This is a genomic window from Bacillus sp. SH5-2, assembly GCF_008368905.1.
Classification (GTDB): Bacteria; Bacillota; Bacilli; order Bacillales; family Bacillaceae_G; genus Bacillus_A; species Bacillus_A luti.
This window is the reverse complement of the sequence record NZ_QOSD01000005.1, coordinates 57,672-115,342: the sequence shown is the minus strand read 5'-3', so window position 1 is coordinate 115,342 and position 57,671 is coordinate 57,672. Positions and strand designations below refer to the sequence as shown.

The window sequence follows — 57,671 nt, the reverse complement described above, 5'->3', positions numbered from 1 at the left end:
ATGGAATAAGCATAAAAAAGAAATTAAACAGCATTTGAAAGTTTGGAGTGAAGTTCATAAAAAGGCAGTGAAAGAAGAAATGACGAATTTTGCATATTTGTCAGAGGATAAATTAGTACAATCTGCTTCATATGGAAAAGATATTAAAATCATTGTGAATTTCTCTAACGATGATGTGGAAATAGAAAAAACGAAAGTTAAAGCAAAATCAGCGTTAATTATTAATAATGGGGAGAAAATCCTGTATAAACCAAATTAATAAAATTAATTTATATAAATTTAATGTTTTTATATAAATAGTCTCTTGCCAAAAATAAGCACAAGAGTATAATGTGAAATGGAATACATTTTGAATTCATGAAGTAACCTTACAAAATTGTAAGGTAATTGAAAGGAAATTCAATATGAAGATTAATAGACTTACATTATACTAGGGAAAGAGAAAGAGAGGCGAATGGATATGAGCTCTGAATTAGAACAAAATACGAGAAGTAATAAAAAACGTTCTAAAAGAAAGTCAATAAAATGGTTCATTATAATTCCATTTTTCTTACTTGTTTTTGGAGGAGTAGGATATGGATCGTTAATATATAACAAAGCAAAAGCAGTTGTAAGTGATGCGTATGCAAAAATTGATAAATCATCAAAACGTGATAAAGAAGTTGAGCCTTTAAAAGATAACATCTCAATTTTAATTATGGGTGTGGACGGTAGTGAAATGCGAAAAAGTCAATACGGTGAAGCTGTTCGAACAGATGCACTTTTATTAGCGACAATTAATAAAGATGATAAATCTGTTAAATTAGTTAGTATTCCGCGTGATTCACGTGTGTATATTCCGTCTAGAAAAAAATTAGATAAAATTACTCATGCACACGTATTTGGTGGTGTGGAAAGTACACGAGATACTGTGGAAAGATTTTTAAATGTGCCAGTTGATTATTATGTGAAGTTTAACTTTGAGTCATTTGTTCAAATTGTAGATTCACTTGGTGGCATTGATATTGATGTACCGGTTACTTTCACAGAGCAAGATAGTAAAGACCAGGCAGGTATGATCCATTTAGAAAAAGGCTTCCAGCACTTAGATGGAGAACAAGCACTTGCACTTGCAAGAACGCGTAAAATAGATAGTGATGCAATGCGTGGACAAAGACAACAACTTGTAATAGAAGCAATTGCCAAAAAAGCGATGTCTGTCCAATCAATTAGCAAAATGGGCTCTTTACTTGATGCGGTTGATAAAAATATGAAAACGAATTTAACATTCGATGATATGCTTGCTATTACGAAAAATATGGCAGGATCTAATTTGGAAATGGAAAAAATGCAAATAGAAGGTACGGATAAACGTATCGGCGGTATTTATTATTACATCCCAAATGAAAAAAATGTGAAAGACATTTCAAATAAGTTGAATCAGCATTTAGGTGTAACACCAAAACCAGTTCGAAATGAATAGTAAAAAAAAGATTGGCTCCGCCAATCTTTTTTTATGGGAATGTATTTGTAACTTTTCTATAACGGTTTTTTATTTTAGAAAAATAATAGTTAAATCATTTTAATTTATATAAACAAAAGGTGCAATTGTACGATATACTAGAGAAGACAATTTGGAAATTGACTCCTAAAGAGGAAAAAAGGAAAATCCATTTCATCATTGTAAATAAAGAAGAAATAGGAACAATAATTTTGATAAAACTCCCATTATAATACATATGTAGTCTATTTATATAGTGAAAATAAAGTAAATAGATGTATAATTATATTGGGCGATTTATATATAAGATTAATAGGGAGAGGAATTCGATAGAATGGAAAAAGCTTTTAATATGAAACGAGTAGTAGTCGTTTTAATAGCGATTGCAGCAGTAGCAATTGGGTATTTCATGTTTCAATCTATTACTTCACCAGCAAAAGCTATTGCGAAACAAGAAAATGTAGTTCAGCTTGCAAGTGAACAGCCGAAAGTTGAAATGAATAAAACGGCACCGAGTCGTTTTAATGGAAAGGAAAGAAAAGTTGCTTACTTGACATTTGATGATGGCCCTGGGAAATATACGGCTGAATTATTAAATACGTTAAAACAACATGATGCGAAGGCGACATTCTTTTTAATTGGAGCGAATGTAAAAGAGTTTCCGGATTTAGTAAAACGTGAAAATGCAGAAGGTCATTATGTAGGGATGCATAGTATGACACATAATTTTGCTAAATTATATAAAAATGGCGAGTATGTAAATGAAATGAAAGAAGATCAAAGCCTAATCGCAAATATTATTGGAAAATCACCCAAATTAACGCGTCCACCGTATGGTTCGATGCCTGGATTAAATGAAGGTCTTCGAAATAAAGTCGTAGAAGGCGGATTTAAAGTATGGGATTGGACAATTGATTCATTAGACTGGAAATATAATAAAATGCAAGTTGATGCAGCGGCTGCACAAATCGCTCAAAATGTATTAACAAATGCAACAAAACCACAAGAGGTCATTTTAATGCATGACATTCATCCGCAATCAGTAGCTGCAGTACCAGCAATTTTAAAGGGCTTAAAAGAAAAGGGTTATGAGTTTGAAGCTTATCATGAAGAGAGTCACTTCCCAGTGAACTTCTGGCATGATAACCGTATGTAATGGAGGAATGAACGTTGAAGTATGGAAAAGTAGCAGTAGTTGGAGCGTTATCAGTAGGGTTATTATCAGGTTGTTTCGGTGAAAAACCAGAAGAAAATTTATATACGGCTTTTGAAACAGCAGCGACACAAGAAAAATCTTTAGTTGATGAAGCGGAAAAATTAGAAAAGTTAGAGAAGCAAGGCCAAGAATTATATTCTCAAATTTTACAAGAAGGTAAAGACCATAATGAAGCAGTTATAAAAAAAATAGAGCAAGCTACTGCAAATGTAAATGATCGCGAAAAAGTATTGAAAAACGAGAAAGAAATGCTAGAAAAAGCACAGAAGGAAACGAAATCTGTTCAAAGTAATATAGAGAAGCTTGAAGACAAGAAGGTGCAAAAACAAGCGAAAGCGGTAGAAGAGTCGTATAAGAACCGTTATGATGCATTCCAAAAGATGAATGAAAATTACACAAAAGCATTAGCGACTGAAAAAGAACTTTATGAAAAATTAAAAGTAAAAGAAACGAAGTTAAAAGAAATTGGTGAAAATGTTAAAACTGTCAATGAGTTAAATGTGGAAGCACAAAAGTCGAAAGAGCAATTTAACAAGTACACAAAAGAGTATAATGACAGTAAATTAGCATTCTACAAAGATGCAGAGATTAAGATTAAAGAACAAAAATAAAGAAACATCTTAATCGGAATAAAAAGCCGGAAAAACATCGTAAAAAATGTTTTTTCGGTTTTTTGCGTTAAATGAATAGAAAAGACTGGAATTGATATCATAAAAGAGTTATAGTGAATTATTCGAAGGGAATCATTGGAAAGTAAGGAGAATGAAATATGTCATATGAATTTTTACTCAAATTAGGTTTGGCACTCTTTTTAGGATTATTCATCGGGATAGATAGGCAGCTAAAGAATAAACCACTTGGTGTGAAAACAAGTATGGTTATTTCTGTCGCAAGTTGTTTAATTACGATGGTTTCAATTGAATCTGTGCATGTATATTCTGTTCCAGGACATACAAATATGGACCCAATGCGTCTAGCTGCTCAAATAGTTAGTGGGATTGGTTTTCTTGGTGCAGGTGTCATTTTACGAAGAAGTAATGACGTTATTTCTGGATTAACGACAGCTTCTATGGTTTGGGCTGCTTCAGCTTTAGGTATTGCAATTGGAGCGGGATTTTATATACAAGCGACGGTTGCTATGATTTTAATTATTTTAGCGATTAACGTACTTCCTCACCTTGTGAAAATTGCAGGTCCATATTCATTAAGACAAAAGGACTTATCTATAAAAATTACTGTAAAAGAGCATCAAGAGTTGGATGGTATATTTAAGCAAATTAAAAATTTAGGTATGCATGTGAAACGCGTAAAGATTAAAGATATAGATAGTGGAGCATTTCAGCAACTGGAGATGGTTATTTTAGTTCCAGAAGATTTATATACAACTGAGTTATATAGTTCACTAAAAGAGATTGATCGTGTTGTTTCAGTTGAAGTGGAAAGTAGGTAATTGTAAGAGGGGAAGAGTGAAGAAAATTCACTCTTTTTTATTTGGATTTTTAAGGGAATACCTTGATATAATGATGAATAAATAAGGGGGAGAAATGATGGAAATACATATTAGAAGAGCGATAAAAGAGGATATATCAGGTATAGCAAAGGTACATGTTGACAGCTGGAAAACGACGTATAAAGGGATATTTGCTGACGAAATTTTAGAAAATATAACATATGAGCAAAGAGAAAAACAATGGAAAAACATTTTTCAACAAGAAGATAAATACCAATATAGATTTGTAGCAGAGACGTTAGATGGGGCAATAATTGGATTCATTGACGGGGGAGTAGAAAGAAGCGGTGCATATAACTGTGAAGGGGAATTATATGCGATCTACCTTTTAAAAACGTATCAAGGAATGAAAATAGGACAAAAGTTATTTCAAGCTTTATTATCGGAATTAATAAAAAATGATATAAAATCTCTTTTAGTTTGGGTCGTTACGAATAATCCTTCAAAAAAGTTTTATGAAAAATTTAATCCTGAAAAAGTGGATACAAAATTTTTAGAGAGATTAAATGTCGAAGAAACAGCTTATTGTTGGAGGGATATAAATAACATTATTATGTAAACTTGTTACTTGAAAGAGGTATGCCAATTAAGGTATACCTCTTTTGTTTCACTATTTTGGATGGATTACTAATGAAAATAGTAAGTATGTAGTTTGAAAGTGAGAATTTTTCTTCTGTATTTTTAATTAGATTAAATAAAGGCTGAAAAAAAGAAATATTTATTCAGATTTAAAAATTCTGAAATAAACTATTGAATTGATAATGAGAATCAATTAGAATCTTAATTGATAACGATATTCAATAATTGATTGTAATATGAAATTCCGATAGCGTTCATATAAAGAGGAGGCAAAGTATGCAGCGTGCGAAACAAATCGCGGAACATGCAACAATACAAAGTTTTTTAAATTGTTATTTAAGAGAAACAGGGAGTGGAGAATGGATTACAGAGGATAAAAGGATAGAGGATATTTTCTATCATTCATTTCAAAGAGATGCTTGCTCTACTTATCTATGCTGTCAGCTATCGGCGCAGAACGTTACTTTGTATGGAGAGGTTATATATAAATCTCCAACAGATCGTCATTTGTTTGGAGAACAATTTTATTATCAAATTGGAGAAAGGAAAACAGTTATAAAAGCAGATTACGTTACAGTTATTACATTTTTAATAAAAGAGATGTCTATCAACTACGGAGAAGGGACGAATCCATCTGAACTTATGCTTCGAGTTATTCGTAGTTGTCAAAATATTGAGGAATTTACAAAAGAGAGAATAGGAGATACATCCGTATTATATGGTTTCCATACAACTTTTATAGAAGCTGAGCAGTCTTTATTATTTGGACATTTAACGCATCCTACACCAAAAAGTAGACAAGGTATATTGGATTGGAAAAGTGCAATGTATTCTCCAGAATTAAAAGGAGAGTGCCAGCTTCATTATTTTCGGGCACATAAAAGTATAGTAAATGAAAAATCATTATTATTAGACTCTACTACAACGATTATAAAAGAAGAATTAAGTAATGATGAGATGGTGAGTAAGGAATTTAAATTGAAGTATTGTAAGGAAGATGAATATTCATTAATTCCAATTCATCCGCTTCAGGCAGAATGGCTATTACACCAACCTTACGTACAAGAGTGGATAGATCAAGGAGTACTTGAATATATCGGTCCTGCCGGTAAATATTATATGGCAACATCATCACTTAGGACGTTATATCATCCCCACTCAAAATATATGCTTAAGTTTTCATTTCCAGTAAAAGTAACAAATTCAATGCGCATTAATAAATTGAAGGAACTAGAGAGTGGCCTTGAAGGAAAGGAAATGTTAAACACAGCAATTGGTGAAGTGCTAGAAAAGTTTCCAGGCTTTGATTTTATTTGTGATCCAGCATTTATCACACTACATTACGGAACAGAAGAGTCTGGATTTGAAGTGATTATACGAGAGAATCCTTTTTATAGTGAACAAGCAAATGATGTTACTTTAATAGCTGGACTAGTTCAAGATGCTATACCTGGAGAACGTACGCGCTTATCAAATATTATTCATCGACTAGCAGATTTGGAAAGTAGAAGCTGTGAAGAAGTAAGTTTAGAGTGGTTTAGACGATATATGAATATTTCTTTAAAGCCGATGGTATGGATGTACTTACGTTATGGTATTGCATTAGAAGCTCATCAGCAAAATAGTGTTGTTCAGCTGAAGGAGGGTTATCCAGTAAAATATTATTTCCGTGATAATCAAGGATTTTATTTCTGCAATTCAATGAAAGAGATGCTTAATAATGAGTTGGCTGGTATTGGAGAACGTACTGGAAATTTATATGACGATTATATTGTAGATGAAAGATTTCGTTACTATTTAATTTTTAATCATATGTTTGGACTTATCAATGGTTTTGGTACAGCAGGATTAATTAAGGAAGAAATTCTTCTCTCGGAATTAAGGTCTGTAATCGAATCATTTCTTCCATATAATCGTGAACCTTCTACCTTTTTAAGAGAATTGTTGGAAGAGGATAAATTGGCATGTAAAGCGAATTTACTCACGAGATTTTTTGATGTTGATGAGCTGACAAATCCTTTAGAGCAAGCAATTTATGTACAAGTAGATAATCCACTTGTAAGAGAAGTGGCAGTTCGTTCGTAAGTAACGATAAAATTTCACGTAATACAAATAATGGAATTTGGTGTTTCGTCATAAAGTGGAGGGATTTATGGGAGTAGATATGTATCACACGAAAATATTGAAGGCACTGAAATCAGAAGATTATATTTCAGTGCGAAGAAGAGTGTTACGTCAGTTAGTAGAATCGTTAATTTATGAGGGGATCATTACGCTAGTTCGTATAGAAAAGGAAGAACAAATTCTTTTTCTTATACAAGGACTTGATGAGGAAAAGAAAAGTGTTACGTACGAATGTTACGGAAGAGAACGAATGACATTTGGACGTATCTCTATAGATTCATTAATAGTAAGAGTTCAAGAGGGAAAACAAGAAATACAATCTGTTTCACAATTTTTAGAAGAAATTTTTCGAGTTGTTAACGTGGAACGAACTAAATTAGATTATTTTATTCAAGAATTAGAACAAACAATATTTAAAGACGCGATTGCACAATATGAAAGAAATAATAAGGAAGAATACATTCAAAAATCTTACGATGAGTTTGAAAGTCATTTAATAGACGGCCATCCCTATCATCCTAGTTATAAAGCGCGCATTGGATTTCAATATCGTGACAATTTTCAATATGGATATGAGTTTATGCAGCCAATAAAACTCATATGGATTGCAACGCATAAAAAATACTCCAGTGTAGGTTATGAGAATGAAGTAATTTATGACAAAATTTTAATAGAGGAGATTGGTGAGCGTAAATTAGAAGAGTTTATGGAACGGATTCACAGTGCGGGATGTAATCCAAAACAGTACGTGTTTATACCTGTTCATCCTTGGCAGTGGGAGAATTTCATCATTCCGAATTATGCTAGTCATATACAGGATAAATATATTATTTATTTAGGAAGATCAGAGGATGATTACTGTGCACAACAATCTATGAGGACGTTAAGAAATGTTACGAATCCAAAGAAACCGTATGTAAAGTTATCACTAAATATACTCAACACTTCAACACTTCGTACGTTGAAACCATATTCTGTTGTGAGTGCACCAGCTATATCGAATTGGTTACATGATGTTGTAAGTCATGATTCGTATTTGCGAGATGAATCACGCATAATTTTGCTAAATGAGTTTTCGAGTGTAACGTATGATACGAATAAGAAATCAGTATATGGTTCATTAGGATGTATTTGGCGTGAAAGTGTTCATAAGTATTTGGATGCACAAGAGGATGCAATTCCCTTTAACGGCTTATATGCAAAAGAGAAAGATGGGACACCAGTTATTGATGCATGGTTAAACCAATATGGGATAGAAAATTGGCTACGATTACTTATTCAAAAAGCGATTATACCAGTTATACATCTTGTTGTAGAGCATGGGATCGCATTAGAATCACACGGACAAAATATGATTTTAGTTCATAAAGAAGGGCTACCTGTCCGTATTGCATTAAAGGATTTCCATGAAGGACTTGAGTTTTATCGTCCATTCTTAAAAGAAATTGACAAATGTCCGGACTTTACTAAAATGCACAAAACATATGCGAAGGGAAAAATGAATGATTTCTTTGAAATGGATCGTATCGAATGTTTGCAAGAGATGGTATTAGATGCACTTTTCTTATTTAACTTAGGAGAATTAGCTTTCGTACTTGCGGATGAATATGAATGGAAAGAAGAAAGTTTTTGGATGATGGTTGTTGAAGAAATTGAAAATCATTTAAGAAAATATCCATATTTGAAAGGTAGATTTGAAAACATTCAATTATACACTCCTACATTCTATGCCGAGCAATTAACGAAGCGTCGTTTATATTTGGACGTGGAATCACTTGTTCATGAAGTCCCAAATCCATTGTATAGAGCAAGACAACTTAACAAACAAAAATCAGTTGTTACAGGGGGGAATTATGCTAATCGTTAATAAAGAAGAGTATAGCAAAAGTGATTTTGATTTGAGATTACAAGTCTATGAGGAAATGGAACAATTTCAAGAAGCAGCAGGAAATAGATTTGCGCTTTGTCTGAAAAATCCATTCGATATTATTACGCTTGTTTTTTTCTTAAAAGAAAAGAAATCATCAGTGTTACTTATACATGAAGATACGCCAAAAGAAACGGCTATTGAAATGGCAAAGCGTGCAAATTGTATCGGAATTTTATATAGAGAATATAGTGATTTTACGAAATTAGAAGCAGTGAACTCTTTACTAGAAGAGCCTTCTTTATTGCAATATAGTTCTGGAACTACGGGAGAGCCGAAACTGATTCGTAGAGCATGGACGGAAATTGATACAGAAATTACTGCTTATAATGAAGCTTTAAACTGTGAAGAGGATGAAGTGCCGATTGTTATGGCGCCTGTTTCACATTCATACGGGCTAATATGTGGTACGTTATCTGCCATTACGAGGGGAAGCAAACCGATTATCATTACGAATAAAAATCCTAAATTCGCATTAAATATAGTTCGTAATACAGAAAAACATATCATATATGCAGTACCACTTATGCTACATATTATGGGAAGTTTTCCACTAGGAACATTTCAGTTTCATAAAATTATGACATCTGGCTCACCGTTGCCAGAAGCATTATTTTATAAACTAAAAGAAATGACAACGTATATGATGCAGCAATACGGTTGTTCTGAAGCAGGTTGTATTAGTATATGTCATGATATGAATAGTCATTTAGATTTAGGAAAACCATTATCTCATGCGAGTATAAGCATAGGGTCAAGTGAAAATGCGCCTGAAGAAATTGTAGTGAAAATGAACGAGAAGGAAATTTTCACGAAAGATTTAGGGTATAAATCTGAGCGTGGCTTTCATTTTATGGGGCGCATGGATGATGTAATTAACGTTTCAGGATTAAAAGTCTTTCCTATAGAGGTAGAAGAAACGATGCTTCGATTAGAAGGTGTCCAAGAGGCGATAGTATATCGAGGAAAACATCCTGTGATGGGTGAAATTGTTAAAGCGAAAGTAATCTCTCAAGTAGATCCCGTGCAAATAAGGGAATGGTGTATGGAGCACTTACCGTCTTATAAAGTTCCGCATGAAATTGAAAGTGTAACTGAAATTCCGAAAAATAAAACTGGAAAAGTAAGTAGAAAGTTACTAGAGATGGGAGAGGTTACAGCATGAGACGAGAAGAGTTAAAGAATGCAGTGTTAAAAATTATGGAAGAAAAAATGGAACTGAAAAATGTAACGCATTTAGAAGAAACGATGCGATTAAATCAAGATTTATATATAGATTCGGTAATGATGTTACAGCTCATTGTATACATAGAAATGGATTTGAAGTTATGTGTCCCAGAGGATGAGGTAGATCCAAAGGCATTTCTTACTGTAGGATCTTTACTTGATTTTATGGAGGAGTTACAGCCGTTACAAGAACTAAATATGAATAACTAACATTTAGGAAAGTGGATGAAAATATGACTTCAATTAAAGTGCACTGCTTAGTGAGTTGTTTTTGTGAAATTATAAAAAGGCGTAGTGATATAGATTTTCGTCCATTTTATTTTGGATTATGGGATGGAGATTTTGATATAACAGATGGCGGAATTATTTCATATCACTCCAAAAATATTAACCATGATAATTACTTACTTTGGTATGAAAAATTGTATGGTATTAAAGTGAACGAATGGTATGATCATGAAAGAGATAAAAGTAGTAATGTAGAAACATTTTTAGAATTAGTAGAAAACAAGCCAGAGAATCGCTATGTAATTGTAATGGTTGATATGTCCCTATTACCTGAGAGGGAAAATAAATTCCATCAAAAACCGTTTCCACATTATTTAATGATATCGAAGACAGAGAAAGAAGAAGAATGGTTCATGTTAGATCCTGATTTTCGCTGGGAAGGGAATATGGAAAGAGAAAAAGTGCTTCACTCTGTTCAGGATAATCCTTTTGGTGGAGGATATTTCATTGATGTAGAAGGAATTCAAGAACCAACACAAGAAATGGTAGCTAGTTATTTCATGGAAACATTCAAAAAGAAGGACAATGAACTAACTATGGAGTTGAAAAACTTAATTATAAAAATGGCAAATGAGGAAGAGGGGTATGAGCTTTCTAGGCTTGTAGCGGCAGTAAAACAAATTCCAGTACTTGCGATTCGTAAATATAGTTATGAGCATGCCTTTGCATATTTCCGTGAAACGTTACAATATTCAGAGCAAGAATTTGATTATTGGTGTGATCGAGTAGAAGATATTGTACAAGGATTTACAAATGTACAGTATCGTGCAATTAAAATGGCGATGACGAATAATAAAGGAATGCTAGTATCGATTGTTGAAAAACTGGATGAAATGAATGCAATTGAACTGCAAATTAAGGAAGAATTAGAGAAACAATTTCTAGCGTGGAAAGCTATAAAAATAAATCAGTCTGTCGTAACTCTTTAAAAAGTTTACTGAATTTAAGATAAGGGAGTTTAAAGCTATGAAATATTCACTATGTACCATTTCATTTCGCCATCAATTAATTTCATTTACTGATATTGTTCAATTTGCATACGAAAACGGTTTTGAAGGAATTGAATTGTGGGGGACTCATGCGCAAAATTTGTATATGCAAGAGTATGAAACGACAGAACGAGAATTGAATTGTTTAAAGGATAAAACCTTGGAAATTACGATGATAAGTGATTACTTAGACATAGCATTATCGGCAGATTTTGAAAAAACGATAGAGAAATGTGAACAACTTGCAATACTAGCTAATTGGTTTAAAACGAACAAAATTCGTACGTTTGCTGGACAAAAAGGCAGTGCAGGTTTTTCGCAAAAAGAGAGACAAGAGTATGTGAATCGTATTCGCATGATTTGTGAATTATTTTCTCAGCATAATATGTATGTACTTTTAGAAACACATCCAAATACATTAACGGATACGTTGCCTTCTACTTTGGAACTATTAGGCGAAGTAGATCATCCGAATTTGAAAATAAATCTTGATTTTCTTCATATATGGGAGTCTGGTGCAGATCCAGTTGACAGCTTCCAGCGACTAAGGCCGTGGATACAACATTACCATTTTAAGAATATATCGTCAGCAGATTATTTACATGTGTTTGAACCTAATAATGTATATGCAGCAGCGGGAAGTCGTACTGGTATGGTTCCGTTATTTGAAGGTATCGTAAATTATGATGAGATTATTCAGGAAGTGAGAGATACTGACCATTTCGCTTCACTCGAATGGTTTGGACATAATGCGAAAGATATATTAAAAGAAGAAATGAAAGTACTAACAAATAGAAATTTAGAAGTAGTAACTTCTTAATATAAAATGATGTAAGAGTCTCTCATTGTAGAGACTCTTTTTTAAAAAATATTAATAACCAAAAATTACCATGTATTTAAATTAAAATTTAACACAATTTATATATAAATAAGGAGGTGATTGGTAATGGCTAGAAATCGTAATTCTAATCAATTAGCATCACATGGAGCACAAGCGGCTTTAGATCAAATGAAATATGAAATTGCACAAGAGTTTGGTGTACAACTTGGCGCTGATACTTCTTCACGTGCAAACGGTTCTGTAGGCGGTGAAATTACAAAACGCCTTGTAGCGATGGCAGAACAACAACTTGGTGGCGGATATACTCGCTAATTGTAGAAGGTTATAGGAGAAAGGAAGGATTCTTCCTTTCTTTTTTTTTTCAATTAATTGGTATGGATATATTGTGAACTGGATTCAAAGAATAGGAATAATACTATATTTTCCCCAATTTCTTTTGTTGTGAATGGGAAGGTAGTAACGATGTAATAGCCCTGGTGGAATGAACATTGCGTTCCAGCAGGGCTATTATATGGTAAGAAATATACGATGAAAGGTTCCGAAGTCAACATGTTAAAAAAAGAAAACTGTTGTTTAATTGCGCTCGCATCAGTTCCACTTGTTATGACATTAGGGAATTCAATGCTCATTCCAATCCTGCCGACTATTGAAAAGAAATTACATATTTCATCGTTTCAAGTATCCATGATTATTACAATTTACTCTATCGTAGCCATTCTACTTATACCGATTGCTGGTTATTTATCAGATAGATGGGGACGAAAGATGGTAATGGTTCCGAGCTTGCTGATTGCGGCTATAGGAGGAGCGATAACTGGTTGGGTATCTTGGAAAGTTGATAATCCTTACACTTGGATATTAATCGGTAGAGCGATTCAAGGTATTGGTGCTGCTGGTGCAATGCCAGTTGTTATACCGTGTGTGGGTGATTTATACAAGGATGAAAAACAAGTTAGTACCGGTTTAGGAATTATAGAAACATCCAATACATTTGGGAAAGTGCTGAGCCCTATTTTAGGATCTGCTCTTGCTGCCATTGTATGGTTCTTACCGTTTTGGGCGATTCCCGTTTTATGTGTAGTATCGATTGTTTTATTACTCGTACTAGTAAAGGCAAAAAAACAAGAAGGGGAAGTGCCGCCACTAAAAGAGTTTATTCAATCTATTGTCTCTACGTTTAGGGAGAAGGGAAGATGGTTAATTGCCATTTTTATACTCGGTGCAATTATTATGCTTATTTTATTCGGAATTCTCTTTTATTTATCTACTATACTGGAGTCAAAGTATGACATTCATGGTATATGGAAAGGGTGTGTGCTCGCGATCCCGTTACTTGTACTGTCACTTAGTTCATATATGGCCGGTAAAAAAATTGGAGATAATCAAAATGTTATGAAGAAGTGTATTTATATTGGTTTTTTAATGGCAGCTGCATCAGTCATTATTCCTTTATTTATAAAAGGGATTTATTTATTACTTCTTTGTCTCGTTATTATGGGGATAGGGATTGGTATGGCACTCCCATGTTTAGATGCTTTAATTACACAAGGAATTGAAAAGGAGCAAAGGGGAACGGTTACGTCATTTTATAGTTCAATGCGATTTATCGGTGTAGCAGCTGGACCGCCTCTATATTCTTTTTTCATGAAAGGTGCTGACCATGAAGTATTTTATTTAACAAGTATATTCGCTGGTATCGGTGCTGCTATAGCAATCATTTGGATTAAACCAGCAAAAGATGTAAAGACGGTAAAAGAGAAACCGGAACCTACTTCATAATTTGTAAGAGAATTGCATGATGTTTTCAGTGACATGCAATTCTCTTTTGTTCATTAGGAATAAATAACTTGTTTTAACATATAAAGCGCGACACCCCATATGATGAGACCAGAAAATTTATTTAATAATACGATTGTCTTTCCGGTTGAGTCTAGTCTTTTTAGAAATTTCCCCGCTAAAGCTAAGCTTATAAACCAAATCCAAGAAACGATAATAGTTGCAAGTGTGAAAGCCCATTTTTCATTTCCTATGTATTGGATAGAATTTGTTCCAATTACACCGATTGTATCTAAAATTGCATGGGGATTTAATAAGGAAACTGATGCAGCGAAAAGTATTTGTTTTTTTACTGGCATGCTTATTTCTTGTTTTACATCATTGGAAGGGTTACTTCTCCAAATAACCCAGCCCATATACATGAGAAAGAAAAAGCCAATCATATATAACGTGTTAGTTAGCCAAGAAAAAGTAAGGAGTACAAGGGAGACACCCTGCACTGCAATTAATATGAGTAACGTATCACATATAGAGGCAGTTAATACTACGGGAGCTGCTCGCCAAATATTTGCTTGGCTGGCTCCTTGGTTAAAAACGAACACATTTTGAACACCTAATGGAATGATAAGACCAAATGCAAGGATGATACCATGAATAATTGCTTCACTCATCATATTTCCCTCCTACTTAATTTTAGTATGATAGTGTATATTGTATAGAAGAAATGAAAATTTGTATCCATCCATATGGTTGGGGAGGTTACCAACCAAAAAGAATGTAAGGTGATATGATGGAAAGGTTGGTTTGGAAGCCTGATATGTCTTTAGCGACTCCTTTGTATAAACAAATAGAAACGTATATAAAAGAAAAAATCGTTAATGGAGAATGGACTGTCGGAACAAAATTACCTTCACAAAGAAATTTGGCACATACATTTGGTGTGAATCGAAGTACAATTGTAATGGCTTTTGATGAACTAGTCGCAAAGAGATACATTAAAGGGAATGGCAGGAAAGGAACAATTGTTGTAAATAATCATGAAAATGCTTCAACTTACGCACCGCCGCCTAATTGGCAATCTTATGTAGAAACAGGACTTCATTATCCGAATCTGCCTGCTATTCAAGAGATTAATCAAGCTGAATTTTATCCGCATGTAATTCGTTTAGGAACAGGTGAGCTCGCGCCAAGTCTTTTACCCGAAAAAAAGATGAAAGTAGTAATGAATAAGCTTTTAAAATCAAACGTGATACTTGGGTATGAACAGCCAAAAGGTAATCTTAATTTAAGGAAGCAAATTGCGGACTATTTAAAAAGGCAGGGCATATATGTATCTCCTGACTCTATATTGATTGTTTCAGGAGCAATTCAAGCACTCCAACTTATTTCTATTGGGCTTCTTCCGAAAGGAGCATCCATTTTATTAGAAAAACCATCATATTTATACTCTCTCAATGTTTTTCAATCAGCAGGAATACGTTTAATTGGAATGCCAATGGATGAGAGTGGGCTAGATGTGTCATATATTGCGAAATATAAGAAGCAATTTAATGCCTCTATTTTATATACAATCCCGTCTTTTCATAATCCAACGAATTTTAGCATGGATACGAAGAAGCGGACAGAAGTGGTGGAGATATGCAATGAAATTGGATTGCCTATTATAGAGGACGCAGTGTATCAAGACTTATGGTTTGATGCCCCTATTTCGAAACCTTTAAAAGCGTATGATAAAAATGGAATCGTACTACACATTGGAAGCATGTCTAAAGTAATTAGTCCAGGATTAAGAATTGGATGGATTGTTGGACCTGAGCCAGTCATTCAAAGATTGGCAGACATAAAAATGCAAACAGATTATGGATCGAGTTCTATATCTCAGCAAATTGCCGCAGAGTGGTTTAAAGATGGATTGTATGAAGAACATTTACAGTTTGTAAGAGGTGAGCTTACAAAACGTAGGGACTTTATGGTGAGTATGTTAAAGAAGTATTGTAGTGAAATAGCGACATGGCATGAACCGGCAGGTGGTTTTTATATTTGGTTACATATGAGTGTTCCGGTTTCAAATCGTAGTTTATTTGAAAAAGCTTTGAAAGAAAAGATTTTGTTAAATCCAGGTACTTTGTATGATAGAAGTGCAAACCAATTTTTGCGCCTATCATATTCATACGCAACGTTAGAAGAAATTGAAATAGGTATAAAAAAGCTCGCACAACTAATGAAAAAGTAAGAGGAGAAAGTAATGAAACAATATGTAATTTGCCAAATTATCAATGGAGAAAAATATTTAGCTGCTTATGCGGAGACGAAGCGAGAGGCAATTGAAAAAGCAGAATTGTTAGGATTACGAACGGGAAATCGATACACCGTTATTACTGCGGAGGAAGCTGAAGGATTAACGTATCCTTAAGCAACGTATAATAATTATATAGGGGATAAATAAGCCTAGTAATATATGATTTTACTAGGCTTATTTTTTTTGAAAGCGTTACGTGTTTTCGTATGAAAAATAATAGTATTATGAGTCAAGTTGACGGAAATACCGATTTGTTTTTCGGTCTTGATTGCCGTCTCTATATTCATCAATATATTGTCTGAAGTTCCAAGATTGTAAAAACTTATTTGCGGCGTTATAACCAGAATTGTAAAGCCACTCTTTTTCTTCCTTTGTTAACTCAAAGTTTGTACTTGTAATGGACCCTGTTGGAATTGTAATTGTTCTTGCTTTTGATTCCTTGTCTAAATGGCGTAAATCATGGGCTTGCATCATTGTTTTAAATAGTCCTTTGAACATGGAGATAGGCTCGTTATAGTGGGTAGGGTCAGCTTGAATCTCATCTTTTACAAAATGAAACCCAAAAGTCGGCCAGCGAGGAGAGGTAGGTGAGTCGAAAATCCAAATTGGGTAATTGCTTAAAATCCCTCCATCTACCATATAACAAGGTTGCTTCCATTTTGGAGTTCTCCATTTTACCGGTTCAAAGAAGAAGGGGATTGTACTACTCATTCTTACAGCTTTAGCAATAGAGAAGCGATAATTTAAAAATCCGTAGTTCGGTAAGTCATCAGGAAAGACAACCATTTTACCATTACTTATATCAGAAGCGATAATTTTAAGCTTATTTAAATCAGGTAAATCTGTAAATAAGTGAACTCCTTTTTTTCGAAGTAATTCTTCAATCCATTCTTCTATAAAAATATTAGAGTAAACACCAAGAGTAGTCCATGCGCTTAATCCTTTTCCGATAAACGGGATTCTGTCAATAAAGGTTCTCTTCGTAAATTTATTATAATCAATATCAGTTATAATCGTTTTTAACTCTGAACAAGAATATCCTGCTGCTAGGAGCGCAGCGATAATGGAACCAGCTGATGTTCCAGCTACACGTTCCCATTCATAGCCTTTTTCAGCTAACGCGCAAATTGCCCCTACATGCGCAATTCCGCGTACACCGCCTCCTTCAAAAACACCATCAATCTTCATCAATCATACTTCCTTTCGAATAAAAGATTTGAAAATGGCAAAAAAGCACGTATTGTACGTGCTTTTTTACAATAGTTTTTAAATTTACTAGCAGCCTACAAAGCCGCCCCAACAGCTAGCTCCGATGATGATTAGAAGGATAAATAAAACGATTAATAAAGCGAAACCTCCATAACCACATCCACCACAACTACCGCCGTAACCGTAACCGCCGCAACTATATCCGTAACCCATGTGGAATTCCTCCTTAAATTAAAAATAAAAATGAACGAGGGGAAAATGTACTGGAAGAAATAATGAACTATCGTGTTTGTAGGAACAATGTATACTATGCTTTTTTAAACTTGTTCGCGTATGGAGGAAGAGCCCGTTTTTTTGGAGGCTTGTTGTTTTTACAAAGAATGGAGTATAATTTTTGTGCGATGATACAAATAAGTATGTGAATATAAGGAGAATTTATGAATAAACAAATTGAAGTATTAATTGATAAATATGGACTGACACATGTAAAAGAGGAACTTATTAATACTGTATTTCCTTGTGTGAAAGTTGTGCCAAAGCAGGAGGAAACCGTTGCGATAGGTAGTTCGAAAATGGGAGGAGTTCCTGATTTGCCAGTTGCATTTGAATATCCAACACACAAAGGAAATCCATTACAGTTTATCGCCCAATTTAATTTAAAGGATTTACAAAATGTCGGCATGGATCACAATCTTCCTAAGACAGGGATGTTATATTTCTTTAGTATTGAAAATTACTTTGAAGAAGATGTGAATCCAACTGAAGCGGGGCGTGTACTTTATTATGATGTTCCTGTAGAGCAATTACGAAGAGCAGATGAATTACAAACGAATTATAACCAGTGTGCAACTACTTTTGAACTAACGTATAAATTGCCAGAGCTTTTCATTGAAGATGAGGATGATTCAGATCGTTTCTTACAATTGCTGGAAGAGTTAATTCCAGACAACTATGATAATCATCAAATGTTTGGAGAACCGTTCTCTGTACAAGAAGAAGTGTTATATGAGACAGGAGAATATTTGGGAGTAGACCCGCAGCAAATGACGCTTTTATTCCAAATTGATTCAGATACTAAAAATTGTAATATGATGTGGGGAGATTTAGGGATGCTTTATTTCTGTATTGGAAATGAAGACTTAAAAAATCGACGTTTTGAAAATGCATGCTGCGTATTACAAACTTGTTAATGAAAAAGGTTGTTCTTGTAAAAAGAACAACCTTTTTACAATGTTAAATATGCATAATCTCATATGACCTATACGGAAAAGTATTGTATACTCTGAAACTATACGATACTTTTTCGTATAGTTATAGAATGTAAGGAGTGACGAAATGGGAAAGACAAGTAAGTATATGACAGCTGCGCTGCTTTGTTCTACTATAGTAGTGGGAGGCTTACAAGCATCATCTGTATCATATGCAGCTACGAATTCAACTGTAGCGACAGCACAATCAGATGTAAAGTTGTTAAATGATTTCAGAAAAGAATTAAAAAAACAGATTGATAATCGAGAAGAGAATATTACAATCACATATAAAACAAAAGATAGAAATGCTAGAAATATTATGGATCAATTGTATGGCGAGTTTAATAAAATTGTAGATGCTGATGAGTATGTAAAATATAATGTAGCGTCTACTAAGTATTCTATTAAAGGACTGCCAGGGAACTATACATTTACACTGCAAGTGAAATATCGTGAATCAAAAGAACAGACACAATATGTAAAATCTCAGGTGAAATCGATTATAGGTTCAATTGTAAAACCGGGGATGGATGCGCATGAAAAAGTAAAAGCTATACATGATTACGTTGTAAAACATGTATCGTATGATACGTCTTATCAAGCATATACAGCATATGAAGCATTAGCGAATCGCTCTGCTGTTTGCCAAGGATATACGTTATTAACATATGAATTGCTAAAAGAAGCGGGTATTCAAAACCATATTGTAACAGGTACAGGAAATGGACAAGCTCACGCATGGAATTTAGTAAACATTGAAAACAAATGGTACCACCTTGATACGACATTCGATGATCCAGTACCAGATAAAGCTGGGCGTGTAACATATTCATATTTTAATATGTCTGATGAGCAATTAAGTAAAGATCATGAATGGGATCGTAGTAAATATCCGGCAGCAACTACAAGTTACTTTAGTGAATTAACAAACAAAATAAAAACGGGTAGTTCAAAGACTGCTGCATATGAACAAATGTTAAAAGAAACAAATTTAAAATATTTGTCTGCACAATATGGGGCAGAAAATTACATTGAATTTAAGAAAAAATTACAGCAACAATTTGCAGCTAAACCAGAAAAAGTAGAAGTACGATATAAGCAGTCTATGGATGGGACAATGCAAGATATAAAGAAAGTGTTAAATGAGATAAATTGGCCAAAAGGTGCAAAGCGTGTATCATATCAAGTAGCACCATATAGTGCAATGGCGGGTTATTCATTAGCGACAATTACATTTACGTATTAAGGAATGAAAAAGAGCATCTGTAAAAGATGCTCTTTTATTATGTATCACTTTAAAAATCAGAATTATGTGATAAAATTAAAGTGGAAGGATGTGGAATCTGAATGGATTTGTTCGAAAGTAATATTTTTACATTGATATATACTTGTTTAGTAATCGGACTTATCGTTTTATTTTTCCTATCATTAACTTTGTTTATTAGAAGAATATTGCAAAACAACGCCGCAAAGAAACAGCATGTGATGAATATGAACCAGAAGCTAGATCGAATTATTGAATTGCTTGAAAAAGATAAGAAATAACGATAAAAGGTGTATGAAAAGGGGAAGAGGATGGCTAATTATATAAAAGAATTACGTGAAAAAGTAGGGCACGATTATGTTTTCTTAAACTTTGCGGGTGGTTGTGTGTTGAATGAACATGGAGAAGTATTACTGCAAAAAAGAGGTGACTTTAGCGCTTGGGGATTTCCTGGTGGTGCAATGGAATTAGGAGAATCTGCTGCAGAAACGGCGATTCGAGAAATAAAAGAAGAAACAGGTTATGATGTGAAAATAAATGAGCTTATCGGGGTGTATACAAAATATTTTCAAACATATCCAAATGGAGACAAATCCCAGTCAATTGTGATATTCTTTTCATGCTCAATTGTCGGAGGAGAGAAAAAAGTTGACGGTGATGAAACGTTGGATTTGAAGTTTTTCCCGTTAGACGAAATGCCCCCATTGTTCAATAAACAACATGAAGATTGCTTACAGGATATACTGGAGAAAAGAATCGGGGTATATCGTTAAAACATAAAAAAAGAAGCTTCACTCACTGTGTAGCGTTTTTCAATCTTTTCAGCAACATCAGCTGGAACTGATTTACCTTCTAAATAGTCATCTAATTGATCATACGTAATGCCTAACTCTGTTTCATCAGCTTGACCTGGTTTTTCATCTAATAAATCAGCTGTTGGCATTTTTAAATATAGTCGCTCGTCTGCACCTAATTCTTGTAGTAAAGCACGTCCTTGGCGCTTCGTTAATCCTGTTAATGGTAATAAATCTGCACCACCATCTCCGAATTTTGTAAAGAATCCTGTTACAGCTTCTGCAGCGTGATCTGTTCCGATAACAAGAAGACCGTTTTGTCCACCGATTGCATATTGTGTAACCATGCGGATACGTGCTTTCACATTACCTTTATTGAAATCTGTTAATGATTCACCTAATAAGTTTTCGTATTGACTTGAAAAAGCATCAACAGTTGAAGCGATATCAAAGGCAGTTGATTGATCAGCTTGAATAAATTGTAATGCTAATTGTGCGTCATCTTCATCTTTTTGTACTTTGTAAGGAAGACGAACAGCGATAAACGTTGCGTTACCACCTTCGTTACGAATTTCTTCAACTGCAAGCTGGGCTAAACGTCCCGCTAATGTAGAGTCTTGCCCGCCACTAATTCCAAGTACAAATCCTTTCGCACCTGTTTTTTTTACATAATCTTTTAAGAAATCAACACGTTTACGAATTTCTACTTTCGGATCAATTACAGGTTGAACATGTAATGCTTTCATAATCTGTTCTTGTAATGTCATTATGTTTTCCTCCTATTCATATTAAAGCGGTAAATAAGTTTATATGTATATTGGTACATACTTCTATCCTTTATTATTTCGCAAAATTAACGAATATACAATAGGGTGTGTGTATGAATATGAATGTAGTCATTATAATGAAACTGCTTCGTTTAAGCAATTTTTTTGAAACCTTTCAATAATGTAAGGTTTTTGTCATTTGAATCGATGGAAGGTATTTCCGTACTTTACTAATATAAGAACATAGTTAGTAGAAGGGCGGAGAAGTAATATGAATATTAGAGAACTCGCATATCGGAATGTGACGCGAAATAGACGAACATATTCAGCATATTTTTTAAGTAGTGCATTTGCTATTATGGCCTTTTTTGTGTATTCATTTTTTGCGTTTCATCCGGCGTTAAGTGCTGGAGAATTGGGACGATACGTGTTCGTAAGTATGTCTTTTGCACAGTCCATTATTTACTTATTTACATTCTTCTTTATTTTATATTCGATGGGAATGTTTTTAAAAACGAGAAAGCGTGAATTAGGAATTTTAATGATGTTAGGTATGACGAAATATCAATTAAAGCGTCTTATCTTTTTCGAAAATATTATGATTGGGATAGGGGCAATTATCTTTGGAATTCTAGCAGGGATGTTATTTTCCGGAATATTAATATTTGTAGCTCCAATGATATTGAAGTTAGATATTTCCTTACCCTATTACATTCCAATGAAAGCCATTGTTGTAACGAGCATTATGTTTTTTGTATTATTTATGATCATTTCTTTGTTTAGTGCAGGAATGATTCGGAAGAATAAAATTATGAAATTGTTTAGAGGATCAGCAGAAGCGAAGCCGGAACCGAAAGCATCCATTATTTCTTCTATATTAGCAATCATATTGCTTAGTGCGGGATATGCAGGAGCGCTTATGTCACACGGCGCAATGGTATTTGTCATGATGATTCCTGTTACAACGGTAGTCATTATTGGTACGTATTTGCTGTACAAGCAGTTGAGCGTCTTTATTATTAGACTATGTAAAAAAAGTAAACGTTTCTATTGGACACAGACAAATATTATTACGTTGTCAGATTTAGCTTATCGTATGAGAGATAACGCAAGAATGTTTTTTATTGTAACCATAATTTCAACTGTAGCATTTTCAGCAATAGGTACATTAGTTGGCTTTACATCAATGACAAAGACGATTATGGAGAGACCAATTGCGTTTCACTATCATTCTAAGCAAGGAAATAGTAATGAATCACAGCATTTGAAGATGATTGACGAAGGATTAAAGAAACATAGTATAACAGTTTCAAAAACTAATATTTCGACGAAGAAAACGGAGGAGCAGTCGTTAAGAAGCGCCACCTTTATAAAGGAATCAGACTATAAGGAATATGCAAAGTTAACAGGAGAACCCTTTAATGCGGTATCAAAAAAAGAAGTTTTATTTTTGTCAGTCGATATACCAGGGCCACAGATGAAAGAAAGAAAAGAAATTACTTTGTCACATTTGAATGAACCTTTAAAAGTGAAAAAAGTTAATACTTCCTCATTAAGTAAAATAATAAGAGGTAACGTTTATGTAATTTCTAACAATCAGTATGATGCATTACAAGATGGATTTAAAGAGGAAAAAGATTATTTGTACAAAACAGAAGGAACGAAAGATGAAATTGGGGTTGGTAAAGAACTTACTAATCAGATGAAGCCTTATGAAGAACATGGAGCGTTTAGTGCAGAAGAGTACGAACAAAACCAAAGTTTACAAATCGCAGGACCAATTCTATTTGTAGGTTTCTTTATTGGTATTGTATTTTTCGTATGTGCAGGAAGCTTCCTTTACTTCCGTTTGTTTTCTGATTTGGAGGATGATACTCGTTTGTTTGAAATGATTCGAAAAGTAGGCTTAACGAGTGGGGAATTATCGAAAGTAGTTACAATTCGATTGGCACTTTTATTCTTCGTTCCAATAGGTGTTGCAACATTACATGGAGCAGTAGCGTTAACTGCACTAGGGCAGATGTTTGAGTACTCACTGTTGAAGGAAAATGCGATTGTATTAAGTATTTTCATAGGAATCCAAGTTGTATACTTCTTAATGATACGATCTCGTTACTTAAAACAATTGAAAGAGAGATTACGTATTCGTTAACTGTGTTTTTTTGACTTGAGTACAAAAATTTCTAAAAAGAGGCAAGTATTACCAAATAGTGATAAAATGGAAATAGCGAGGTGGAAAAATTAATAGAGAGTAAGGGGGGAGTAATATGAAAGCAACAGGAGTTATTCGAAAAGTAGACGAACTAGGACGAATTGTTATTCCTAAAGAATTACGAGATGTATTAGGGATACAAATCAAATCACCACTTGAAATTTTCGTAGAAGAAGACAAAGTAATTTTACAAAAATATCAACCTTACAATGCTTGTCAAATAACAGGTGATGTTTCAAATCAGAACATATCATTAGCAAATGGAAACATTACTGTTAGTATAGATGGAGCGAAACATTTAATAAAAGAGATAGAGAAATTCTTAAACAAGAGTGAGGTTTGATCTTCATTTATATTATTTTTGAAGATTAAATTTTATTCTTTTAAAAGACTATGAAAGGACCATAAATTGGTCCTTTTATTTTTGTTATTAGTTGAATCACAATAGAAATAAAAAAGTAGTGAAAAATTAGTAAGCTATATTGAGAAATATTTGAAATGAAGGAGAATAGAACAGATAAAACGAATGTTAAATTTAAAGCTATTCAACAGTGGTCTGAAATGAAAATAATACATTTTCAGGAGGGATTACGATGAACAGTAGTACAGCGAATAAACAAAAAGGTATACAGTTGATTCCTTTTACAGTAAACAAGGTGGTCGAACAAGTAAATGAAATTCCACCAGGTGTACAATTGATTCATGCTCCACAAGTATGGGAGAAGAGTGAGAAAGGAAAAGATATTGTCGTTGCCGTTTTAGATACAGGGTGTGATATCAATCATATAGATTTAAAAGACCGTATTATTGATGGGAGAAATTTCACGAAAGATTATGAAGGTGATCCGAATATTTATCTCGATAATAATGGACATGGCACACATGTAGCGGGGACGATTGCAGCGACTGAAAATGGTGTCGGTGTATTAGGAGTGGCACCACTTGCTAAAATGTTAGTATTAAAAGTTTTAGCAGGAGATGGTTCTGGAAGTTATGAGCAAATTATTGAGGCCATTCATTATGCTGTAAATTGGAGAGGGCCTAATAAAGAAAGAGTTAGAGTCATTTCCATGTCACTTGGTGGTTCGCAAGACGTTCCGGAATTACATGAAGCAATTCAAAATGCGGTAAGACAAGATGTACTCGTTGTGTGTGCTGCTGGAAATAATGGGGATTGTGATGATGAAACAGAGGAACTAGACTTCCCAGGTGCTTATTCTGAGGTAATTGAAGTTGGTGCAGTTAATTTAGAGCGGAAAATTGCTTGTTTTAGTAATTCTAATCAAGAAATTGATTTAGTAGCGCCAGGTGATGAAATATTATCTACGTATCCAGATGGGAAGTATGCTGTATTAAGTGGAACTTCAATGGCGACACCACATGTTGCTGGAGCATTAGCACTTCTCATTAAGCAGTGCGAGAGAGAATATGGTAGAAAGTTATCGGAGCCAGAAATATATGCACAACTAATAAAAAGAACTGTACCTTTAGGGTATGAACGTACATCTGAAGGGAACGGATTAATAGACTTCTCATATGAATATGAGAAGTTTTTTAGTATGGCTCTGTCGCATGTAATACAACTTGTAACAAACCAGGGAATCTAGCATTTAAATCTTCCTCGCGAATTGAAATAAAACGTTGTGTTCCTTCAAGACGCGTATACATAACACCTGACTCACGTAAAACTTTAAAATGGTGAGATAAAGTTGATTTCGCAATTGGAATGTTTAACGCACCACAAGATTGTTCATTCTTCTCTAGTAGCATAGTTACAATTTGTAAACGAATTTGATCGCTAAGTGCATATAAGACAGAAGAGAATTGAATTTCTTCTCGATTTGGATGATAGAGTGTACGCATTTTTTCACCTGCTTGTATAAGTTAAGTTATTTGCACTATAACATATAAAATGGTATATTTCTATTGTTCGAATATATTCGAACAATAGAAATATAGGGGGAGAAAAAATGAAGTATACAAAATTACAAAAGGCAGGACTCAATATTTCAAAGTTGGGGTTAGGAACAAACGCTGTAGGGGGGCATAATTTATATGCTAATGTGAATGAGGAAGAAGGAAAACAATTAATAGAAGAAGCTATTCAGCAAGGAATTACATTTTTTGATACAGCGGATTCATACGGTTTTGGTAGATCAGAAGAATTAGTAGGACAGGTATTAAAAAGAAATCGCCATGAGTTTGTACTTGCTACAAAAGGTGGAATTCAGCCGTTATTAAATGGAGAAACGTATATTAATAATGAACCAAGTTATTTAAGAAATGCTGTGGAAAATAGTTTAAGAAGATTACAGACTGACTATATTGATTTATATTATTTACACTTTACAAATTCTGAAACAAGTTACATAGATTCAATTGGAGAGCTCATTCGTCTAAAAGAGGAAGGGAAAATTCGTTCAATTGGAATATCAAACGTAAACATAGAACAATTAAAAGAAGCGAATCAACATGGTTATATAGATGTTGTACAATCGCCTTACAACATGTTAGATCGTACTGCTGGGGAAGAACTATTGCCGTATTGTATAGAAGCTGGTATTTCATTTATTCCGTATGGACCTCTTGCCTTTGGAATACTAGGTGGTAAATATACAGAAGATTTCAAATTAAATGAAGGTGATTGGCGCAAAAGTGTAAATCTATTTGAAGAAAATACATATAAGAATAACTTTAAGAAAGTGGAAAAGTTAAAAGGTTTAGCCGAAGAAAAGAATATCGAAGTATCGCATTTAGCTTTAGCGTGGTTATTAAACAAACAAGGAATTGATACTGTTATTCCTGGAGGAAAGCGGGCAGAGCAAATAAGAGAAAGTGTAAAGTCGGTAGAAGTTTCATTGAATGAAAAGGTTCTAAAAGAGATTGAATCTATTTTAGAAGCATAGTTAAAAAGAGGGATAATCCCCTCTTTTTATCCTGCTATTTGTCGGATAGCCCGATTGGTGAGGGCTGATTAAAGTATAACTTTATATAAAAGGAGAAGATCTAAATGAAAAGAGTACTAATTGTATTCTTTACGATAATGTTTATGATCGGTACAGATACTTTCTTAATTTCACCACTTTTACCGACATTACAACAGGTGTATCATATTTCAACTGAGTTGTCAGGGTGGATGGTGAGTTCATATGCATTAGGATACGCTGGATTTGCGCTTATCGCTGGTCCTACATCAGATGGCTTAAACAGAAAAAAGGTGATGGTAATAGGAATGAGTTTTTTTGCGTTAAGTACGTTTTTATGTGGAATGGCACCGAGTTTTTTATGGATGATAACATTTAGATTTTTAGCAGGTGTAAGTGCAGCTTTTGTATCTCCACAAGTGTGGGCATCTATTCCGCTCCTAATAGGGAAGAAGCAAATTGTAAAAGCAATTGGAATTGCAACAGCGGGGTTATCAATCGCCCAAATTTTAGGACTGCCAATTGGAGCATATTTAGCAACGACACATTATACAACACCATTCTTCGTCATTGGTATATTATCAGCACTACTTGTCGTTCTTATTTATGTAGTATTACCAGAAATACAACCGGTTCATATAGGTGGAAATAAAACAAACATCTTAAAGCGCTATAAACAATTACTTACAGATTCAAAGGTTTCACTATCTTATTTTGCATATTTTGTTTTTCAAACTGGTAATTTTGCTGCATTTTCATTTTTTGGTGTGTGGCTTTCCAGTCAATTTGGCTTACAAGTTCATGAAGTAGGTACAGCTATGCTCGTATTAGGATTAGGAAATTTAACTGGTAACATTTTTGGGCCGAGAATTGTAAATAAAATTGGTAATAACCTTTCTTTCTATGGTGGAATTGTATTTACAGCAGTACTATATGTCGTACTTCCTCATTTAAATAACATTATATTTGTAGAGTTATTTTTCTTTGTTTTATTTTTTGTAACAGGAATTTTGTTTGTATTGATGATGGGGCGCTTACAAAATATGTCTAGTATAGCAAGAGGAACAGGAGCCGCTCTGGCTAATGCTTCTATGTATATTGGCCAGATGATTGGAGCGGCAATGGCAGGACTGCTATTTGCAGCATCTCACAATTTTATATTTGTAGGTAGTTTTACTGCGTTATTATATTTTGTAGCTTTATTTTTGTTTAGAAAAAGTGAAAAACTAACTGAGAATCGTGAAACAGGAATTGCTTCATAAAGCTTTTAAAAATAAATCGGGGAAATCAAAAAAATAAAAATCCCTACAAAGATAGGGATTTATATATCGGCATATAGTTCCTTGGAAAAGGATATAATTAGTTTAACATATAGGCCTACTTACATTTGTGAAATAGATGTGAAAGTAATGTGAAAAATGATTATGGTGAAAATCCTTGTAAATAAAAAGCACTGTTTTAGCTAATGTAACTAAAACAGTGCTTTTCTCTTCGATTGTACAGTTGCTGCATTTTCATCATGTATGCCTGCATCTTTAATAATTCGTTGTTTTGCTTTATTTAATAGATGGTTTACTGCTTCACCAAAATAGTTAGCTTCGCTTTTTGTGCGGGCTTCTCGTAAACATTTATAGTTTTCTAGCAGTTCCTCTTTTTCGGTGTTTGTTAAGAAATCTTCTATTTTCTTTTTTGTCATACGAAACACCCTTTCTTCTGACAAACGACGCAATAGAAAATATTTATTTTTCATTATAACAATAATTTAAAAAGAAAGTATATACTAACGTCGCAATAATTTGTCAATTTCTTGAATCTTTTCATCAGCTTTTCCAATTTGCGTATTTTTAGCCTGCTCACCACCAAGAGCCTGGTGAAGTAAGAACGTTTGGCCAGAAATAGCAGTCACAATGGACACCTTGATTATTTCTTTTATTAAGGTGGCATCGAATAAAACGAGTCCGAGAAGTGCAGCTAGGCAGCCGGTAAAAATATCAGTTAAAAAACCAAAATGAAAAAAAGTTTTCAAACGGCGTGGAAGCAATAACTTACCTTGGTTATTGATTAGATGGGAAACGAAGCCGGTAATGCCACCAACGAGAACAGCAGTTAGCCATTGATACATTTCCATCGAATCCACTCCTTTTAGTGAATAAGATTCAATTTTTACATATGGATTCCTTTTCATATCTCATATAACCATATTGAGAAAGTTTGTTTGGGTATATTTCGCATTCAATTTAATTACGACGGAAGATTACGATACATTTCAGTCTATTATATGAAGCGCTTTTACTATACTATAACCAACACTATATTTGGTTTCATGTGCTAGAAGATGAGATTAGTCATCGCGGACAAATTAAAATGCTAAAAAGTAATTTATTCGAAAATTCCGTTAAATAAAGTAGCTTTTTAATGAGATATTCCATATAATGAGAGTAATTAAAATAAGATCGGGGTGATGTATTATGGTGAATTTAACTTATATGAATCATAAACAAAATACAAAGGTGGATGGAAAGGGCGATACTATATAAGTGAGCGCACTATCCTTCTGCTTTGCTTAAACTAGGGAGGATATCAATTTGAATCAAAATATTTTAGAAACGTTCGGCTGGGATTCTTTTTTTGAAGAACAAGCTGTAGAGAACTTTGAAGTAGGTCGTATTTTACTTGAGCACAAGCATATATATCGCATAATTTGTAACGATGGTGAATATATGGCAGAACTGTCTGGAAAGTTTCGTCATGAAGCGTTAACGAAGGGAGATTACCCAGCAGTTGGTGATTGGGTATATATAAAGAAAATAGAGAATGAAAAGAAAGCGATTATTCATCGTGTTTTTCCGCGAAGAAGCTCCTTCTCAAGACAAGAAGCTGGTAATCGAACGGAAGAACAGATTATAGCAGCAAATGTAGATTATCTATTTTTAGTAAATGCACTTAACCATGATTTTAACGTAAGAAGGATGGAACGTTATTTATTATTAGCGTATGAAAGTGGTGCAATGCCTGTTATTGTTTTAACAAAGAGTGGTTTATGTAATGATGTGGAACAGAAAGTTGTAGAAACGGAAGCTGTTGCAATTGGTGTTCCGATCTTCGTTGTTGATAGTTTAGAACATACAGGTATTGAATCGTTGCAACAATTTGTTGCTTCAGGAAAAACAATTGCTTTAGTCGGATCATCGGGGGTTGGAAAATCAACTTTGCTAAATGCGCTTATAGGACTTCAAGTAGCGAAAACAGGAGATATCCGTGAAGAAGATAGTAAAGGAAGGCATACGACAACTCATAGAGAGTTATTTCAATTGCCAAGTGGTGCTCTCGTAATTGATACTCCTGGCATGAGGGAGTTGCAGCTTTGGGAAGGAAGCGCTGCAATTCAAACGACATTTTCTGATATTGAAGAATTAGCAAAAACATGCCGTTTCCGAGATTGTAAACATGAGAATGAACCAGGATGCGCAGTACATCATGCAATAAATAACGGACTTATTACGATAAATCGTTTGCAGAGTTATAAAAAGTTGCAAAGAGAATTAGCGTATTTTATGAGAAAACAAGATGCGATTCTTGCAAGGGCAGAACGTGATAAGTGGAAAAAACTTTCTAAACAGTATAAAAAAATGTGAAAAACCAAAGGACTGTTCCTTTGGTTTTTTTGTATTTGTAAATTTTATAATAATGTTATTCGTATATATGGACAAAGAGAAATTATTTGTTTAAACTTTACAAAGTGTTCATCGTAATAGGATATAAAAATAGTGATTAGGGATTGGAATAAATTAATAATTAAATCAATTAATTTTATAAGTAGGAGGTACGAAATGGGTAAACTATTAAATTGGTTTCGTAATATGAAAGTAGCTAAAAAGCTATTAATTTCATTTTTTGTCATTTTAATTGCGGCAGTTTCTATTATTGGAGGCATGTCTTATCAAACGGCTAAAAAGAATTTTGAAACACAAATTATGAGCAGTGCTCACGATAATATAAAGATATTAGATAATTTAATTAATCAAATGATTGAAGCGAAATTTAATGATGTGAATAGTTTTGCACGGGTAATTCAAGGTAATATGTATCAAGGAGATAATCAAGATGAATTAAGGAAAACGTTATCACAATATATCAATTTAAATAAAGATGTTGAACAAGTATATGTTGCTGGGAATGATAAAAAGTTTGTACAAGAACCAAATATACAAATGGCAGCAGATTATGACCCAACAGAGCGCCCTTGGTATAAAGATGCAATGAATAAACAAGGTGGTATTGTTGTTACTGAACCGTATAAGGCGCAAGGAAATGGACATATTGTTGTAACGATTGCAAAACAAACAGAAGATAAAAGTGGTGTTGTTGCGGTAGATTTAAGCTTAGATAATTTATTAAAAACAACAAAGTTAATCAATATTGGTAAAAAAGGATATGCGTTTATTTTAGATGGGAAACAAAAAATAATTGCACACCCTCAAGAAAAATCAGGAGACAAGGCAGCTGATTCTTGGGCGAAGAAAATTTATGAAGATAATCACGGTACTTTTTCATACATGTATGACAATAGTGAAAAGAAAATGGTATTTGCTACAAACGTAAAAACAGGTTGGAAGATTGGTGGAACGATGTACTCTAATGAAGTAATTGAAGCTGCTCAGCCTGTATTTTATAATATGTTAATTGTTATGATTATTTCATTAGTTGTAGGAGGAGCACTTATTTATTTCGTGACACTTTCTATTACAAAACCTTTAAAGAGATTAGTTGTCACTTCTAAAGAAATAAGTGAGGGAGATTTAACAAAAATAATTGAAATTCATTCTAATGATGAAATTGGTCAACTTGCAAAAGGTTTTAATGAGATGACAAACTCGTTACGAACGTTAATTGGAAGAATTAATGATTCAGCTGGACATGTTGCAGCGGCATCAGAAGAACTAACTGCAAGTGTAAGACAAGCGAGTGAAGCAACTGAGCAAATTACAATGGCAATGGATGAAATCTCAAGTGGGGCAACGACACAAACAACGAGTGTAGAGAATGGTGCTATGTTATTGTTTAGTGTAACAGAAGGTATCCAGCATGTAGCAAATAGTTCATCATCTATTAATACGGCTTCTGCTCATACTCGTGAAAAAGCAGAAGATGGTGGAAAGTTAGTAGGGAAAACAGTAAATCAAATGCAGTCTATTGTAGAATCTGTTTCACAATCAGATGCAGTTATACAGTTATTAAATAATAAATCAAAGCAAATTGGTGATATATTAGAAGTAATCCAAAATATTGCAGATCAAACAAATCTGCTAGCTTTAAATGCTGCAATTGAAGCGGCGAGAGCTGGTGAACACGGAAGAGGATTTGCAATTGTTGCAGATGAAGTACGTAAATTGGCAGAGCAATCTAGCGTATCTTCCAGTGAAATTAGTAAATTAATAGGTGAAATACAAGATGATATGAGTAATACAGTAAAATCTATGAATCATGTAAATGAAGAAGTTCAATCCGGATTAGTTATCGCGAATGAAACGAAGCAAAACTTTGCAGAAATTCTACAATCTACAAATGAAATAGCAGATCAAATTAAGACGATGGTTGAAACGGCAAATGGAATGTCAAAAGGTGCGAATGAGGTATCTATTTCTGTAGGTCAAATTGCAATGACAGCACAGAATAACGCAACGAGTACACAAAACGTTGCAGCGTCAGCAGAAGAGCAACTAGCTTCAATGGAGGAAATTGGTTCTGCGGCGGGTGCATTATCTCAAATGGCTGAAGAGTTACAAGTATTAATTGAAAGATTTAAAGTTTAACAGAGGACAGACTATCTCCAGCATAGCATTATGCTATTGGAGATAGTCTGTTTTTATTATGTAAAATCAAATGGGCATGGAGAATGTTTTTGTAATATTTAAAGGGATATTTTGTATAATATTTGTCGAAAAATAGAGGTATTTGTTAACTTTGTGTATAATTATAATCATATAGAATACAAATAAAGGAGATTGTTATGGGAGTGTATTGGGGGACAAAAAGACATTCTTGGCTTAGTTATGTCTCATTTTGGTTAAGTATTTCATTTTTTATTGTTTTTCTAACTGAAGTGTTTATTTTAAAAACACTTTCGAATAGCTCGGTGCAAATTGTTAAATACTTTTATTTTATACTTGTACCAGTAAACATTCTTCTTAGTTTAAAGTTACTATTTAAGAAGAATGAAAAGAAAGCATTGCCTATTTTTAGTTTCATTGTATCGTTATTATTTACAATCTTAATAATAGTATTAGCATTAGCCGCTACAGGGAAGTTTTTTTAAGAAGAGTGATATAAGTCACTCTTCTTTTTTATTTGTGGCGGTCTTACTATCAAGGAAAAGATGATCTATGAGCTAATAAAAAATGGGGGAGCATAATTTTCACGCATTAAAGGTTAACGATATTTGAAACCTTTAGGAGAATATTATGTAATAGGGTAATATACATAATAATGAGGATAGAATTAGGTGTTTTGTGTTAGTTTATGAAGCAAATGAATACGGTAAGAACGTTGATATATGGTACAATACATATGGATAGTGATAGAGATAAAGGGTATATAAAATACTCATCGTTTTTTAGTAAGAGAGGGGTTATCTTATGCTATACGAGGATTTGATGACATTATTTCAAGCAGCTCCAAAGGAAGAAGCTAGAGGTGGCTGGAAATATATAATCCAGGAACAAAATGATAATTATGAAATTGTTGATGAAATGTTGAAAAATGAAATGAGCGTTGAATTGTATTTTAATGAATATGATGAGGTGAAAATCACTTTATATAAAGATGGAATTCCTATTTCTACTATGCAAAGAATTGCGATTTCAAAGGTTGAATTAGACGAAGAGGAAGATGGCATTCAATTCGTTTTAGAGCGTATGCCTAGTCGAATGATTCGGTTGCAATTAAAGCCATATTTGGCAGTGGAAATGGGCCCGTACTGGGAAGTATGTGATGATTGTGAATAAGCATAAAAGAAGCATCCAATAACATGGATGCTTCTTTTATGTTTTTTGAATTTGTTTAAAAGCAATAATCGGAAGTAAAATGATGCTGACCCATCCGATTATAGGATATAGAATGTGGAGTAACTCACTGTAGCCAACGTAACTAAAGCAATAACTTATTAGTAAAATGAAAAAAATAATATTGTTATTTTTCCAACCGGTGATGGATTGCATTTGTTTTGTCATTCCGAACACATTGCCAACTAAGGTTGTGAATACTTCACCGAAAATGATAAGAACAAAGAAAAAGTGAAAAGTTGCATTGAATTTTCTTATGACTTCAGCCATTGGGATGTTATATTGATAAAATTGGTCGACTGATAAGATAGCTAAATGGCTACATAATAATATTAAAGAAAGTCCTGCCCCGCCTAAAATACCGCCCCATAAAATGGCCTTTCGATCTTTTACTTCACTGGCTAACGGGACGAGAACACTTTGGGCGAGAGAAAGATTTAAGGCGACATATGTAATAGGACTAGTTATCCACTTCATATTCCAGCTTTCTGCAGGAATAGTGTTACTAATAGGAGTTGTACCGTGAAAAAACGTTGTAATAGCAAGTCCGATAATGAAAATCATCATAATAGGTACGACAAGTGTATTTACTTCAAAAACGCCTTGTAATCCGCGGCTACCTATGATGAGACAGGCAATAACTGTAATGAAAATACCGAGTTGTCTTGGTAACCGAAGTTGCTCTTCAAATACCGCTCCAGCTCCTGATAGCATGACACTCGTTACACCAAATAATACAAGTAGTAATAATGTATTTACAACATTTCCGAATACATCTCCAAATAAATATTTGTTAAATTCTTGCGCTGAAAATGCCCCGATTTGTGATGAGAGTAACATCATCTTCGTGCCGAGCCAAATAAAAAAAAATCCACTTATACATATACCAATTGTTCCGTATAATCCGTGCACTGTAAAAAATTCAACAATTTCTCGTCCAGTAGCAAATCCAGCTCCAACGACTGTTCCAATATAAGTAGCAGCGACTTTCTTTGCTACTTGCCATTGTTGATTGTCCATGTTATCCCTCTTTCTACTACGATGAGCTTGATTTACTATTATGCATATGTATGAGCTTGGACAATTAGACGTATGAACTGTTAGAAAACATACATGAATTAAAAGATATTAGGGAAGTATTAAAGGTGTTAAAACTTTGTTACATATGAGCCAATCGTTCGAAAGGATAGGAAATGTATGGTAACATGTAACTAGGTTATTAAAAGATAAACATTCTGAAATGATAAGAGGAGTGGATTGTATGAGTACGAAAACAAATGTTGTTGAAGTATTAAACAAGCAGGTAGCAAACTGGAATGTGTTATATGTGAAACTACATAATTATCACTGGTATGTGACAGGACCACACTTCTTTACATTACATGAGAAATTTGAAGAGTTTTATAATGAAGCCGGAACATATATTGATGAGTTAGCAGAACGTATTTTAGCGTTAGAAGGTAAACCGTTAGCGACAATGAAAGAATATCTTGCTACATCTAGTGTCAGCGAAGGGACAAGCAAAGAATCAGCAGAAGAAATGGTGCGAACATTAGTGAATGATTACTCTGCACTTATTCAAGAATTAAAAGAAGGTATGGAAGTTGCTGGTGAAGCAGATGATGAAACATCAGCAGATATGCTATTAGCAATTCATACGACATTAGAACAACATGTGTGGATGCTAAGTGCGTTCTTAAAATAAAGATAAATATATAAAGAAAAAAACCATTGGAAAATTCTTTTAATGGTTTTTTCTTTTATGATTTTTCAGTTTTCTTTTATGCTATAATATAGTAAAAAGGAGGCGATGCAATGTTTCGTTTTTTTAGAACTGGAAAAGAAGAGCGGGAAATTACGAAAGATGAATTAGAACAAGCGATGGCTAAATTTCTAGAAACGAATGCTAATATTGTTTATACAGTATTAGTAAATGATGATTATACAGTAAACTATGATTTGTTAAAGCCGTATTTACCTGTATTTCCAACAAATGTTTTTCTTATTACGAAGGAAACGCTTGAGGTATTTGAACATACAGAAGAAAATTTAAACCTAGTTAAAGAAATTGATATCGTACAAAAGGCGGTAGATCAATACGTAACAGAAAAAGAAATGTTCCCAATTGTTGAAGATAGCGAAGATCGCCTCATATGCGGAGTTAAACTAGGACCTTATTTAAATCGTATATTAAAAAGAGACTTATATATTTCAGAAAAACATTATTTAGTTTCAAGTAAGCCAGATAAGAAAAAAAAGAATAGTGGGTAGACGTGATGAGAACAACAATACTATTATTGTTGTCTTTTTTTGTTTGTTAAAATATTGATTTTTCAGTCTATTTAACTTTATACTACAACTAGTGGATAGGAAGAGTAGGAAACAATTATTATAAAAGGTTACGGGGGAATTTGTAATGAAAAATAGTATGACTTATATTCAATTATTAAATGAAACGTTACGTTGCTATGCAAATAAAGGAAGTTTTGAAGCGTACAATTATATAATGGAACACGCTACAGGAGTAATAGGGAATGAGGCGCAAATATATAATTTTAAGTATGCGCTCGCAAGTGCAGCAGGGCTAGAAAAAGAAGCATTGCATTTAATGAGAGAGGCCATTATAGACAATGGGTTTTGGTATGGAAATGAGTATTTAATTTCCGACGACGATTTAAAACCATTACATAAATTTGAAGAATTTCATACAATGGTACAATTATGTAAAGAAAGAGAAGAATTGGCAAAGAAAACAGAACGAGCAGACGTGAAATATATAGAGAGCAAGAAAAAGGGGAATCTATTCATTGCAATGCACGGTGATCAAGAAAATATAGAAATAATAGAACCATATTGGAAATCTGTTTTGACGCAAGATTATACGTTAGCTGTACCACAGTCTTCGCAAATTCAGTTTTCAGATGGATTTGTGTGGGATGATATAGAGAGAGGGAGAGGAGAATTAAAAGAGCACTACAATAAATTTATAGAGAATCATTCAGTAGAAAATGTAATAATTGGTGGTTTTTCTGCTGGGGCAAGAGTAGCTTTATATACGATTTTACAAAAAGATATAGCAGTGGATGGTTTTATTTTTATGGCACCGTGGCTTCCGGAGATTGAAGAATGGAATGAGTTGTTGGGAGTGCTACAAGATAAACATATAAAGGGATATATAGTATGCGGGGATCAAGATGAAGATTGTTTCGAATGTACACAGCAATTTGTACAGCTATTAAGAGATAATGATATAGAACATCAGTATAAAGTTGTGCCTAATTTAAATCATGACTATCCTAATCATTTTGATGAATTATTAAGAGAAGCTATTGAATACATCGAAAGTGCAAATAATAAGTAGGAAAAAGGGAGATGCATCGTAGGTGATGTATCTCCCTTTTACTATTATAAATTAAAAGCATTTGCTAGTAAGCGATAAGATTGTAACTTATGTTCAAATTGATGAGTAATCGTGACAATCATAAATTCGTCAGTATTGTACGCTTTACTTAAATTTACTATTTGTTCTTTCACAGAAGATGGATCACCCACGATCATACGTTGGCGATTCTCTTTAATACGGAATAAATCATAAGCACTGTATGAATAATTTTGAGCAGTCTCGATAGAAGGTGTACCAGTCGTTCGTTTTCCTTGCTCTAGTAATAAGATGGATAAATCTAAACTAGAAGCAATTCTTTCCGCTTCTTCATTTGTTTCTCCGCAAATAACAAAAATAGCGACGATTGATTTTGGTTTATCTCCTAAATAGGAAGGTTGGAATTGTTCTTGGTAAGCCCTCATAACTTCAGGACCTCCGAATCCATTAATAAATTGCGCGAATGCAAAAGAAGCACCATTATTTGCGGCAATTTTAGCACTCTCTCCGCTAGAACCGAGCATCCACATTTCAGGAGATGTTGGAATAACTGGAGTAGCCTTTAAATTTGCATAATGATGGTTTTCTGGTACTTGATCATGTAAGTACATTGCAACATCTGCAATTTGCTCTGGATATTGATCAAGTGAGACCATTTTTCCTTCTTGAAGTGCGCGAGTTGCTATAGGCATACCACCAGGTGCTCTACCAACACCAAGGTCGATACGGTTTGGATAAAGCGCTTCTAAAACGCGGAAATTCTCAGCAACTTTATATGGGCTATAGTGCGGCAACATAACACCACCCGAACCAACTCTTATACGATTTGTTTTCGCTGCAATATGGGAAATAAGTATTTCAGGACTTGAACCAGCAAGGCTTACAGAATTGTGATGCTCAGATACCCAAAATCGTGTATATCCGAGTTTTTCAACTTCTTGTGCAAGCGTAACTGTATGTGAAAAAGCTTGGGCTGCTGTGCTACCATCTGAAATAGGTGATTGGTCTAACACACTTAATTTGATCATAGAATATACCTCTCAATCTTAATGTACATCCTATTATATATTTACTTACGAAAAATGCGTAATGAAATGCTCAAAATGAAACGCGGATAATACTATATCTGCCTTTAATGAGAAAATCCCCTTTCATAATGATTCATTTCGACTAGGTTCAAAATATATTCATAGTTGTCAATTTCACGTTTGATATGTTCACGTTCTTTGTCACATAGTTTCCTATCGCTGAGTTTTTTATTTAGGTCTTGTTTCTTTAATTCTAAATATTTTTTTGTAGCGTGATAATCATAAGTATGTTTCATTTTCAACCACTCCTTCATTACAGTTGCTATATTATACGAAGCGTTAAGAAATGTGAGATATATCTTTTATGTACCTTTAGTGAATATTCCAATTGCTACGGTGTTATGTTTATGGAAATTTATGAATAAAATGCACTAAACCACTAATGTTCATTTTGTGAAGTAAGGGGTGGAATTGTGCAGAAAGATATAATGTATAACATTGAGATGGATGAAACGTTACAAGTTATAGATAAAGGTCTGAAAAAGACGACAAGTCCGAAACGTATTATTGTAGTAGGGGCCGGTATGGCTGGATTAGTTTCGGCATCTTTATTAAAAGCGGCAGGACATGAAGTGAAGATTTTTGAAGCAAACAACCGGGTAGGTGGCCGTATAGAGACCGTTAGAATGGAAGATACCGGATTATATTTAGATGTTGGAGCGATGAGAATTCCGTATTCGCACACTTTAACGATGGCATATATAAAAAAGTTTGGGCTACAGGTGAGCCCTTTTATTAATAGGAATGAGACTGATATCATTTACGTAAATGGCCGGAAAACGACATTAAAACAATATGAAAAAGATCCAAGTATTTTAAGGTATCCTATGGAAATGAATGAAGTCGGAAAAACGTCTGAGGAACTATTATTGTTAGCGGTACAGCCCATTATAAATTTTATAAAAAAGAACCCAGAGAAAAATTGGGATGTTGTAGTAAAGGATTTTGGGAGATACTCTACAGGACAATTTTTAAAGTATCATCCTTATCAATATAATACTTACTTTTCGCCAGTAACAATTGAGATGATTGGTGTTCTATTAGATTTGGAAGGATTTTTAGAACGGTCATTCGTAGAGACGTTACGTTTTTTATACATTATGCAAGAGGAGGGCGGATTTTGTGAAATAGTAGGCGGGAATGATAAATTACCAAAGTCTTTTTTACCACAATTAGAAGAAAATCTTATATATAATCAAAAATTAATGAAGTTACATCAACACGATAATGGTGTGACAGCTTTCTATCGGAACGAGGAAACTTTTGAATATAGTAGTATTACAGGAGATTTAGTAATCGTTACCATTCCGTTTTCGACAATGCGTTTTGTAGAAGTAGATCCATTTGATTCTATATCTCATGAGAAATGGAAAGCAATTCGTGAATTGCACTATATGCCTGCAACGAAAATAGGAATCCAATTTAAAAGTCGATTTTGGGAAGAACAAGGCCAATTAGGCGGCAGAATAATAACGGATTTGCCAATTCGTTACGCCTATTATCCAAGTTATGGAATTGGAGAGGAAGGACCGGCTATGATGTTAGGGAGCTATACATGGTCTTATGATGCTTTGTTATGGGATGGGTTATCAAAAGGTGATCGTATTTATTACGCATTACAAAACTTAGCGACGATATTAGGTGGTCAAGTATATGATGAGTTTTTGTCTGGAATATCAAAAAATTGGACGTTGGATCCGTATGCACTTGGAGGGTTTGCGCTATTTCAGGCAGGTCAAGAATCAGAGTTGCAACCAGCGATTGTCAAACCAGAGGGAAGAATATTCTTCGCTGGAGACCATACGACGTTATATCATGGATGGATTCAAGGGGCCATTGAATCTGGAGTTCGTGTGGCGTTAGAGGTGAATGGATAAAATGTGTAAAATTCAGAAATTTCTTTACTGTATAGTTTGAGATGGATATTATTATATATAAAAGAATTATAGGGAGTGTTTACAGTGAATCCGTTATTATTCGATTTTTCTTCTGAATTTTATACTGAAAGACTATTTATTCGAATGCCGAAACCAGGTGATGGTAAAGTTGTATATGATGCAATTCAAGCTTCTATGAAAGAATTAAAACCTTGGATGGTGTTTGCGCAAAAAGAGCAAACAGAAGAAGAAATAGAAGAGAGTATTAGAAAATCGCATATTCAATTTTTACAGCGTGAAGATTTGAGATTACTAGTATTTTCGAAAGAAACAGGTGAATTTATTGCATCTGCCGGATTACATCGTATTAATTGGGATATACCTCAATTTGAAATCGGGTATTGGATTGATTCAAGGTTTAGTGGAAAGGGTTATATGGTAGAGGCTGCGAAAGGTATAACGGATTACGCATTTTTGGAACTGAAAGCAAACCGAGTAGAAATTCGTTGTGATTCTCTAAATAAGAAGAGTAGAGCCATACCAGAGAAATTAGGATTTAAGTTAGAAGGTATTTTAGAAAGTGCGAGTGTTGCGGTCGATGGAAATGGATTAAGGGATATGTGTGTATTTGCAATGACGAGAAATACATATGAAAAAGAAGAGCTGTAAGAAAACAGCTCTTCTTTTTTAAAATTATGGTACAGGATGCCCGTTAGAGCTTTCGAAAATTGTAAACCATTGTTGACGATCTAAGTTAACTTTTGTAGCAAGAGCGGCTGTTTTTACACGATCTAATTTACCAGAGCCAACGATTGGCATCATATTAGCTGGATGAGCGAGTAACCATGCGTACATAACAGTATCGATGCTATTAACACCTAGCTCAGTCGCAACTTTTTGAACAGTTTCACGTACACGTACAGCGCGTTCTGATTGACCAGTAAAAATTTCACCACCTGCAAGTGGTGACCAAATCATTGGGTTGATTCGTTTCTCCTGACATAAATCAATTGTCCCTTTTTCAAAATGCTCAAGCTGCAGTGCAGATACTTCAATTTGATTCGTAATTAGCGGGAAATCTAAGTACGAACTTAGCATATTAAATTGAGAAGGTAAGAAGTTAGATACACCAAAATGACGGACTTTTCCTTCTTGCTTTAAGCGTGAGAATGCTTCCGCCACTTCATTTGGATCCATAAAAGGATCAGGGCGATGAATGAGCAGTACATCAATATAATCCGTATGTAAATTTTTAAGTGATGCTTCTGCACTTTGAATAATATGTTCTGCACTAGTGTTGTAGTGAGCAACATACCGCTCTGGAAATTTTGGTGATGGGGGAGCGATTCCACACTTTGTGATAATTTGCATGTTTTCTCGTAAGGAAGGCTTTAATTGTAACGCTTCTCCAAACAATCCTTCGCACGTATAACCGCCATAAATATCAGCGTGATCAAAAGTAGTAATCCCCATATCCATACATTCTTCAATGAAAGAAAGTAATTCTTGTTTCGTCATATTCCATTCTGCTAAGCGCCAAAAACCTTGAATAATACGAGAAAATTCTAGCGTTTCGGCCATTTGAACTCGTTCCATTATAAGTACCCCCTTGATGAATGGTTATTTTTTTGAAAAGGCTTTCTTACTACATATTATTATATAGTTAGAGGGGCGTACAAACAATAAATATGTTTTGCTACAAAAACGATTTTCTCTATATGCTATAATGTAGAAATATATAACTATAAGGAGATGTAGGAAATGATTCCAGTAACAATATTAACTGGTTTTCTTGGATCAGGGAAAACGACATTATTAAATCGTATTTTATCAGAGAATCACGGCCAGAAATTAGCAGTGATCGTAAATGAAATCGGACAAATTGGTATTGATAATCAGTTGATTATGAATGTTGAAGAAGAAATTATGGAAATGACAAACGGCTGTTTGTGCTGTACTGTACGTGAGGATTTACTCGTTGCTTTAAAACAATTACTGGACGTAAAAGCAGAAGGTAAAATGGATTTTGATGGTTTAGTAATTGAAACGACTGGCCTTGCAAATCCAGGACCGATTATACAAACATTCTTTTTAGATCCAGTCATTCAATCTGCATACCAAATTAACGGTGTTGTAACAGTAGTAGATAGTTATCATATACATAAACATTTTGAAAAAGGGCTAGAAGCAAAGGAACAAATTGCATTTGCTGATGTCGTTTTAGTAAATAAATTAGATTTAGTGAATGAAAGTGAAAAGGAAAATCTATTGCAGGAACTGCAAGGTATTAACCCAACTGCAAAGTTAATCGAGGCCACTAACTGTGATGTAGACATTCCATCGTTACTACAAATTCAAACGTTTAAAACGAAAGATACGTTACAAATTTATCCTCATACAGAACAGAATCATCTAGAAGGTGTAAAATCGTTTGTACTACGCGAAGAGCGCCCGTTAGATTTACAAAAATTAAATGAGTGGATGTCAGCTGTCGTTCAAGAGCTAGGGGAGTATTTATATCGTTATAAAGGGATTTTATCTATCGATGGAGTAGATAAACGTATCGTTTTCCAAGGTGTGCATACATTGTTTGCTGCATCATACGATAGAGAGTGGCAAGAGGGCGAAGAACGAGTAAGTGAAGTCGTGTTTATCGGAAAAGATATTAATAAAGAATGGTTCCAAGAACATTTCGAGGAGTGTGTGAAATAAGTCTGCGTATATTGCAGGCTTATTTTTGGGACTTAACTAAGCGCTTTGAGAAAAATGCTAGATTGTAAAAAACGAAGGATTATAAAAAGCCTGTTTTCACAGACTTGTATGTTCATCTAAAAGTAACTCCATTACAACACCTACAACTGGGCCTTCATCATCAATATCCCCGTTTAAACGGAAACCAAATGATTCGTATAGTCCCATTGCGAGTTTGTTGTCAGGATGTAAACTTAAGTAAATTATATTACATTCAAATTTTTCTTGTAAGAATTGAATAAGCAGGTGAAGGAAACGTTTTGCATATCCTTTTCCTTGATATTGTTGGTCAATCATAAAGCGGTCTAACCACACACTTTTACGCTTTTCCCAATACCATCCGTACATTGCATATCCTACAAGTGTTTCTCCATCATATAAACCTATTGACGTTCCGTTTCCTTCATATAAGGATTCTGCTAAAGAAAACGCATTACTTTCAATAAATTGCTGCTGGTCTTTTGCGACGTTTAAAGCAGCTACTGAACGCCAATTTTTTCCTGTTACTTCACAAATGTGAAGAGTCATAATTCCAACTCGCCTTCTAAATTTATATAGCTCAAAAGCTAATATGGATAATTTTACTTGTTATTTTGGTCAAGTCAAGCAGAAGCACATAAAAAAGAAGCTGAATGTCATATTCAGCTTCTTATCAAAAGTTGATTAGTTAGTAGCTTCTTTCAATGTATTCACGTTTTCTTCCATTAAAGTGAAGTAATCTTTATTATTTTTCGCATCGTCTTCAGAAATAGTAGCTAAGTGATTTAAGCGTAAAATCTTTGTACCTGTTTCTTTTTGAATAACGGATGCTACTTTTGGAGTAGAGAATGTTTCAAATAAAATATATTTTAAGTTATGTTCTTTTGCTGTTTTTGTAATATCAGCAAGTTGCTTTTGAGATGGTTCATCAGAAGCTGAGATTCCAGCGATAGGAATTTGCTTCAGGCCATAACGTTGTTCCCAGTACCCATATGCAGCATGAGAAACTAAAATTTCTTTCGTTTTTGCATTTGCTACAGCAGCTTTAAATTGATCATCTAAATCAGTAAATTTTGTTTGAAGTGCTGCAAAGTTTTTTTCGAACTCTTGTTTATGGTCAGGTTGTAATTCTACAAGTGCATTTTTAATTTTTTCTGCCTGTTTCATTGCTAGAGTAGGGTCTAACCAAATGTGTGGGTCTTTATCGTGATGATGTTCATCCTCTTTATGGCCGTCTCCATGATCATGATGCTCTTCTTCAGTAGAAGTACGCAGTTCAATACCTTTTGATGCATTTACAATTTTAACATCTTCTTTTTGTAATGCTTTTTCCATTTTTTCAGCAAATGGCTCTAATTCAGCGCCGTTATAAACGAATAAATCGGCTTTTGCAACTTGTACTGTTTGTTTTTGACTTGGCTCAAATGTATGAGAATCTGCACCAGGTGGATAAATCGCTTCAACCGTTACATAGTCGCCACCAATTTTTTTTGCGAAATCAGCAAGAGGGAAGATAGTTGTATAAACAGTTAGCTTTCCATCTTTCTTGGCAGTACTTTCTTTTTTATTTGAGCAGCCAGTAAACATTAAAGTGAAAATAAGTAAGAATGAAAATATAGTCAATCTCTTAGGCATGAAGTTCTCCTCTTTTCTTTTATACGGATATATTTTCCCCAATTATAGAAGAAAAATATCATTTTAATACAAAACGGAATAATTACGTTTTAGTTTGCGAACTTAGTATAATACATCTTTAATAAAGTTGCAATAAATAATAATCATTCCGATTTGATTTTGTTATAAAGTTGTCAAATATAGATGTATTATTTTTGCTAATGCATGCATATGTGACAACGCAGCGTTCATATATTTGAAAGGAGGGTGAAGAGGGGGATGAGTGTTTGGGATATATAATGGAAGCTATATTATTGATATTAGCGGTAGTATTCCCATTAGCATTAGTTTTAATTTTTTTAAGAAGATTAATAAGTAATTTAGGGAATGCATCAACAATTACGAAATTGCCAGAGAAAGATGAGAAAAATGAGTAAGTAAAGCACTATGCGTACGCATAGTGCTTTACTTATGGTAAAATGGAAGAACGGAAACTCCTGTTAGTGGCGATTAGCCATAGGAGAGAATAGTAAATAAAGAGGTATACACATATATGAATAAGCGAACAGCGTTAGTACTTGGTGCAAGTGGCTTAGTTGGACAAGAGATAACGCGTCTATTACTTGAATCAGATTACTACGATTCGGTTACTATTTTTGTAAGAGAAACAATGCAATGGCAGCATGAAAAGTTACAGCAAAGGCAAGTAGATTTTTCTGCATTAGAGGAGTATAAAGAGTTTTTTGCTGTAGATGATGTTTTTAGTTGCCTAGGAACAACAATAAAAAAAGCAAAAACAAAGGCGAATTTCAAAAAAGTAGATTATGAATATACGTTACGAGCAGCTTGCCTAGCTGAAAAACAAGGGGTGCAAAATTTCCTTGTTGTTTCTTCTATGGGGGCAAATCCTAAATCGTTTTTCTTTTATTCACAAGTGAAAGGTAAAATGGAAGAGGAACTGCAAAAATTAGTGATCGGTGGTATTCACATTTTTAGGCCATCTTTATTAGTAGGGAATCGACAAGAATTTCGTTTTGGTGAACGAATGGCTGAAAAGTTATCTCGAATTATTCCTTTTATCTTTAAAGGGGCTTTCAAAAAGTATAAACCAATTTCAGCTAAAGATGTGGCGAAAGGGATGTATATAACCGCGCTACGAGAAGAATCGGGTATTCATACGTATAATTCAAATGAAATTACAATGATAAAATAAACAAAACCGAGAAGAATGACTTCTCGGTTTTATTTATTCGTACTGATTTTCCCAGGTGCTCGCTCGTATTGATACGGCTCTTGTAATTCAAAGCCAAGCTCATTGGCTGCTATTCTTGGGAAGTATGGATTGCGAAGTAACTCACGTCCGATGAAAATTAAATCTGCCTCGTTATTATTTAAAATTTGCTCAGCCTGTGCTCCGTTTGTAATCAATCCAACTGCACCTGTTGCAATGTTAGCATGCTCTTTAATATGTTTAGCATATTGTACTTGATATCCAGGATACACATCAATACGCGCTGGTACAACAGCGCCAGAACTACAATCGATTAAATCTACCCCTTGTTCTTTCATCCATTTTGTATACTGAACATAATCTTGAACTGTTAACCCGTCAGGATGATAATCATTTGCTGAAATACGAACAAATAACGGTCCGTTCCACACTTCATTTATCGATTCAATGATTTCGCGTAAGAAACGATAGCGATTTTCAGGTGAACCACCATATTCATCAGTCCGCTTATTGGTAAGCGGAGAAAGAAATTCATTAATAAGATAACCGTGAGCACCGTGTATTTCAATAACGTCAAATCCAGATTGTTTTGATCGTACTGCAGCTTGCTGAAAAGCTAATATGGTATTTTTTATTTGCTGTATACTCATTTCTACTGGCGTTTTCATAGTGTCATTAAACGGAATTGCTGAAGGAGCTAAAGCATTTGTTTCTAATTCAGCTTTTCTTCCGGCGTGAGCGAGTTGAATGGCGGCTTTTGCACCGTTATCATGTATAAAAGTTGTCGTTTTATGTAAGCCTTCAATTAGGCTATCATCCCATATACCTAAGTCTTTGTTAGAAATTCTCCCTTCAGGTAACACGGCTGTTGCTTCAATCATCACTAAACCAACTTGACCGGCAGCCCGAGTTCCATAATGAACGAGATGAAAATTAGTTACTTGGCCATCCTCATTTTCTGAAGAATACATGCACATAGGCGACATGACGATACGGTTTTTTACTGTAACATCCTTAATTGTATAGGGTGAAAAAAGTTTGGAATGCATCAAATAGCCTCCTTGATTGAATTTTCTTATATTTTACCATTCTCTTTTTTCTTTCTCTAATAAAACGCTTATACGAAAAATTTTGTCTATTCGTGTTACAATAATTAATATGAATTGAATTGGAGGATGACATATGTACCAGGCTTATTATGAAAGTGAATTAGGCTTGCTAGAAATTACAGCGAACGATAAAGGAATTACGTCTGTTATATTTGTTCATGAGAGACAAGAAGAACATAAAAATGAAATGATAGATCAATGTATAAATGAGCTAGATGAATATTTTAAGGGGAAAAGAAAAGAGTTTACGGTCCCACTGTCTGCTAAGGGAACACCATTTCAAAAAAATGTATGGGATGCGCTCTATACTATTCCTTATGGCGTAAGTGCTTCATATTTAGATATTGCAGAGAAAGTTGGAAATCCGAAAGCTGTACGAGCGATAGGAGGAGCAAATAGTCGTAATCCGATATCAATAATCGTTCCGTGTCATCGTGTAATAGGGAAGAGTGGGAAACTTGTTGGGTATGCGGGTGGTTTATGGAGGAAAGAGTGGTTGTTAAAACACGAAGGTATTTTGAAATGACGTATGGATGGGAAGAGGGATTGTTTTGAAATGTATAAATTGTGGGCAACTTTGCGAGGGGAATCAATTGAATTGTGAAAGTTGCCAGCGGACTTTGCATACTGAACAAGGTGATGGAAGCTCGCTAATAGACAAGGAATTAGAAGTATATGTAGGGAGACAATATCCGTATTACAAAAGGAAATGGGAGCTTGAGGAAAAGCGGATTGCTAGGTGGAGCTGGAATGGTTGGGCAGCTATTTTCAATGTAGGTTGGCTTGGGTATCGTAAGCATTATTTACCTGCAGCATTATTTGTATTGTTATTATTAGCGTGTGATGCATTTTCTTATTATATGGGCTTCAATGTAGCATTGCCGATCATTAATATGGTGCCTCTTACGTTTTTATTACTCGTTTTTATTTTATTTGGAATGGCGATTTTTGCGAATGGATTCTATTATCAATTTGCAGAAAGGCGTATATATAGAATAAAAGCACGGGGAATTAAAGATGAATCGGTTGAAAAATATCTCATTCGTGATAGTGGCGGCACGAGTAAAATGGGAGCGACAATCGTTACTATGTTAGCAGTTGCTACTATTTTCTTCAGCCATTTCTTTTTTCCAACTGATCGAGATATTATTCAAAAAGTTCGTACAAACTCGCTTTATGAATATCCTTTCTTTTCAATTGGTGAATCATTTGAAAATTATTTTCAAAAGCCAGAGTGGATATATTATCGCGGGACGGAAGGGCTAGAATTAGTAGAATTCCAAGGGTATAGCCCTGGGATGCCAAAACAGCAGGTGACAATTCGATTTGTTATTGATTATAGATTAGGTGAAGTTGAGCCATACTCACTTTCGATTAATGGCGAATCTAAAAATGAAGAAGAGTTTTTGAAGATGATGGATGATATATTTAAGGTTCAAAACCCATTTGACATTGAGGATGGATTACAAGTACATGTTATACAAAAAAGCGGACAGAAATTGAATTCTGTCCGCTTTTTTCTTTTTTTGTTAAAATAAATATTTAAAATAATCAGAATCTTTTGTATAATGATATATATTATACGGGCTTTAACTTATACATATAGATTGGGGGAAGGAAGAATGAAGAAAAAGACAACAACAATTGCTGCACTTGCGTTATCAACTAGTGTTTTGGTTGCAGGATGTGGGAATGGGGAAAAGGCTTCGACAACGAAGAAAGAACCAAATAAGGGAGTGGCAGATAAGCAAGTATTAAATTTGCTAGAAACAGCTGAAATTCCTTCAATGGATACATCTAAATCGACAGATTCTGTATCCTTCCGTGTATTTGTAAATGCAATGGAAGGTTTATATCGTTTAGATAAAGATAATAAACCAACGCCAGGTATGGCAAAAGATGTGAAAATTAGTGAAGATAAAAAGACATATACATTTGAATTACGTGATGCAAAGTGGTCAAATGGTGATCCAGTTCGAGCGCAAGATTTCGTATATGCTTGGCAACGTACATTAGATAAAGCGATAGCTGCAGAATATGCTTTCATTTTATTTGATGTGAAGAATGCACAGAAAGTAAATAAAGGGGAATTACCGCCAGATCAATTAGGTGTTAAAGCGAAGGATGATAAAACGTTGGTAGTAGAATTAGAGCAACCGGCACCTTATTTTCTTGAGCTTACGTCCTTCCCTACATTTTTCCCATTAAATGAAAAGTATGTAAAAGAACAAGGGGATAAATACGGATTAGAAGCAGATAAACTAGTATATAATGGTCCATTTACAATGAGTGAATGGAAACATGAACAAAGTTATCAGTTAAAGAAGAACCCAAATTATTGGGATAAAGATGCTGTAAAATTACAAGAAATTAATGTAAGTATAGTGAAGGAAACGAGCACTGGAGTGAATTTATATGACAGTGATCAAGCAGACCGTGTTATTTTAAGCTCTGAGTTTGTTGATAAATATAAAAAGAATAAACCAGATGAATTTAAAACGAAATTAGACCCGCGTATGTATTTCTTACGCTTTAATCAAAAAAATGCAACATTTAAAAACCAAAAGGTTCGTGAAGCGATTGATTTAGCATACGATAAAAAAGGAATTGCTGATGTTATTTTAAATGACGGTTCATTACCAGCATATTTCCTAGTACCTGAGAAATTTACGAAAGGACCGGATGGAAAAGACTTCCGCTCTGTAAATAAAAACTTCCGTGATAGTAAAGATAATGCAGCGAAAGCAAAAAAATTATGGGAAGAAGCGAAGAAAGAGCTTGGTCAAGATACAATTACAGTAGAATTACTAAATGATGATAACGGTAGTCGTAAAAAAGTGGGCGACTTTATTAAATCAGAACTTGAGAAAAACTTACCTGGTATTAAAGTGAATTTGAAACAACAACCATATAAGCAGAAATTAGATTTAGAAAAGAAATTTGAATATGAATTCTCATTATCTGCATGGAGTCCAGATTATCCAGATCCAATGACTTATATTGATATGTTCGTGACTGGAAGCTCATTTAATGAAATGGAGTATTCAAATCCGAAGTATGATGATTTAGTAGCGAAATCTAAAGGAGAACTATTAAAAGATGACGCAGCACGCTGGAAAGCACTTGCGGAAGCTGAAAAAATCTTAATTGGTCAAGATGCTGCTATTTCTCCTGCGTATCAACAAAGTACAGCGTATTTAGAGAAACCTTACGTAAAAGGTATTGCGAATCATACGTTTGGTGGAGACTTCAGTTATAAATGGGCATATATTACAAAAAAATAGTATAATAAAAGATGAGTGAATTTTCGCTCATCTTTTATTTGTATAGGAGGAAGTAGAATTGTTAAAGGGAATTAATCATCTATGTTTTTCAGTATCTAATTTAGAAAAATCTATTACATTTTACGAAAAAGTACTAGAAGGAGAATTATTAGTTAAAGGGAGAAAACTAGCGTATTTTAACATATGTGGAGTATGGATAGCGCTTAATGAAGAGGCGCATATTCCGAGAGATGAGATTCGTCAATCTTATACGCACATTGCATTCTCTGTTGAAAAAGAAGACTTAGAAAGCCTATTGCAGCGGTTAGAAGAAAATAATGTTCATATTTTACAAGGAAGAGAACGAGATGTAAGAGATTGTGAGTCTATATATTTTGTTGATCCTGATGGTCATAAGTTTGAGTTTCATTCAGGGACGTTACAAGACCGTCTAAATTATTATAGGGATGAGAAATCTCATATGACGTTTTATTAAGGGAGGAGAGAGCATTTGCATGCGCTTGTAATTGGTGGAACAGGGATGTTAAAGAAAGTATCTATGTGGCTTTGTGATCAAGGATTCCATGTTTCTATTATTGGACGAGATGAAGTGAAGTTAGAAAATGTTAAGCGAGCGAGTTCGGCACCTAAAAGTATTACATGCCTTTCTCTAGATTATCATGATGATGACGACGTGAAGGTGGCTATTAAAGATACAATTGAGAAAAATGGTCCAATAACATTAGTTGTCGCATGGGTACACGCAAGTGCAGAGCGTGCTTTATCACTTATTTGTAACGAGCTAGAATTGTCTTCTAAAACATATAGCTTATTTCATATTTTAGGCAGTAAAGCATCGCGTATGAACATACAAAAAATAGGGAGTACACAATGTAGTTTTCATAGAATTATATTAGGATTTATTTTAGAAGGTACACATGCAAGATGGCTTACTCATGACGAGATAGCTGAAGGGGTTATAAAAGGTATTGAAAGTAAGTGTACGGAATGGATTGTAGGAAGAGTAGAACCGTGGGAATTGCGGCCGAACTGGTAAGGGGGAATAGGAAATGAAAACAACGGTATATGTAACAAGGCATGGTGAAACGGAATGGAATGTAGCGAAGCGAATGCAAGGGCGGAAAAATTCTGCTTTAACTGAAAATGGTATGCTACAGGCTAAGCAATTAGGAGATCGAATGAAAGATTTATCTATCCATGCGATTTATAGCAGTCCAAGTGAAAGAACCCTACATACTGCAGAGTTAATAAAGGGAGAACGTGATATACCGATAATCGCGGATGAGCATTTCTATGAAATTAACATGGGTATTTGGGAGGGACAGACAATTGATGATATAGAAAGGCAATACCCAGACGAGATACAGTTATTTTGGTATGAGCCACATCTTTTTCAATCCACATCGGGAGAAAATTTTGAGGCTGTTCATAAAAGGGTAATTGAGGGGATGCAGCTTCTTTTAGAAAAGCATAAAGGTGAAAGTATATTAATTGTTTCTCATGCGGCAGCGGCAAAGCTACTTGTAGGACATTTTGCGGGTATTGAAATTGCGAATGTATGGGATGATCCATTCATGCATAGCGCTAGTCTTAGTGTTATTGAGTTTGATGACGATTGTGGTGAAGTAAAACAATTTGCAGATATAAGTCATTTTCAAGAAAAGTAAAAAAGGCCGTAAAACGGCCTTTTTTTTGTGGGTATAAAAAACTAGCAATTACGTTTTTTATACCAGAAGTGATCGAATTTCTTGTTTTTGCAAGAAGAGGACTTATGTCTGCAATCTTTGCAATCATTCCATTTGTGCCCGTCATCGTGACAGTCTTTACCATGATCCCACGAATCATCACAAGAACCATGATGGCTATGAGGGAAAAATACACATTTTTTACAGAAACATCGTTTTGTCCAGAAACATTTCTTTTCAAAGCGCACGCATTTTGTAACGAAAGTACATTTTTTCACGCGAGTACGTTTTGTAACTATAACGCATTCTTTTCTACGTGTCACTTTTGTAACGAACGTCCATTTTTGAACGCGAACACGAGTACATTTCGTAACAAATGTCCACTTTTTAACATGAGTACATTTTGTAACGAAAGTACAATGCTTCACGCGAGTACATCTTGTTCTTGGACATTTATTCCCTGTTGTACATTTACTTCCTGTTGTACATTTACACCCTGTTGTACATCGATGATGAGAGAATTTATCCTCATCGCACTCAAAAGTGCTTGGATCTTGATGTAAGAAATCTTCCATCCCTGCACTTTTGATTTCCTCGACAGCTTTTCTAATATCACGTTTCATAGAAATCCTCCTTATCATGTATTTAATTGAAAAGGTATTCTTTTTCCTTAACAGAATATGTATATAGGTATCTTTCTGAACAGGACAAGAGTGTAATTTTATATAAATAGTTGATAGCGGATGTATGGACAAGGCGAGGTGCATACATTGAATGAAGAGAACTGAGAAGGGATGTGGAAATATGCTACCTTCATATGATTTTTTTATTCATCCAATGTACTTAGTGGAATTGAAAAAAGATATTTGGTCAGATAGTCCAGTGCCAGCAAAATTAACTTATGGAAAAAAGAAGTGTGATATTGATATCGTATATCGAGGTGCTCATATTCGTGAATTTGAGAAAAAGTCTTATCATGTTATGTTTTATAAACCGAAAAAATTTCAAGGCGCGAAAGAGGTTCATTTGAATTCTGAGTTTATGGATCCGTCTCTCATACGTAATAAATTATCTTTAGATTTTTTTCATGATATTGGTGTACTTTCACCAAAGTCACAACATGTATTTGTAAAAATTAATGGTCAAATTCAAGGCGTATATTTGCAGTTAGAATCAGTTGATGAAAACTTTTTGAAAAATAGAGGGTTACCGAGTGGTTCTATTTATTATGCTATCGATGATGATGCGAATTTTTCTTTAATGAGTGAGAGAGATAAAGATGTTAAGACAGAGCTTTTTGCGGGTTATGAATTTAAATATTCAAATAAAAACAGTGAGGAACAACTGAGTGAATTTGTATTTCAAGCGAATACATTGACGAGGGAAGCTTATGAAAAAGAAATTGGGAAGTTTCTACATGTAGACAAATATTTACGGTGGTTAGCTGGAGTCATTTTTACGCAAAATTTTGATGGCTTTGTTCATAACTATGCATTATATCATAACGATGAAACAAATTTATTTGAAGTAATACCGTGGGATTATGATGCGACTTGGGGACGCGATGTACAAGGAAGACCACTTAATCATGAGTATATTCGCATTCAAGGGTATAATACGTTAAGTGCAAGGTTGTTAGACATACCTGTATTTAGAAAGCAGTACCGCAGTATTTTAGAAGAAATATTGGAACAACAATTTACAGTTTCATATATGAGTCCGAAAGTAGAAGGATTGTGTGAATTGATTCGTCCGTATTTACTACAAGATCCATATATGAAAGAAAAAATAGAAACATTTGATCAAGAAGCTGAAATGATTTTTCAATATATAACTAAAAGAAGAAAGTATATACAAGAACATTTACATGAATTGGATTAAATTTGAAAGAGATTGAATCATTATCAATCTCTTTTTTGTATAATAAAGACGTATCAATGAAAAGTGAAGTAGTATTTATTTGATAAAGAATGGAGTTGTGTAGAGATGACGATTAAATGGATTGATTGGGTAAAGCAAATACAATCTATAGCCCAGGCTGGATTAACGTATTCTAAGGATGTGTATGATATAGAGCGTTTCCAACAATTAAGAGACATTTCAACTTCTATGATGTCACATTACACAAAAACAGATTGGGAAGTTGTTGAGAAATTATTTGCAAGTGAGACAGGCTATCAAACACCTAAAGTTGATATAAGAGCGGTTATTTTTCAAAATGAAAAACTATTATTTGTGAAAGAAAAAAGTGATGGGAAATGGGCATTACCAGGTGGATGGGCTGATGTCGGTTATACGCCGACAGAAGTAGCTGCGAAAGAAGTTTTAGAGGAGACGGGTTATGAAGTAGAGGATTTTAAGCTATTTGCTATATTTGATAAAGAAAAACATCTACCATCGCCTTCAGCAACACATGTATATAAAATTTTTATTGGCTGTAAGATTATTGGTGGCGAAAAGAAAACTAGTATTGAAACAGAAGATGTGGAGTTTTTTGGTGAGAATGAATTGCCTAATTTATCGATTGCTAGAAATACAGAAGAGCAAATTAAAGAAATGTTTGCCTACATGAAAGAGCCTGAGAAAGAAACATTAATAGATTAATAACGCTTATTCTCGATAATATTGTTGGAATGAAGATATTGGCAGAATGCAACCTTTATGTAATAATGGGATGGTATGTGAAGAAAAAAGGAGATAGAAAATAAAATGTTAGCAAGCATAATAGATCAGTTATTGCAATTTTTTGCAAGCTTAGGTTACTTTGGAGTAGCGCTAGCTTTAATGATTGAAATTATTCCGAGTGAAATTGTACTTTCGTATGCTGGCTTTTTAGTCGCGGATGGTAAAATTAGCTTTGTTGGTGCAGTTATTGCTGGAACAATCGGTGGTACTTTAGCTCAAATCTTTTTATATTGGCTTGGATACTATGGCGGACGTCCAGTTGTAGAGAAATATGGAAAATATCTACTTATTAATAAACATCATTTAGACATAGCAGAAAATTGGTTTAAGCGTTACGGAGCAGGAGTAATCTTTTCTGCACGCTTTATCCCAGTTGTACGTCATGCCATCTCTATTCCAGCAGGATTAGCTAAGATGCCATTAAAACTATTTACACTGTATACAGTAGTTGCGATTATTCCATGGTCAATCCTATTTATATACTTAGGTGAAAAGCTTGGTGGAAATTGGCGACACATTAAAGAGTATGCATCTGATTACACACATTACATAATTATAGGAGCGGTTCTCTTTGTTGCTCTATACTTCGGTTTAAAGTATTTCAAAAAGAAAAAAGCAGCACGTTAAAGTCAATGATTTTTCATTGGCTTTTTTTTGTTTCGGTTCTAAAAAAAAAAGTTGTCCATAATGTATAATAATAAAGCGTAGCGGAGGAATGTGATGAAAGGGTCACCGTTTATACGTGGAACGATATTTTTAACGATGGCAACGATGATATCTAAAATGTTAGGGTTTATATATGTTATACCATTTACAGCTATGGTCGGTACGAGTGGGTACGTTTTATACACATATGCATACCGTCCATATACGCTTATGCTCAGTATTGCAACGATGGGATTACCACTCGCTGTTTCAAAGATGGTATCAAAATACGATCAACTGAATGACTATCATACGGTTAAAAGAGTGCTGAAAAGTGGTATCGTATTTATGCTTTTAATGGGAGTTCTCTCATGTTTTACACTGTATTTGTTAGCTCCACATTTAGCTGAACTAGTGATTGATGGAAATGATCAAACAGGGAATAGTGTAACGGCTGTAACTCATAACATTCAAATTGTAAGTTTTGCATTAATACTTGTACCAGTAATGAGCTTATTAAGGGGATTCTTTCAAGGGTTTCAATCGATGGGACCTTCTGCGCTCAGTGTGGTTGTAGAGCAATTCTTTCGGGTCATAACCATTTTGATAGGAAGCTTTGTCGTTTTATATGTGTTAAAAGCCTCTGTTTCATTAGCAGTTGGTATTTCTACGTTTGGTGCATTTATGGGGGCTATAGGTGGATTAAGTGTATTAAGTGCGTATTATATGAAAAGAAGAAGGCATTTAAAGAAAAAAGAGATGGCAAGTATACCGCAAACAACCAAATCTTTTTTCTCGTTATATAAGGAGCTTTTTACATATTCAATACCGTTTGTTGTAGTTGGTTTAGCGATTCCGTTGTATCAGACGATTGATACATTTACAATTAATAAACTACTCATACAAATCGGCTATATGCAAGGAGAAGCAGAAAAGATTAATGCGATCATCGGTTTAGTTCAAATGGTTGTGCTCATTCCAGTTTCTGTTGCGACTGCTTTTAGTATGTCTCTCGTACCAGAGATGACGAAAGCTTATACAGCAGGAAATGCGAAGTTGTTGTACAAACATTTCACGAGGACGAATGTATTAGTAGTAGGGATTACGGTACCGGCGGCAATTGGGATGATGGTGTTAGCCAAGCCGGTATATACTCTTTTATTTGGTATGGGAAATGATCCGGAGATGGGAAGGATTATCCTGCAGTACTATGCTCCTGCTTGTATACTATTTTCTCTCTTCACAGTAACGGCTGCTATGTTACAAGGAATAAATCAACAACAGAAAACAGTGATAGGATTAGGTATTGGACTTATTGTAAAGATAGTTTTAAATATTGTGCTGCTTCCATATTTTGATTATGTAAGTTTTATCATTTCAACATACGCTGGCTATACGATTTCAGTTGGCTTTAACTTGTGGATGCTTTCTAAATATGTTATAAAGGCAACATAAGCTTTTTAAGGCAGAGAACACTCTGTCTTTTTCTATGTTTATAAATTTTTTCTTATAAAAACGTTTTCAAAATAATTTTTCTATTGAAATTTAAACGTATGTTTCATATGCTGAACATGGCGGTTCAAAAACTGTTGTTTAAGTGAGGTAGATTCCCACATGTAAAAAGAATCGGGGTGATAGTATGTTAAATATGTATTTAACAGACCGAAACGGAAAACTACAAGAGATTGAGGAAATGCAAAAGGGTTGCTGGATTAATGTACTTCATCCAACGGAAGAAGAAATTCAATATCTAGTACAAACTTTGAATGTAGACTTAGATTTCATTAAAGACCCTTTGGATGATGAAGAACGCTCTCGTATTGAAAAGGAAGACAGTAATACTTTAATTATCGTGGATATTCCGACAGTTAGACATGATGAAGAAGGAAATTCGATTTATGACACGATTCCAATAGGTATGATTGTAATGCCAGATTGTTTTGTTACAATTTGCTTAGAAGAAAACCCAATTTTTGAACGTTTTATTAACCAACGTATTAAAGAATTTTATACGTTTAAAAAGACACGCTTTGCACTGCAGCTCTTATATACAATTTCTACTTATTATTTAAGATACTTAAAGCAAATTAATCGAAAAACAATCGATTTAGAGCATCAATTAAATCAATCGATGAAAAATAAAGAGATTTTCACATTATTAGGCCTTGAAAAAAGTTTAGTATACTTTACAACGTCATTAAAGGCTAATAAAATTGTAATTCAAAAATTGATGCGTAATAGTACATTTTTAAAAATGTATGAAGACGATCAAGATTTATTAGAAGATGTATTGATTGAAAATAAGCAGGCTATTGAAATGGCGGAAATATATAGTCACATTTTAAGTGGAATGATGAACACTTTTAGCTCTGTCATATCAAATAATTTAAATAGTGTTATGAAACTGTTAACGTCTATTACAATCATTTTATCATTACCAACGATGGTTTCTAGTTTCTTTGGAATGAACGTAAAGGTTCCGTTTGAAGGGGAAGCACATGGTTTTGTAATTGTACTTATCATATGTGTAACACTATCTTTCACATTAGCATTTGTTTTTTGGAAGAAACGTTACTTTTAATAAAAAGAAAGCTGCTCTAGCATAGT

Annotated in this window: 63 protein-coding genes and 2 pseudogenes (1 of these 65 only partly in view); 50 read left to right on the top strand and 15 right to left on the bottom strand. The window is 34.2% G+C overall.

Annotation, left to right across the window (positions count from 1 at the left end):
- The 15 genes and pseudogenes from DN410_RS04690 to DN410_RS04625 form a co-directional block, all read left to right on the top strand.
- Positions 1–259: the end of a glycoside hydrolase gene (locus DN410_RS04690; protein WP_149175550.1), read on the top strand. The gene continues 2,039 nt to the left of window position 1, outside the view; 259 of the gene's 2,298 nt are visible here — the last part of the coding sequence; the start codon falls outside the window, past its left edge; its stop codon occupies positions 257–259.
- Positions 260–460: 201 nt separating this feature from the next.
- A complete protein-coding gene (locus DN410_RS04685; protein ID WP_149175549.1) occupies positions 461–1,462 on the top strand; it encodes an LCP family protein in 1,002 nt (333 codons plus the stop codon).
- A 92-nt stretch (positions 1,463–1,554) separates the two neighbouring features.
- A pseudogene (locus DN410_RS28715) lies at positions 1,555–1,659 on the top strand (sensor histidine kinase); the annotation flags it as partial.
- A 155-nt stretch (positions 1,660–1,814) separates the two neighbouring features.
- A complete protein-coding gene (locus DN410_RS04680; protein WP_149175548.1) occupies positions 1,815–2,636 on the top strand; it encodes a peptidoglycan-N-acetylglucosamine deacetylase in 822 nt (273 codons plus the stop codon).
- Between the two features lie 14 nt (positions 2,637–2,650).
- A complete protein-coding gene (locus DN410_RS04675) occupies positions 2,651–3,307 on the top strand; it encodes a YkyA family protein (RefSeq protein WP_149175547.1) in 657 nt (218 codons plus the stop codon).
- Between the two features lie 158 nt (positions 3,308–3,465).
- Positions 3,466–4,146: an MgtC/SapB family protein gene (locus DN410_RS04670; RefSeq protein ID WP_149175546.1), complete on the top strand. Its 681-nt coding sequence runs from the start codon at positions 3,466–3,468 to the stop codon at positions 4,144–4,146.
- Between the two features lie 97 nt (positions 4,147–4,243).
- On the top strand, positions 4,244–4,765 hold the full coding sequence (locus DN410_RS04665) for a GNAT family N-acetyltransferase (RefSeq protein ID WP_149175545.1): 522 nt from the start codon (positions 4,244–4,246) through the stop codon (positions 4,763–4,765).
- Between the two features lie 296 nt (positions 4,766–5,061).
- Positions 5,062–6,870 (top strand): IucA/IucC family protein, encoded by a 1,809-nt coding sequence (locus DN410_RS04660; protein ID WP_149175544.1) that lies wholly within the window; start codon positions 5,062–5,064, stop codon positions 6,868–6,870.
- Positions 6,871–6,937: 67 nt separating this feature from the next.
- Complete coding sequence (locus DN410_RS04655; protein WP_149175543.1) at positions 6,938–8,776, top strand: IucA/IucC family protein; 1,839 nt, start codon at positions 6,938–6,940, stop codon at positions 8,774–8,776.
- Positions 8,763–10,001 carry an AMP-binding protein gene (locus DN410_RS04650; protein ID WP_149175542.1) on the top strand — a complete coding sequence of 413 codons (1,239 nt, stop codon included), beginning with the start codon at positions 8,763–8,765 and terminating at the stop codon, positions 9,999–10,001. The genes DN410_RS04655 and DN410_RS04650 overlap by 14 nt, the downstream gene beginning before the upstream one ends.
- Complete coding sequence (gene asbD / locus DN410_RS04645; protein ID WP_071712529.1) at positions 9,998–10,273, top strand: petrobactin biosynthesis protein AsbD; 276 nt, start codon at positions 9,998–10,000, stop codon at positions 10,271–10,273. Before DN410_RS04650 ends, asbD begins: the two co-directional genes overlap by 4 nt.
- A 23-nt stretch (positions 10,274–10,296) precedes the next feature.
- The gene (locus DN410_RS04640) at positions 10,297–11,280 is read left to right on the top strand and encodes a DUF6005 family protein (RefSeq protein WP_149175541.1); all 984 of its coding nucleotides are present in this window, start codon (positions 10,297–10,299) and stop codon (positions 11,278–11,280) included.
- 37 nt (positions 11,281–11,317) lie between these two features.
- The gene (asbF, locus tag DN410_RS04635; RefSeq protein ID WP_149175540.1) at positions 11,318–12,160 is read left to right on the top strand and encodes a petrobactin biosynthesis 3-dehydroshikimate dehydratase AsbF; all 843 of its coding nucleotides are present in this window, start codon (positions 11,318–11,320) and stop codon (positions 12,158–12,160) included.
- A gap of 126 nt (positions 12,161–12,286) precedes the next feature.
- Positions 12,287–12,493 carry an alpha/beta-type small acid-soluble spore protein gene (locus DN410_RS04630; RefSeq protein WP_000113545.1) on the top strand — a complete coding sequence of 69 codons (207 nt, stop codon included), beginning with the start codon at positions 12,287–12,289 and terminating at the stop codon, positions 12,491–12,493.
- A 237-nt stretch (positions 12,494–12,730) separates the two neighbouring features.
- On the top strand, positions 12,731–13,960 hold the full coding sequence (locus tag DN410_RS04625; protein ID WP_149175539.1) for a bacillibactin exporter BcbE: 1,230 nt from the start codon (positions 12,731–12,733) through the stop codon (positions 13,958–13,960).
- A 53-nt stretch (positions 13,961–14,013) separates the two neighbouring features.
- Here the strand turns inward: DN410_RS04625 and DN410_RS04620 are convergent, their stop codons facing one another.
- Complete coding sequence (locus DN410_RS04620) at positions 14,014–14,628, bottom strand: LysE/ArgO family amino acid transporter (protein ID WP_147807740.1); 615 nt, start codon at positions 14,626–14,628, stop codon at positions 14,014–14,016.
- A gap of 119 nt (positions 14,629–14,747) precedes the next feature.
- Here DN410_RS04620 and DN410_RS04615 point away from each other — a divergent pair, with 119 nt between their 5' ends.
- Positions 14,748–16,190 carry an aminotransferase-like domain-containing protein gene (locus DN410_RS04615; RefSeq protein ID WP_149175538.1) on the top strand — a complete coding sequence of 481 codons (1,443 nt, stop codon included), beginning with the start codon at positions 14,748–14,750 and terminating at the stop codon, positions 16,188–16,190.
- A gap of 12 nt (positions 16,191–16,202) precedes the next feature.
- Positions 16,203–16,370 (top strand): DUF3933 family protein, encoded by a 168-nt coding sequence (locus DN410_RS04610; protein WP_149175537.1) that lies wholly within the window; start codon positions 16,203–16,205, stop codon positions 16,368–16,370.
- 108 nt (positions 16,371–16,478) lie between these two features.
- Here the strand turns inward: DN410_RS04610 and DN410_RS04605 are convergent, their stop codons facing one another.
- Positions 16,479–17,444: a patatin-like phospholipase family protein gene (locus DN410_RS04605; protein ID WP_149175536.1), complete on the bottom strand. Its 966-nt coding sequence runs from the start codon at positions 17,442–17,444 to the stop codon at positions 16,479–16,481.
- A gap of 87 nt (positions 17,445–17,531) precedes the next feature.
- Positions 17,532–17,678, bottom strand: a complete 147-nt coding sequence (locus tag DN410_RS04600) for a YjcZ family sporulation protein (RefSeq protein ID WP_000540425.1) — start codon at positions 17,676–17,678, stop codon at positions 17,532–17,534.
- A 224-nt stretch (positions 17,679–17,902) separates the two neighbouring features.
- On the opposite strand from DN410_RS04600, the gene DN410_RS04595 reads away from it, so the two are divergent.
- The 4 genes from DN410_RS04595 (at position 17,903) to DN410_RS04580 (ending at position 20,752) form a co-directional block, all read left to right on the top strand.
- The gene (locus tag DN410_RS04595) at positions 17,903–18,655 is read left to right on the top strand and encodes a YwqG family protein (protein WP_149175535.1); all 753 of its coding nucleotides are present in this window, start codon (positions 17,903–17,905) and stop codon (positions 18,653–18,655) included.
- Between the two features lie 145 nt (positions 18,656–18,800).
- The gene (locus tag DN410_RS04590; protein ID WP_149175534.1) at positions 18,801–19,961 is read left to right on the top strand and encodes a transglutaminase domain-containing protein; all 1,161 of its coding nucleotides are present in this window, start codon (positions 18,801–18,803) and stop codon (positions 19,959–19,961) included.
- Between the two features lie 101 nt (positions 19,962–20,062).
- A complete protein-coding gene (locus DN410_RS04585) occupies positions 20,063–20,260 on the top strand; it encodes a DUF4083 domain-containing protein (protein ID WP_149175533.1) in 198 nt (65 codons plus the stop codon).
- 30 nt (positions 20,261–20,290) lie between these two features.
- Positions 20,291–20,752 (top strand): NUDIX hydrolase, encoded by a 462-nt coding sequence (locus DN410_RS04580; protein ID WP_149175532.1) that lies wholly within the window; start codon positions 20,291–20,293, stop codon positions 20,750–20,752.
- Here the strand turns inward: DN410_RS04580 and nadE are convergent.
- Positions 20,749–21,540: an ammonia-dependent NAD(+) synthetase gene (nadE, locus tag DN410_RS04575; protein WP_149175531.1), complete on the bottom strand. Its 792-nt coding sequence runs from the start codon at positions 21,538–21,540 to the stop codon at positions 20,749–20,751. The genes DN410_RS04580 and nadE overlap by 4 nt on opposite strands.
- A 271-nt stretch (positions 21,541–21,811) precedes the next feature.
- On the opposite strand from nadE, the gene DN410_RS04570 reads away from it, so the two are divergent.
- From DN410_RS04570 to DN410_RS04560, 3 genes are all read left to right on the top strand, one after another.
- Complete coding sequence (locus DN410_RS04570) at positions 21,812–23,692, top strand: ABC transporter permease (RefSeq protein ID WP_149175530.1); 1,881 nt, start codon at positions 21,812–21,814, stop codon at positions 23,690–23,692.
- 115 nt (positions 23,693–23,807) lie between these two features.
- A complete protein-coding gene (locus DN410_RS04565) occupies positions 23,808–24,095 on the top strand; it encodes an AbrB/MazE/SpoVT family DNA-binding domain-containing protein (RefSeq protein WP_064474212.1) in 288 nt (95 codons plus the stop codon).
- Between the two features lie 250 nt (positions 24,096–24,345).
- Positions 24,346–25,359: a serine protease gene (locus DN410_RS04560; RefSeq protein WP_255446665.1), complete on the top strand. Its 1,014-nt coding sequence runs from the start codon at positions 24,346–24,348 to the stop codon at positions 25,357–25,359.
- Here the strand turns inward: DN410_RS04560 and DN410_RS04555 are convergent.
- Positions 25,307–25,615, bottom strand: coding sequence for an ArsR/SmtB family transcription factor (locus DN410_RS04555; RefSeq protein ID WP_149175529.1), 309 nt, complete (start codon positions 25,613–25,615; stop codon positions 25,307–25,309). The genes DN410_RS04560 and DN410_RS04555 overlap by 53 nt on opposite strands.
- 107 nt (positions 25,616–25,722) lie before the next feature.
- Between DN410_RS04555 and DN410_RS04550 the strand changes: the two genes are divergently transcribed.
- Positions 25,723–26,658, top strand: coding sequence for an aldo/keto reductase (locus DN410_RS04550; RefSeq protein WP_149175528.1), 936 nt, complete (start codon positions 25,723–25,725; stop codon positions 26,656–26,658).
- 104 nt (positions 26,659–26,762) lie between these two features.
- A complete protein-coding gene (locus DN410_RS04545) occupies positions 26,763–27,938 on the top strand; it encodes an MFS transporter (protein ID WP_149175527.1) in 1,176 nt (391 codons plus the stop codon).
- A gap of 209 nt (positions 27,939–28,147) precedes the next feature.
- On the opposite strand, the gene DN410_RS04540 is transcribed toward DN410_RS04545, so the two are convergent.
- A complete protein-coding gene (locus DN410_RS04540) occupies positions 28,148–28,372 on the bottom strand; it encodes a hypothetical protein (RefSeq protein WP_000162606.1) in 225 nt (74 codons plus the stop codon).
- Between the two features lie 84 nt (positions 28,373–28,456).
- Complete coding sequence (locus DN410_RS04535) at positions 28,457–28,804, bottom strand: DUF4257 domain-containing protein (RefSeq protein WP_002118502.1); 348 nt, start codon at positions 28,802–28,804, stop codon at positions 28,457–28,459.
- Between the two features lie 457 nt (positions 28,805–29,261).
- Here DN410_RS04535 and rsgA point away from each other — a divergent pair, with 457 nt between their 5' ends.
- The 5 genes and pseudogenes from rsgA to DN410_RS04515 all read left to right on the top strand — a co-directional run bounded on the left by rsgA (position 29,262) and on the right by DN410_RS04515 (position 33,680).
- A complete protein-coding gene (gene rsgA, locus DN410_RS04530) occupies positions 29,262–30,311 on the top strand; it encodes a ribosome small subunit-dependent GTPase A (protein WP_149175526.1) in 1,050 nt (349 codons plus the stop codon).
- Positions 30,312–30,506: 195 nt separating this feature from the next.
- A pseudogene (locus DN410_RS28905) lies at positions 30,507–31,547 on the top strand (cache domain-containing protein); the annotation flags it as partial.
- Positions 31,542–32,489 carry a methyl-accepting chemotaxis protein gene (locus DN410_RS28900; RefSeq protein ID WP_472926181.1) on the top strand — a complete coding sequence of 316 codons (948 nt, stop codon included), beginning with the start codon at positions 31,542–31,544 and terminating at the stop codon, positions 32,487–32,489. The pseudogene DN410_RS28905 and the gene DN410_RS28900, both read left to right, overlap by 6 nt.
- A 197-nt stretch (positions 32,490–32,686) precedes the next feature.
- Positions 32,687–32,992: a hypothetical protein gene (locus DN410_RS04520; protein ID WP_149175524.1), complete on the top strand. Its 306-nt coding sequence runs from the start codon at positions 32,687–32,689 to the stop codon at positions 32,990–32,992.
- A 319-nt stretch (positions 32,993–33,311) separates the two neighbouring features.
- Positions 33,312–33,680: a DUF3979 family protein gene (locus DN410_RS04515; RefSeq protein ID WP_149175523.1), complete on the top strand. Its 369-nt coding sequence runs from the start codon at positions 33,312–33,314 to the stop codon at positions 33,678–33,680.
- Between the two features lie 36 nt (positions 33,681–33,716).
- Here DN410_RS04515 and DN410_RS04510 read toward each other — a convergent pair whose 3' ends face one another.
- Positions 33,717–34,757: a YkvI family membrane protein gene (locus DN410_RS04510; protein WP_149175522.1), complete on the bottom strand. Its 1,041-nt coding sequence runs from the start codon at positions 34,755–34,757 to the stop codon at positions 33,717–33,719.
- Positions 34,758–34,998: 241 nt separating this feature from the next.
- Here DN410_RS04510 and DN410_RS04505 point away from each other — a divergent pair, with 241 nt between their 5' ends.
- The 3 genes from DN410_RS04505 (at position 34,999) to DN410_RS04495 (ending at position 37,098) form a co-directional block, all read left to right on the top strand.
- Entirely contained in the window at positions 34,999–35,442 is a 444-nt protein-coding gene (locus DN410_RS04505; protein WP_149175521.1) for a Dps family protein, read from the top strand.
- Between the two features lie 110 nt (positions 35,443–35,552).
- Positions 35,553–36,008 (top strand): DUF3939 domain-containing protein, encoded by a 456-nt coding sequence (locus tag DN410_RS04500; protein WP_088230531.1) that lies wholly within the window; start codon positions 35,553–35,555, stop codon positions 36,006–36,008.
- 145 nt (positions 36,009–36,153) lie between these two features.
- A complete protein-coding gene (locus DN410_RS04495) occupies positions 36,154–37,098 on the top strand; it encodes an alpha/beta hydrolase (protein ID WP_149175520.1) in 945 nt (314 codons plus the stop codon).
- A gap of 44 nt (positions 37,099–37,142) precedes the next feature.
- On the opposite strand, the gene DN410_RS04490 is transcribed toward DN410_RS04495, so the two are convergent.
- Together DN410_RS04490 and DN410_RS04485 are read right to left on the bottom strand one after the other, a co-directional pair.
- Positions 37,143–38,144, bottom strand: a complete 1,002-nt coding sequence (locus tag DN410_RS04490; RefSeq protein ID WP_149175519.1) for an LLM class flavin-dependent oxidoreductase — start codon at positions 38,142–38,144, stop codon at positions 37,143–37,145.
- A 104-nt stretch (positions 38,145–38,248) separates the two neighbouring features.
- The gene (locus tag DN410_RS04485) at positions 38,249–38,440 is read right to left on the bottom strand and encodes a DUF3896 family protein (protein WP_149175518.1); all 192 of its coding nucleotides are present in this window, start codon (positions 38,438–38,440) and stop codon (positions 38,249–38,251) included.
- Between the two features lie 177 nt (positions 38,441–38,617).
- Here DN410_RS04485 and DN410_RS04480 point away from each other — a divergent pair, with 177 nt between their 5' ends.
- Positions 38,618–40,081 carry a flavin monoamine oxidase family protein gene (locus DN410_RS04480; protein WP_149175517.1) on the top strand — a complete coding sequence of 488 codons (1,464 nt, stop codon included), beginning with the start codon at positions 38,618–38,620 and terminating at the stop codon, positions 40,079–40,081.
- A gap of 84 nt (positions 40,082–40,165) precedes the next feature.
- A complete protein-coding gene (locus DN410_RS04475; RefSeq protein ID WP_149175516.1) occupies positions 40,166–40,750 on the top strand; it encodes a GNAT family N-acetyltransferase in 585 nt (194 codons plus the stop codon).
- 24 nt (positions 40,751–40,774) lie between these two features.
- Here DN410_RS04475 and DN410_RS04470 read toward each other — a convergent pair whose 3' ends face one another.
- The gene (locus DN410_RS04470; RefSeq protein WP_149175515.1) at positions 40,775–41,677 is read right to left on the bottom strand and encodes an aldo/keto reductase; all 903 of its coding nucleotides are present in this window, start codon (positions 41,675–41,677) and stop codon (positions 40,775–40,777) included.
- A 165-nt stretch (positions 41,678–41,842) separates the two neighbouring features.
- On the opposite strand from DN410_RS04470, the gene DN410_RS04465 reads away from it, so the two are divergent.
- Positions 41,843–42,793, top strand: a complete 951-nt coding sequence (locus DN410_RS04465) for a CobW family GTP-binding protein (RefSeq protein ID WP_149175514.1) — start codon at positions 41,843–41,845, stop codon at positions 42,791–42,793.
- A 96-nt stretch (positions 42,794–42,889) separates the two neighbouring features.
- On the opposite strand, the gene DN410_RS04460 is transcribed toward DN410_RS04465, so the two are convergent.
- Both DN410_RS04460 and DN410_RS04455 read right to left on the bottom strand, forming a co-directional pair.
- Positions 42,890–43,360, bottom strand: a complete 471-nt coding sequence (locus DN410_RS04460; protein ID WP_149175513.1) for a GNAT family N-acetyltransferase — start codon at positions 43,358–43,360, stop codon at positions 42,890–42,892.
- A gap of 135 nt (positions 43,361–43,495) precedes the next feature.
- Complete coding sequence (locus DN410_RS04455; RefSeq protein WP_149175512.1) at positions 43,496–44,446, bottom strand: metal ABC transporter substrate-binding protein; 951 nt, start codon at positions 44,444–44,446, stop codon at positions 43,496–43,498.
- A gap of 266 nt (positions 44,447–44,712) precedes the next feature.
- On the opposite strand from DN410_RS04455, the gene DN410_RS27835 reads away from it, so the two are divergent.
- Entirely contained in the window at positions 44,713–44,862 is a 150-nt protein-coding gene (locus tag DN410_RS27835; protein WP_000540562.1) for a hypothetical protein, read from the top strand.
- Between the two features lie 116 nt (positions 44,863–44,978).
- Positions 44,979–45,638, top strand: coding sequence for an oxidoreductase (locus tag DN410_RS04450; protein ID WP_149175511.1), 660 nt, complete (start codon positions 44,979–44,981; stop codon positions 45,636–45,638).
- A 29-nt stretch (positions 45,639–45,667) separates the two neighbouring features.
- On the opposite strand, the gene namA is transcribed toward DN410_RS04450, so the two are convergent.
- Positions 45,668–46,705: an NADPH dehydrogenase NamA gene (gene namA, locus DN410_RS04445; RefSeq protein ID WP_149175510.1), complete on the bottom strand. Its 1,038-nt coding sequence runs from the start codon at positions 46,703–46,705 to the stop codon at positions 45,668–45,670.
- 133 nt (positions 46,706–46,838) lie between these two features.
- On the opposite strand from namA, the gene DN410_RS04440 reads away from it, so the two are divergent.
- From DN410_RS04440 to DN410_RS04415, 6 genes are all read left to right on the top strand, one after another.
- Positions 46,839–47,291 (top strand): methylated-DNA--[protein]-cysteine S-methyltransferase, encoded by a 453-nt coding sequence (locus tag DN410_RS04440; RefSeq protein WP_149175509.1) that lies wholly within the window; start codon positions 46,839–46,841, stop codon positions 47,289–47,291.
- Positions 47,292–47,298: 7 nt separating this feature from the next.
- Positions 47,299–48,303, top strand: coding sequence for a DUF2628 domain-containing protein (locus DN410_RS04435; RefSeq protein WP_149175508.1), 1,005 nt, complete (start codon positions 47,299–47,301; stop codon positions 48,301–48,303).
- A gap of 84 nt (positions 48,304–48,387) precedes the next feature.
- Complete coding sequence (locus DN410_RS04430; protein WP_149175507.1) at positions 48,388–50,049, top strand: peptide ABC transporter substrate-binding protein; 1,662 nt, start codon at positions 48,388–48,390, stop codon at positions 50,047–50,049.
- A gap of 58 nt (positions 50,050–50,107) precedes the next feature.
- Complete coding sequence (gene fosB / locus DN410_RS04425; protein ID WP_149175506.1) at positions 50,108–50,524, top strand: FosBx1 family fosfomycin resistance bacillithiol transferase; 417 nt, start codon at positions 50,108–50,110, stop codon at positions 50,522–50,524.
- 15 nt (positions 50,525–50,539) lie between these two features.
- Positions 50,540–51,085, top strand: a complete 546-nt coding sequence (locus DN410_RS04420; protein WP_149175505.1) for a short-chain dehydrogenase — start codon at positions 50,540–50,542, stop codon at positions 51,083–51,085.
- Between the two features lie 13 nt (positions 51,086–51,098).
- On the top strand, positions 51,099–51,716 hold the full coding sequence (locus DN410_RS04415) for a phosphoserine phosphatase 1 (protein WP_149175504.1): 618 nt from the start codon (positions 51,099–51,101) through the stop codon (positions 51,714–51,716).
- Positions 51,717–51,757: 41 nt separating this feature from the next.
- On the opposite strand, the gene exsB is transcribed toward DN410_RS04415, so the two are convergent.
- The gene (gene exsB, locus DN410_RS04410) at positions 51,758–52,357 is read right to left on the bottom strand and encodes an exosporium protein ExsB (protein WP_149175503.1); all 600 of its coding nucleotides are present in this window, start codon (positions 52,355–52,357) and stop codon (positions 51,758–51,760) included.
- A gap of 181 nt (positions 52,358–52,538) precedes the next feature.
- Here exsB and cotH point away from each other — a divergent pair, with 181 nt between their 5' ends.
- The 5 genes from cotH to DN410_RS04385 all read left to right on the top strand — a co-directional run bounded on the left by cotH (position 52,539) and on the right by DN410_RS04385 (position 57,645).
- Positions 52,539–53,615 carry a spore coat protein CotH gene (cotH, locus tag DN410_RS04405; RefSeq protein ID WP_149175606.1) on the top strand — a complete coding sequence of 359 codons (1,077 nt, stop codon included), beginning with the start codon at positions 52,539–52,541 and terminating at the stop codon, positions 53,613–53,615.
- Positions 53,616–53,720: 105 nt separating this feature from the next.
- A complete protein-coding gene (locus DN410_RS04400) occupies positions 53,721–54,338 on the top strand; it encodes an NUDIX hydrolase N-terminal domain-containing protein (RefSeq protein WP_149175502.1) in 618 nt (205 codons plus the stop codon).
- Between the two features lie 105 nt (positions 54,339–54,443).
- Positions 54,444–55,046: an undecaprenyl phosphate transporter UptA gene (gene uptA, locus DN410_RS04395; RefSeq protein ID WP_000881208.1), complete on the top strand. Its 603-nt coding sequence runs from the start codon at positions 54,444–54,446 to the stop codon at positions 55,044–55,046.
- A gap of 93 nt (positions 55,047–55,139) precedes the next feature.
- Complete coding sequence (locus tag DN410_RS04390; RefSeq protein ID WP_149175501.1) at positions 55,140–56,519, top strand: putative polysaccharide biosynthesis protein; 1,380 nt, start codon at positions 55,140–55,142, stop codon at positions 56,517–56,519.
- Between the two features lie 184 nt (positions 56,520–56,703).
- Positions 56,704–57,645 (top strand): magnesium transporter CorA family protein, encoded by a 942-nt coding sequence (locus tag DN410_RS04385; protein ID WP_149175500.1) that lies wholly within the window; start codon positions 56,704–56,706, stop codon positions 57,643–57,645.
- The last annotated feature ends 26 nt before the right edge of the window (positions 57,646–57,671 follow it).

Coding starts and splice junctions, on each gene's coding strand:
- DN410_RS04550 (WP_149175528.1), top strand. CDS start 25,723: ATGAAGTATACAAAATTACAAAAGGCAGGACTCAATATTTCAAAGTTG.
- uptA (WP_000881208.1), top strand. CDS start 54,444: ATGTTAGCAAGCATAATAGATCAGTTATTGCAATTTTTTGCAAGCTTA.
- DN410_RS04390 (WP_149175501.1), top strand. CDS start 55,140: ATGAAAGGGTCACCGTTTATACGTGGAACGATATTTTTAACGATGGCA.
- DN410_RS04460 (WP_149175513.1), bottom strand. CDS start 43,360: ATGACTCTTCACATTTGTGAAGTAACAGGAAAAAATTGGCGTTCAGTA.
- DN410_RS04660 (WP_149175544.1), top strand. CDS start 5,062: ATGCAGCGTGCGAAACAAATCGCGGAACATGCAACAATACAAAGTTTT.
- DN410_RS04580 (WP_149175532.1), top strand. CDS start 20,291: ATGGCTAATTATATAAAAGAATTACGTGAAAAAGTAGGGCACGATTAT.
- DN410_RS04665 (WP_149175545.1), top strand. CDS start 4,244: ATGGAAATACATATTAGAAGAGCGATAAAAGAGGATATATCAGGTATA.
- DN410_RS04540 (WP_000162606.1), bottom strand. CDS start 28,372: ATGACAAAAAAGAAAATAGAAGATTTCTTAACAAACACCGAAAAAGAG.
- DN410_RS04505 (WP_149175521.1), top strand. CDS start 34,999: ATGAGTACGAAAACAAATGTTGTTGAAGTATTAAACAAGCAGGTAGCA.
- DN410_RS04385 (WP_149175500.1), top strand. CDS start 56,704: ATGTTAAATATGTATTTAACAGACCGAAACGGAAAACTACAAGAGATT.
- DN410_RS04520 (WP_149175524.1), top strand. CDS start 32,687: ATGGGAGTGTATTGGGGGACAAAAAGACATTCTTGGCTTAGTTATGTC.
- DN410_RS04515 (WP_149175523.1), top strand. CDS start 33,312: ATGCTATACGAGGATTTGATGACATTATTTCAAGCAGCTCCAAAGGAA.
- DN410_RS04430 (WP_149175507.1), top strand. CDS start 48,388: ATGAAGAAAAAGACAACAACAATTGCTGCACTTGCGTTATCAACTAGT.
- DN410_RS04600 (WP_000540425.1), bottom strand. CDS start 17,678: ATGGGTTACGGATATAGTTGCGGCGGTTACGGTTACGGCGGTAGTTGT.
- DN410_RS04440 (WP_149175509.1), top strand. CDS start 46,839: ATGTACCAGGCTTATTATGAAAGTGAATTAGGCTTGCTAGAAATTACA.
- DN410_RS04565 (WP_064474212.1), top strand. CDS start 23,808: ATGAAAGCAACAGGAGTTATTCGAAAAGTAGACGAACTAGGACGAATT.
- DN410_RS04485 (WP_149175518.1), bottom strand. CDS start 38,440: ATGAAACATACTTATGATTATCACGCTACAAAAAAATATTTAGAATTA.
- DN410_RS04415 (WP_149175504.1), top strand. CDS start 51,099: ATGAAAACAACGGTATATGTAACAAGGCATGGTGAAACGGAATGGAAT.
- DN410_RS04510 (WP_149175522.1), bottom strand. CDS start 34,757: ATGGACAATCAACAATGGCAAGTAGCAAAGAAAGTCGCTGCTACTTAT.
- DN410_RS04655 (WP_149175543.1), top strand. CDS start 6,938: ATGGGAGTAGATATGTATCACACGAAAATATTGAAGGCACTGAAATCA.
- DN410_RS04685 (WP_149175549.1), top strand. CDS start 461: ATGAGCTCTGAATTAGAACAAAATACGAGAAGTAATAAAAAACGTTCT.
- DN410_RS04500 (WP_088230531.1), top strand. CDS start 35,553: ATGTTTCGTTTTTTTAGAACTGGAAAAGAAGAGCGGGAAATTACGAAA.
- DN410_RS04535 (WP_002118502.1), bottom strand. CDS start 28,804: ATGGAAATGTATCAATGGCTAACTGCTGTTCTCGTTGGTGGCATTACC.
- DN410_RS04610 (WP_149175537.1), top strand. CDS start 16,203: ATGAAACAATATGTAATTTGCCAAATTATCAATGGAGAAAAATATTTA.
- DN410_RS04585 (WP_149175533.1), top strand. CDS start 20,063: ATGGATTTGTTCGAAAGTAATATTTTTACATTGATATATACTTGTTTA.
- DN410_RS04620 (WP_147807740.1), bottom strand. CDS start 14,628: ATGAGTGAAGCAATTATTCATGGTATCATCCTTGCATTTGGTCTTATC.
- asbD (WP_071712529.1), top strand. CDS start 9,998: ATGAGACGAGAAGAGTTAAAGAATGCAGTGTTAAAAATTATGGAAGAA.
- DN410_RS04680 (WP_149175548.1), top strand. CDS start 1,815: ATGGAAAAAGCTTTTAATATGAAACGAGTAGTAGTCGTTTTAATAGCG.
- DN410_RS04615 (WP_149175538.1), top strand. CDS start 14,748: ATGGAAAGGTTGGTTTGGAAGCCTGATATGTCTTTAGCGACTCCTTTG.
- DN410_RS04400 (WP_149175502.1), top strand. CDS start 53,721: ATGACGATTAAATGGATTGATTGGGTAAAGCAAATACAATCTATAGCC.
- DN410_RS04630 (WP_000113545.1), top strand. CDS start 12,287: ATGGCTAGAAATCGTAATTCTAATCAATTAGCATCACATGGAGCACAA.
- DN410_RS04640 (WP_149175541.1), top strand. CDS start 10,297: ATGACTTCAATTAAAGTGCACTGCTTAGTGAGTTGTTTTTGTGAAATT.
- DN410_RS04435 (WP_149175508.1), top strand. CDS start 47,299: ATGGGAAGAGGGATTGTTTTGAAATGTATAAATTGTGGGCAACTTTGC.
- asbF (WP_149175540.1), top strand. CDS start 11,318: ATGAAATATTCACTATGTACCATTTCATTTCGCCATCAATTAATTTCA.
- DN410_RS04450 (WP_149175511.1), top strand. CDS start 44,979: ATGAATAAGCGAACAGCGTTAGTACTTGGTGCAAGTGGCTTAGTTGGA.
- namA (WP_149175510.1), bottom strand. CDS start 46,705: ATGCATTCCAAACTTTTTTCACCCTATACAATTAAGGATGTTACAGTA.
- DN410_RS04455 (WP_149175512.1), bottom strand. CDS start 44,446: ATGCCTAAGAGATTGACTATATTTTCATTCTTACTTATTTTCACTTTA.
- DN410_RS04555 (WP_149175529.1), bottom strand. CDS start 25,615: ATGCGTACACTCTATCATCCAAATCGAGAAGAAATTCAATTCTCTTCT.
- DN410_RS04605 (WP_149175536.1), bottom strand. CDS start 17,444: ATGAAGATTGATGGTGTTTTTGAAGGAGGCGGTGTACGCGGAATTGCG.
- DN410_RS04560 (WP_255446665.1), top strand. CDS start 24,346: ATGAACAGTAGTACAGCGAATAAACAAAAAGGTATACAGTTGATTCCT.
- DN410_RS04545 (WP_149175527.1), top strand. CDS start 26,763: ATGAAAAGAGTACTAATTGTATTCTTTACGATAATGTTTATGATCGGT.
- cotH (WP_149175606.1), top strand. CDS start 52,539: ATGCTACCTTCATATGATTTTTTTATTCATCCAATGTACTTAGTGGAA.
- exsB (WP_149175503.1), bottom strand. CDS start 52,357: ATGAAACGTGATATTAGAAAAGCTGTCGAGGAAATCAAAAGTGCAGGG.
- DN410_RS04625 (WP_149175539.1), top strand. CDS start 12,731: ATGTTAAAAAAAGAAAACTGTTGTTTAATTGCGCTCGCATCAGTTCCA.
- DN410_RS04670 (WP_149175546.1), top strand. CDS start 3,466: ATGTCATATGAATTTTTACTCAAATTAGGTTTGGCACTCTTTTTAGGA.
- DN410_RS04465 (WP_149175514.1), top strand. CDS start 41,843: ATGATTCCAGTAACAATATTAACTGGTTTTCTTGGATCAGGGAAAACG.
- nadE (WP_149175531.1), bottom strand. CDS start 21,540: ATGACATTACAAGAACAGATTATGAAAGCATTACATGTTCAACCTGTA.
- DN410_RS04590 (WP_149175534.1), top strand. CDS start 18,801: ATGGGAAAGACAAGTAAGTATATGACAGCTGCGCTGCTTTGTTCTACT.
- DN410_RS04495 (WP_149175520.1), top strand. CDS start 36,154: ATGAAAAATAGTATGACTTATATTCAATTATTAAATGAAACGTTACGT.
- DN410_RS04490 (WP_149175519.1), bottom strand. CDS start 38,144: ATGATCAAATTAAGTGTGTTAGACCAATCACCTATTTCAGATGGTAGC.
- DN410_RS28900 (WP_472926181.1), top strand. CDS start 31,542: ATGACAAACTCGTTACGAACGTTAATTGGAAGAATTAATGATTCAGCT.
- DN410_RS04650 (WP_149175542.1), top strand. CDS start 8,763: ATGCTAATCGTTAATAAAGAAGAGTATAGCAAAAGTGATTTTGATTTG.
- DN410_RS04570 (WP_149175530.1), top strand. CDS start 21,812: ATGAATATTAGAGAACTCGCATATCGGAATGTGACGCGAAATAGACGA.
- DN410_RS04470 (WP_149175515.1), bottom strand. CDS start 41,677: ATGGAACGAGTTCAAATGGCCGAAACGCTAGAATTTTCTCGTATTATT.
- DN410_RS04595 (WP_149175535.1), top strand. CDS start 17,903: ATGAATAAACAAATTGAAGTATTAATTGATAAATATGGACTGACACAT.